The sequence below is a fragment of the Gordoniibacillus kamchatkensis genome, assembly GCF_000829455.1.
GTDB lineage: Bacteria > Bacillota > Bacilli > Paenibacillales > NBRC-103111 > Gordoniibacillus > Gordoniibacillus kamchatkensis.
Window position 1 is genome coordinate 1 of sequence record NZ_JXAK01000038.1, and the last position, 57671, is coordinate 57671.

At 58.0% G+C, this 57671-nt stretch carries 50 protein-coding genes, 1 rRNA gene, 6 pseudogenes and 1 riboswitch; of the genes and pseudogenes, 5 read left to right on the top strand and 52 right to left on the bottom strand.

Annotated features, from left to right (window positions below; genetic code table 11):
* The 43 genes and pseudogenes from SD70_RS20120 to purR all read right to left on the bottom strand — a co-directional run.
* Window positions 1-199: ribosomal RNA gene (locus SD70_RS20120) — 16S ribosomal RNA — on the bottom strand; the annotation flags it as partial.
* 837 nt (window positions 200-1036) lie between these two features.
* Window positions 1037-2545, bottom strand: coding sequence for a lysine--tRNA ligase (lysS, locus tag SD70_RS20125; protein WP_041049309.1), 1509 nt, complete (start codon window positions 2543-2545; stop codon window positions 1037-1039).
* Window positions 2546-2629: 84 nt separating this feature from the next.
* Window positions 2630-3109: a transcription elongation factor GreA gene (gene greA / locus SD70_RS20130; protein WP_041049310.1), complete on the bottom strand. Its 480-nt coding sequence runs from the start codon at window positions 3107-3109 to the stop codon at window positions 2630-2632.
* A gap of 151 nt (window positions 3110-3260) precedes the next feature.
* Entirely contained in the window at window positions 3261-4292 is a 1032-nt protein-coding gene (dusB, locus tag SD70_RS20135) for a tRNA dihydrouridine synthase DusB (protein WP_041049311.1), read from the bottom strand.
* 112 nt (window positions 4293-4404) lie between these two features.
* Window positions 4405-4617: a helix-turn-helix domain-containing protein gene (locus SD70_RS20140; protein WP_041049312.1), complete on the bottom strand. Its 213-nt coding sequence runs from the start codon at window positions 4615-4617 to the stop codon at window positions 4405-4407.
* Window positions 4569-5138 carry a 2-amino-4-hydroxy-6-hydroxymethyldihydropteridine diphosphokinase gene (gene folK / locus SD70_RS20145; RefSeq protein WP_041049313.1) on the bottom strand — a complete coding sequence of 190 codons (570 nt, stop codon included), beginning with the start codon at window positions 5136-5138 and terminating at the stop codon, window positions 4569-4571. The genes SD70_RS20140 and folK overlap by 49 nt, the downstream gene beginning before the upstream one ends.
* Window positions 5135-5509 carry a dihydroneopterin aldolase gene (gene folB / locus SD70_RS20150; RefSeq protein WP_041049363.1) on the bottom strand — a complete coding sequence of 125 codons (375 nt, stop codon included), beginning with the start codon at window positions 5507-5509 and terminating at the stop codon, window positions 5135-5137. The genes folK and folB overlap by 4 nt, the downstream gene beginning before the upstream one ends.
* 111 nt (window positions 5510-5620) lie before the next feature.
* Entirely contained in the window at window positions 5621-6526 is a 906-nt protein-coding gene (gene folP, locus SD70_RS20155) for a dihydropteroate synthase (RefSeq protein ID WP_082053516.1), read from the bottom strand.
* Window positions 6523-7539 (bottom strand): aminotransferase class IV, encoded by a 1017-nt coding sequence (locus SD70_RS20160; RefSeq protein WP_041049314.1) that lies wholly within the window; start codon window positions 7537-7539, stop codon window positions 6523-6525. The genes folP and SD70_RS20160 overlap by 4 nt, the downstream gene beginning before the upstream one ends.
* A gap of 5 nt (window positions 7540-7544) precedes the next feature.
* Window positions 7545-8125, bottom strand: a pseudogene (pabA, locus tag SD70_RS20165) (aminodeoxychorismate/anthranilate synthase component II).
* A complete protein-coding gene (locus SD70_RS20170) occupies window positions 8106-9671 on the bottom strand; it encodes an anthranilate synthase component I family protein (protein ID WP_041049315.1) in 1566 nt (521 codons plus the stop codon). The pseudogene pabA and the gene SD70_RS20170 overlap by 20 nt, the downstream one beginning before the upstream one ends.
* Window positions 9672-9794: 123 nt before the next feature.
* Window positions 9795-10733, bottom strand: a complete 939-nt coding sequence (cysK, locus tag SD70_RS20175) for a cysteine synthase A (RefSeq protein WP_041049316.1) — start codon at window positions 10731-10733, stop codon at window positions 9795-9797.
* A gap of 137 nt (window positions 10734-10870) precedes the next feature.
* On the bottom strand, window positions 10871-11857 hold the full coding sequence (locus tag SD70_RS20180; RefSeq protein ID WP_052487683.1) for a peptidyl-prolyl cis-trans isomerase: 987 nt from the start codon (window positions 11855-11857) through the stop codon (window positions 10871-10873).
* A gap of 63 nt (window positions 11858-11920) precedes the next feature.
* Entirely contained in the window at window positions 11921-12793 is an 873-nt protein-coding gene (hslO, locus tag SD70_RS20185; protein WP_041049317.1) for an Hsp33 family molecular chaperone HslO, read from the bottom strand.
* A 6-nt stretch (window positions 12794-12799) separates the two neighbouring features.
* On the bottom strand, window positions 12800-13585 hold the full coding sequence (locus tag SD70_RS20190; RefSeq protein WP_041049318.1) for a type III pantothenate kinase: 786 nt from the start codon (window positions 13583-13585) through the stop codon (window positions 12800-12802).
* Window positions 13582-14454 carry a carboxylating nicotinate-nucleotide diphosphorylase gene (gene nadC / locus SD70_RS20195; protein ID WP_041049319.1) on the bottom strand — a complete coding sequence of 291 codons (873 nt, stop codon included), beginning with the start codon at window positions 14452-14454 and terminating at the stop codon, window positions 13582-13584. Before nadC ends, SD70_RS20190 begins: the two co-directional genes overlap by 4 nt.
* On the bottom strand, window positions 14414-16066 hold the full coding sequence (nadB, locus tag SD70_RS20200; RefSeq protein ID WP_082053517.1) for an L-aspartate oxidase: 1653 nt from the start codon (window positions 16064-16066) through the stop codon (window positions 14414-14416). Before nadB ends, nadC begins: the two co-directional genes overlap by 41 nt.
* Before the next feature lie 37 nt (window positions 16067-16103).
* Window positions 16104-17041 (bottom strand): annotated as a pseudogene (nadA, locus tag SD70_RS20205) (quinolinate synthase NadA).
* 243 nt (window positions 17042-17284) lie between these two features.
* Window positions 17285-19255 (bottom strand): ATP-dependent zinc metalloprotease FtsH, encoded by a 1971-nt coding sequence (ftsH, locus tag SD70_RS20210; protein ID WP_041049320.1) that lies wholly within the window; start codon window positions 19253-19255, stop codon window positions 17285-17287.
* A 54-nt stretch (window positions 19256-19309) separates the two neighbouring features.
* Entirely contained in the window at window positions 19310-19849 is a 540-nt protein-coding gene (gene hpt, locus SD70_RS39885) for a hypoxanthine phosphoribosyltransferase (RefSeq protein ID WP_082053522.1), read from the bottom strand.
* A 129-nt stretch (window positions 19850-19978) separates the two neighbouring features.
* A pseudogene (gene tilS, locus SD70_RS38320) lies at window positions 19979-21253 on the bottom strand (tRNA lysidine(34) synthetase TilS); the annotation flags it as partial.
* 102 nt (window positions 21254-21355) lie between these two features.
* Entirely contained in the window at window positions 21356-22279 is a 924-nt protein-coding gene (locus tag SD70_RS20220) for a protein kinase domain-containing protein (RefSeq protein ID WP_041049322.1), read from the bottom strand.
* Entirely contained in the window at window positions 22263-23036 is a 774-nt protein-coding gene (locus SD70_RS20225; RefSeq protein ID WP_041049367.1) for a vWA domain-containing protein, read from the bottom strand. The genes SD70_RS20220 and SD70_RS20225 overlap by 17 nt, the downstream gene beginning before the upstream one ends.
* 118 nt (window positions 23037-23154) lie before the next feature.
* The gene (locus tag SD70_RS20230) at window positions 23155-23745 is read right to left on the bottom strand and encodes a hypothetical protein (protein WP_041049323.1); all 591 of its coding nucleotides are present in this window, start codon (window positions 23743-23745) and stop codon (window positions 23155-23157) included.
* A 466-nt stretch (window positions 23746-24211) separates the two neighbouring features.
* Window positions 24212-26734 (bottom strand): stage II sporulation protein E, encoded by a 2523-nt coding sequence (gene spoIIE, locus SD70_RS20235; protein WP_041049324.1) that lies wholly within the window; start codon window positions 26732-26734, stop codon window positions 24212-24214.
* A 605-nt stretch (window positions 26735-27339) separates the two neighbouring features.
* Entirely contained in the window at window positions 27340-27843 is a 504-nt protein-coding gene (locus tag SD70_RS20240) for a S1 domain-containing RNA-binding protein (protein WP_041049325.1), read from the bottom strand.
* Window positions 27844-27964: 121 nt separating this feature from the next.
* Window positions 27965-28294 (bottom strand): FtsB family cell division protein, encoded by a 330-nt coding sequence (locus tag SD70_RS20245; RefSeq protein WP_041049326.1) that lies wholly within the window; start codon window positions 28292-28294, stop codon window positions 27965-27967.
* A 39-nt stretch (window positions 28295-28333) separates the two neighbouring features.
* Window positions 28334-28924, bottom strand: a complete 591-nt coding sequence (yabQ, locus tag SD70_RS20250) for a spore cortex biosynthesis protein YabQ (protein WP_041049327.1) — start codon at window positions 28922-28924, stop codon at window positions 28334-28336.
* Entirely contained in the window at window positions 28921-29202 is a 282-nt protein-coding gene (yabP, locus tag SD70_RS20255) for a sporulation protein YabP (protein ID WP_041049328.1), read from the bottom strand. The genes yabQ and yabP overlap by 4 nt, the downstream gene beginning before the upstream one ends.
* 654 nt (window positions 29203-29856) lie before the next feature.
* A complete protein-coding gene (locus SD70_RS20260) occupies window positions 29857-30126 on the bottom strand; it encodes an RNA-binding S4 domain-containing protein (protein WP_041049329.1) in 270 nt (89 codons plus the stop codon).
* Window positions 30126-30398: an HU family DNA-binding protein gene (locus SD70_RS20265; protein ID WP_041049330.1), complete on the bottom strand. Its 273-nt coding sequence runs from the start codon at window positions 30396-30398 to the stop codon at window positions 30126-30128. Before SD70_RS20265 ends, SD70_RS20260 begins: the two co-directional genes overlap by 1 nt.
* A gap of 121 nt (window positions 30399-30519) precedes the next feature.
* On the bottom strand, window positions 30520-32031 hold the full coding sequence (locus tag SD70_RS20270) for a bifunctional methyltransferase/pyrophosphohydrolase YabN (protein WP_041049331.1): 1512 nt from the start codon (window positions 32029-32031) through the stop codon (window positions 30520-30522).
* Between the two features lie 275 nt (window positions 32032-32306).
* Complete coding sequence (spoVT, locus tag SD70_RS20275) at window positions 32307-32849, bottom strand: stage V sporulation protein T (protein ID WP_041049332.1); 543 nt, start codon at window positions 32847-32849, stop codon at window positions 32307-32309.
* Window positions 32850-33133: 284 nt separating this feature from the next.
* Window positions 33134-34225 (bottom strand): peptidylprolyl isomerase, encoded by a 1092-nt coding sequence (locus SD70_RS20280; RefSeq protein ID WP_041049333.1) that lies wholly within the window; start codon window positions 34223-34225, stop codon window positions 33134-33136.
* Complete coding sequence (gene mfd / locus SD70_RS40445) at window positions 34212-36008, bottom strand: transcription-repair coupling factor (RefSeq protein WP_394297994.1); 1797 nt, start codon at window positions 36006-36008, stop codon at window positions 34212-34214. Before mfd ends, SD70_RS20280 begins: the two co-directional genes overlap by 14 nt.
* Window positions 35993-37729, bottom strand: a complete 1737-nt coding sequence (locus tag SD70_RS40450) for a CarD family transcriptional regulator (protein ID WP_394297995.1) — start codon at window positions 37727-37729, stop codon at window positions 35993-35995. The genes mfd and SD70_RS40450 overlap by 16 nt, the downstream gene beginning before the upstream one ends.
* A 104-nt stretch (window positions 37730-37833) precedes the next feature.
* On the bottom strand, window positions 37834-38064 hold the full coding sequence (locus SD70_RS20290) for an anti-sigma-F factor Fin family protein (RefSeq protein WP_041049334.1): 231 nt from the start codon (window positions 38062-38064) through the stop codon (window positions 37834-37836).
* A gap of 320 nt (window positions 38065-38384) precedes the next feature.
* A pseudogene (pth, locus tag SD70_RS20295) lies at window positions 38385-38943 on the bottom strand (aminoacyl-tRNA hydrolase).
* Window positions 38944-39438: 495 nt separating this feature from the next.
* Window positions 39439-40140 (bottom strand): 50S ribosomal protein L25, encoded by a 702-nt coding sequence (locus SD70_RS20300; protein ID WP_082053518.1) that lies wholly within the window; start codon window positions 40138-40140, stop codon window positions 39439-39441.
* A gap of 87 nt (window positions 40141-40227) precedes the next feature.
* On the bottom strand, window positions 40228-41628 hold the full coding sequence (gene glmU, locus SD70_RS20305; RefSeq protein WP_041049335.1) for a bifunctional UDP-N-acetylglucosamine diphosphorylase/glucosamine-1-phosphate N-acetyltransferase GlmU: 1401 nt from the start codon (window positions 41626-41628) through the stop codon (window positions 40228-40230).
* A 110-nt stretch (window positions 41629-41738) separates the two neighbouring features.
* Window positions 41739-42023, bottom strand: coding sequence for a septation regulator SpoVG (spoVG, locus tag SD70_RS20310; RefSeq protein WP_041049336.1), 285 nt, complete (start codon window positions 42021-42023; stop codon window positions 41739-41741).
* A 130-nt stretch (window positions 42024-42153) separates the two neighbouring features.
* A complete protein-coding gene (locus SD70_RS20315) occupies window positions 42154-42531 on the bottom strand; it encodes a RidA family protein (RefSeq protein ID WP_041049337.1) in 378 nt (125 codons plus the stop codon).
* 24 nt (window positions 42532-42555) lie between these two features.
* Window positions 42556-43374, bottom strand: a complete 819-nt coding sequence (purR, locus tag SD70_RS20320; protein ID WP_041049338.1) for a pur operon repressor — start codon at window positions 43372-43374, stop codon at window positions 42556-42558.
* Window positions 43375-43592: 218 nt separating this feature from the next.
* Between purR and SD70_RS20325 the strand changes: the two genes are divergently transcribed.
* Window positions 43593-44066, top strand: coding sequence for a hypothetical protein (locus SD70_RS20325; protein WP_041049339.1), 474 nt, complete (start codon window positions 43593-43595; stop codon window positions 44064-44066).
* A gap of 354 nt (window positions 44067-44420) precedes the next feature.
* Here SD70_RS20325 and ispE read toward each other — a convergent pair whose 3' ends face one another.
* From ispE to SD70_RS20360, 7 genes and pseudogenes are all read right to left on the bottom strand, one after another.
* Window positions 44421-45275 (bottom strand): 4-(cytidine 5'-diphospho)-2-C-methyl-D-erythritol kinase, encoded by an 855-nt coding sequence (gene ispE, locus SD70_RS20330; RefSeq protein ID WP_041049340.1) that lies wholly within the window; start codon window positions 45273-45275, stop codon window positions 44421-44423.
* A gap of 427 nt (window positions 45276-45702) precedes the next feature.
* A pseudogene (locus SD70_RS35090) lies at window positions 45703-45873 on the bottom strand (protein sspF); the annotation flags it as partial.
* 342 nt (window positions 45874-46215) lie between these two features.
* Window positions 46216-46490 (bottom strand): annotated as a pseudogene (veg, locus tag SD70_RS20340) (biofilm formation stimulator Veg).
* 960 nt (window positions 46491-47450) lie between these two features.
* The gene (gene yabG, locus SD70_RS20345) at window positions 47451-48329 is read right to left on the bottom strand and encodes a sporulation peptidase YabG (protein WP_041049342.1); all 879 of its coding nucleotides are present in this window, start codon (window positions 48327-48329) and stop codon (window positions 47451-47453) included.
* 280 nt (window positions 48330-48609) lie between these two features.
* Complete coding sequence (gene rsmA / locus SD70_RS20350; protein WP_041049343.1) at window positions 48610-49521, bottom strand: 16S rRNA (adenine(1518)-N(6)/adenine(1519)-N(6))-dimethyltransferase RsmA; 912 nt, start codon at window positions 49519-49521, stop codon at window positions 48610-48612.
* A gap of 11 nt (window positions 49522-49532) precedes the next feature.
* Entirely contained in the window at window positions 49533-50075 is a 543-nt protein-coding gene (gene rnmV, locus SD70_RS20355) for a ribonuclease M5 (protein WP_041049344.1), read from the bottom strand.
* A gap of 261 nt (window positions 50076-50336) precedes the next feature.
* Window positions 50337-51476, bottom strand: coding sequence for a 3D domain-containing protein (locus SD70_RS20360; RefSeq protein WP_041049345.1), 1140 nt, complete (start codon window positions 51474-51476; stop codon window positions 50337-50339).
* A gap of 284 nt (window positions 51477-51760) precedes the next feature.
* Window positions 51761-51974: riboswitch (cyclic di-AMP (ydaO/yuaA leader) on the bottom strand.
* A gap of 226 nt (window positions 51975-52200) precedes the next feature.
* Between SD70_RS20360 and SD70_RS20365 the strand changes: the two genes are divergently transcribed.
* From SD70_RS20365 to SD70_RS39340, 3 genes are all read left to right on the top strand, one after another.
* Window positions 52201-52947: an ABC transporter ATP-binding protein gene (locus SD70_RS20365; RefSeq protein WP_041049346.1), complete on the top strand. Its 747-nt coding sequence runs from the start codon at window positions 52201-52203 to the stop codon at window positions 52945-52947.
* The gene (locus SD70_RS20370; RefSeq protein ID WP_041049347.1) at window positions 52944-54200 is read left to right on the top strand and encodes an ABC transporter permease; all 1257 of its coding nucleotides are present in this window, start codon (window positions 52944-52946) and stop codon (window positions 54198-54200) included. The genes SD70_RS20365 and SD70_RS20370 overlap by 4 nt, the downstream gene beginning before the upstream one ends.
* Window positions 54201-54294: 94 nt before the next feature.
* Window positions 54295-54423, top strand: coding sequence for a hypothetical protein (locus SD70_RS39340; protein ID WP_269432497.1), 129 nt, complete (start codon window positions 54295-54297; stop codon window positions 54421-54423).
* A 63-nt stretch (window positions 54424-54486) separates the two neighbouring features.
* Here SD70_RS39340 and SD70_RS20375 read toward each other — a convergent pair whose 3' ends face one another.
* Together SD70_RS20375 and SD70_RS20380 are read right to left on the bottom strand one after the other, a co-directional pair.
* Window positions 54487-55254 carry a TatD family hydrolase gene (locus SD70_RS20375; protein ID WP_041049348.1) on the bottom strand — a complete coding sequence of 256 codons (768 nt, stop codon included), beginning with the start codon at window positions 55252-55254 and terminating at the stop codon, window positions 54487-54489.
* 33 nt (window positions 55255-55287) lie between these two features.
* Window positions 55288-56559 carry an HD domain-containing protein gene (locus tag SD70_RS20380; protein WP_041049349.1) on the bottom strand — a complete coding sequence of 424 codons (1272 nt, stop codon included), beginning with the start codon at window positions 56557-56559 and terminating at the stop codon, window positions 55288-55290.
* A gap of 548 nt (window positions 56560-57107) precedes the next feature.
* Here SD70_RS20380 and SD70_RS20385 point away from each other — a divergent pair.
* Window positions 57108-57362 carry an AbrB/MazE/SpoVT family DNA-binding domain-containing protein gene (locus tag SD70_RS20385; protein ID WP_041049350.1) on the top strand — a complete coding sequence of 85 codons (255 nt, stop codon included), beginning with the start codon at window positions 57108-57110 and terminating at the stop codon, window positions 57360-57362.
* The last annotated feature ends 309 nt before the right edge of the window (window positions 57363-57671 follow it).

Sequence of the window (57671 nt, forward strand, 5' to 3'; positions counted from 1 at the left end):
TGCGAGAAGACCAGCTATCCGGTCTTAGCTACCGTTTCCGGTAGTTATCCCGGTCTTACAGGCAGGTTGCCTACGTGTTACTCACCCGTCCGCCGCTAACCCCAGTGCTTCCCGAAGGAAGCACGAGGATCCGCTCGACTTGCATGTATTAGGCACGCCGCCAGCGTTCGTCCTGAGCCAGGATCAAACTCTCCAATAAAGTTTGAATCTATAGCTCTTACTTAACACTTGCGTGTTGTTTTCCTCACGAAAACCTCTCACTCGTCATTCAGTTTTCAAGGAGCAATCGTCTTGCTTTTCATCGCCAGCCGTTTCAGCGGCGACCTGATTAATATACCACAGCCACGCCATTCGGCGCAACCGGAAGTTATTGGAACCACTTCGTTTTGCCTAGCTTTCGAAGCGGCGAGTTCTAAGATACCACAGACGCGCCCGCAAATGCAAGCACCATTTCTCGCCATTCGTTAAAACAAAACCCGAACTTAAGGAACTCGAACGCATACTCTCTCGGCCCTGCCTGGACGGCTAGCAACGGCAACAATTGCGTACCGTTAAGACCAAGTTCTTTATTTAGAGACAATAGGGACGTTTTTTCGAGTGGAAATCCATCAATCGGGCAGGTTAGCGCCCTACAGTACCTTCATAAGGAATATTGTTCTTACATCATGGAATGTTATTGCGCTAATCGCCGTTTCAGTCCATTCGGGCTCTACAAGCGTCACGCATGACTCAAGATAACGAATATGTTCGCTGCGCAAAAGGAAAGACTTCAGGTTGCCCGAGAAAGCATGGCTGCGCCGCAGACCTAAGAATGTGGGTCTCCGGCTTCGCCCACACTCGTGTTTCCTCGAATAAGAAAACATGGTGGAAACACGAGTTCAAAGGCGCATGTTACGCTCATAGGCTTACATTCCCATCCGCCGCTCCGCCTTTCTTGGGCAACTTGAAAGACTTACACGACCCGTGCAAGCGACATTTCCCGCCAATCCGCAAACAATAAAACGGAGGCCCGCAGGCCCCCGCATAACGATCTGATCTATACTTCGCCCTGGCGCTCGCGCATAAGCGGGAACAACAGCACGTCCCGAATCGAAGGCGCATCGGCAAGCAGCATGACCAGTCGGTCGATGCCTATGCCGAGACCTCCCGTCGGCGGCATGCCGTATTCCAGCGCGCGGATAAAATCTTCATCCATCATGTGCGCTTCGTCGTTGCCCTGCTCCCTCTCCCGCAGCTGCGCTTCAAAGCGCTCGCGCTGGTCGATCGGGTCGTTGAGCTCGGTAAACGCATTGGCGTGCTCGCGCGCAACGATAAACAGCTCGAAGCGGTCCGTAAACCGCGGATCCTCGGCGTTCTTTTTGGCCAGCGGCGATATCGCCACCGGATGGCCGTAAATAAACGTCGGCTGAATGAGCGTCTCCTCAACGAAATGCTCAAAAAACGCGTTGACGATATGCCCGAACGTATAGCCCGGCTCCACCGGCACTTTGTGCTCTTTCGCCAGACGATGCGCCTCTTCGTCGCTCATTTCGCGCTTGAAATCAACGCCGACGACCTCGCGGATCGCGTCGACCATCGACACGCGGCGCCATTTTGGCTCCAGATCGACTTCATGGCCCTGATAGCGGATTTTAGTCGTACCGAGCACTTCATTCGCGATATGCGCAATCATCTCTTCGGTAAGCTGCATAATGTCCTGATAATCGGCATACGCCTCGTACAGCTCGATCATCGTAAATTCCGGGTTATGGCGCGTCGAGATCCCTTCGTTCCGGTACACACGGCCGATCTCGTACACCTTCTCCAGCCCGCCTACAATGAGCCGCTTCAAATGCAGCTCAATGGCAATCCGCATATAAAGCTGCATATCGAGCGCGTTATGGTGCGTAATGAACGGGCGCGCCGCGGCGCCGCCGGCGATGGCGTGAAGCGTCGGCGTCTCCACTTCCAAATAGCCGCGCGAGTCGAGATAACGTCGCATCGACTGAATAATTTTCGAGCGCGTAATAAACGTCTGCTGCACGTCCTGATTCATGATCAGGTCCACGTAGCGCTGGCGGTAACGAAGCTCGACGTCCTTCAGCCCATGGTACTTCTCCGGCAGCGGCAGCAGCGACTTCGTGACGAACTCGAGCGATTGCACCTTCACGGAAGTCTCGCCCGTTTTCGTCTTGAAAACGACGCCCTTCACGCCGACCAGATCGCCGATATCGAGCAGGTCAAACGCCTTGTACTTGTCTGCGCCGACGGCATCTTCCCGCACGTACACTTGAATTTTGCCGGTGATGTCCTGGATGTGGGCGAAGCTTGCCTTGCCCATCCCCCGCTTCTGCATAATGCGGCCCGCTACGCTGACGGCAGGAGGATTCGCGTCCAGCTCCTCCTTGCTCATCCCGTCGTAGGCGTCAAGCACCTGCTTGGCATGATGGGTGAGCGCGAATTTTTGCCCGAACGGGTCGACGCCGAGGCCGCGCAGCTCGTCCAGTTTGTCGCGGCGAATTTGCAGCAGCTCGCTGAGCTCTTTTGATTCCGTCTCCTGGGTCATGTTGATAACACTCCTATCGGGGGTATAAATGCTAAAAGAAAGCTTCCGCCAGGGAAGCTTTCCGTCCTAAGTCCATCCATCCGATTACTTCTTCTGAATATCGATGATCTGATATTGGATGACGCCCGCCGGTACGCTAACGTCGACTGTCGCGCCCTTCTGTTTGCCAAGGATCGCCTTGCCGACCGGACTTTCGTTCGAAATTTTGTTCTGGAACGGATCCGACTCGGCAGTACCGACGATCGTATATTCGACCGTATCGCCGAATTCCAAGTCTTTCAGCGTGACGAGCGATCCGATGCTTACCGTGTCGGTGCCGACTTCTTCGCTGTTGATAATGCGCGCGTTGCGCAGCATTTTCTCCAAGGTGATGATCCGGCCCTCGATAAACGCCTGCTCGTTCTTCGCGTCTTCGTATTCGGAGTTCTCGCTAATATCGCCGTAGCCGATGGCCACCTTGATTCGCTCCGCCACCTCGCGGCGCTTGACCGATTTGAGGTGCTCAAGCTCTTCTTCGAGCTTCTTTAAACCTTCCTGGGTAAGAATGACTTCTTTCTCGCTCATTTTACCGATCTCCCGTTCTGTGAAAAGTGGGCTGCATGTATGAGGTCTGCACGTATCCTTAATATATTACCGAAAAACCTTCTCATGACTCGGGTTATTGCCTGATTATATTGCAAGGTGCCCCGATTGTCAAACAAAGGGAATTGCCTCGTCAGTGGACGGCGGCCGCGGTTGTTTCGGCTTCGGATACGTGCGCGGGAGCGGCTTCGGTCATGTCGAGAGAGGCGATGAAGCTTTCGAGAATGCGTACCATATTGTCGCGTTTCGTTTCTTCCATAATCGAGTCCTTGATGCGAGCGGCGCCCGGCAAGCCTTTCAAATACCAAGCCAGATGCTTGCGCATTTCGCGCACGGCGGTATACTCGCCCTTCAGGGCGAGAAGCCGGTCCATGTGCAGGATCGCAATACGGATCTTCTCCTCCGGAGACGGTTCGGGCAGCAGCTCCCCGGTCGTCAAAAATTGAACGGTGCGGTACAGCATCCACGGGTTCCCGAGAGCGCCGCGGCCGATCATGACGCCGTCCACGCCGCTCTCGTCGAGCATGCGCTTCGCATCTTCCGGAGTCGTGATGTCGCCGTTGCCGATAACCGGAATACTGACGGCTTCCTTCACCTGCTTAATGATGTTCCAGTCGGCCCTGCCGGTGTACATCTGTTCGCGCGTGCGACCGTGCACCGAGACGGCGGCGCCGCCGGCGCGCTCGACGGCCTTGGCGTTTTCCACGGCGTAAATGTGCTCGTGGTCCCAGCCGATGCGCATTTTCACGGTAACGGGCTTGCTGACCGCGTCGACGACGGTCGACACCATCTCTTCGATCTTGGCCGGATCGAGCAGCCAGCGCGCGCCGGCGTCGCATTTGGTCACTTTCGGCACCGGGCAGCCCATGTTGATATCGATAATGTCCGCATTCGTGCGGGTGTCTACGATTTTGGCCGCTTCGACAAGCGACTCTTTATCGCCGCCGAAAATTTGCAAAGAGAGCGGTTTCTCGCGCTCGTCCACGTACAGCATTTCCATCGTGCGCGAGTTGCCATGCAAAATCGCTTTGTCGCTTACCATTTCCGCGCACACAAGACCCGTGCCGAACTCTTTGGCGATGAGCCGGAAAGCCGGGTTGCAGACGCCGGCCATCGGGGCCAGAACGACGTTGTTCGGGGCGACGACGTTTCCTATTTTCAACATAAGTTCATCCTCCCTTCGCTTAAAACTGCAGTTTTACCTTGCTTACGAAGCGATTTTTGCTCCGCAATACTTGCAGCTCTCATCTTCGAAAATAATTCGATAGGGGTTCTTCCTATCGAGTAACGGTCGGGCTCAGCTCTTCCACTTCGATGCCGAGCACCCCGGCGATGTGCTGTAACATTTTCGGGTCTGGATTGCGGGTGCCGCGTTCGATAGCGCCTAGAATGGCGATCGATACGCCCAGCTGGTCGGCGAGCTCGTTCTGGGTATAGCCTTTCAATTTGCGGAACGCTCTGATGCGCTGCGCGATGTTGAATTTCTCCATAAGATGACGCCTTCCTTTCCTTCCAGTGTTTCCAACTGCCGTGCGAAGGATTCCCGGAGGGAGGCCGGCGATAGCCCGCCAGCCATCGCCTCCAGCAGCGGAACGAGCACGAAGGCGCGCTCGCCCATGCGCGGGTGGGGCACGGTAAGGTCCGGCTCCGAAACTTCAGCATCCCCGTACAGAAGCAGATCGATATCGATCGTGCGCGGCCCCCAGCGTAACGTGCGGACGCGGCCGAGCGAACGCTCGATATCGAGAATGACGGCCAGCAGCTCGCGGGGAGCCAGCAGCGTGCGAACGGCAACGACCATATTCAAAAAAGCCGGCTGGTCTGTATATCCGACCGGCTCCGTCTCATAAACGCTCGATTCGGCTGCGACCTCGACGTCGTCCCGGGCGCGGAGCGCTGCGATCGCCCGCTCCAAATATTGCTCGCGCCGCTCTATATTCGAGCCGAGCCCGAGGTAAGCGAGCCGGCGAGGCTGAGGCTGAGACGGCCGGTTATCGTTTGCTGTCGTCATGGATGGACTCCCGCCCGCTTTCGCTGAATTTCAACCGCCACCCCGTGAAGCTGCGCGTCAAACGGCGGATGCGGCTTCGTTACGCGGACCGTCAGTTCATGGATACTAGTATAAGTTTGCATCAGCTCCATTGCAACCCGTTCGGCCAACGCCTCGATCAGCTTGTACGGCTCGCCCTCGACGATGCGCTTGATCAGCTCGTACGCTTCGGCATAGTTGATCGTCAGCGTCAAATCGTCGCTGCGGCCCGCTTGCTCAAGTGGCAGCCGCAGCGCGACATCGAGCACAAACCGCTGGCCCAGCTTTGTCTCTTCCGGAAAAACGCCGTGGTAGCCGTAGAACGCCATCCCGCTCAGCGTAATCGTATCCAAGTTGCTGCCGCTCGTCATCGCTGTCAGCTCCTTTAGCTCATAATACAAAAGTTCCTATTGGTCCCCCTCCACGTGAACGGCCTTACGTATGAGGTGCCCTTTCATGCCGAATCAGAACACTAGTTGTTCCGGCAAAACGGCGCCGCGGCGGACGATCGCGTCCGTCATGTCGGCGATGCGCCGCATCGGCTTGACGTCGTGCACGCGGACGATTTCGCAGCCTTGCGAGATGCCGAGCGCGACGGTCGCCGCCGTGCCTTCGACGACGTCGTCGGCGGGCAAGTCCAGCGCCCGGCGGATGAAGCTTTTGCGCGACGTGGCGAGCAGCATCGGGTAGCCCGGGAGAAGGTCGATCAGCTCGCCGAGCCGCTGCATGACTTCGAGGTTGTGCTCGTACGTTTTGGCAAAGCCGATGCCCGGATCGAGCACGATTCGCCCCGGATCGACACCGGCTTGCAGCGCCAGTTCGACGCTGGTCTGCAAATCGCGCGCCATTTCTTCTATAATATCGCCCGCGTATACGGCTTGTTCGCGATTGTGCATGAGAATGACAGGGCAATTATGCTCAGCGGCGACGCGCGCCATGCCGGAATCCGCCGTCAGGCGCCATACGTCGTTGATGATGTCGGCTCCAGCCGCCAGCGCCTCCCGCGCGACTTCTGCTTTATACGTATCGATCGAAATCGGCATGTGCGGCAGCTCGCGGCGGACGGCGCGGATCGCCGGCAGGACGCGGCGCAGCTCTTCCTCTGCGCTCACCTTGGCATGGCCGGGCCGGGTCGATTCGCCGCCGATGTCGAGTATATCGGCGCCTTCCGTCGCCATGCGACGCGCCCCGGCGACAGCCGCATCGACATCCGTATAGCGGCCCCCGTCGGAGAACGAATCGGGCGTAACGTTGAGAATGCCCATGATCAGCGTGCGCGCGCCGAGTTCGAGCGCAGCTCCGCTTGCGAGCGGCAGCTTGCGGAGCTTGTACAGGCGCCTGCTGCCGGTTGCATTGGCCGTTTGAGTCATTGTGAATACGCTTCTTTCCTATAAAGTTGCAGCAATCGCCCGGTGATCGGGCCGGGATCGCCGCGGGAGCAGCCGGCCGTGCCTGCGGCATGGCCGCCGCTGGAGGCGCCAGCCTCGAAGCCGTCGACGGAGGCCGCATTGCGACCGCCGCCGACGACATGGCAGCAGCCGTGTTCGTCGATCAGCGACGTCACCGGCACGAGCTCCTGCACGGAGTTCGTAACAAACACCTCGTCCGCCGCCAGCAAATCTTGCCACGTGTATAAGCCTTCCTCCGTGCGAAGCTCCTTTATTCCCTTGGCCAGTTCGAGCACGTGAGCGCGCGTTATGCCGGAGAGAATGCCGGTGTCTAGCGACGGCGTGCATAGGATCGGGCTAGAGCCGGGGCCGACTGCGCCCGCGTCTCCGTCTCGTCTAACAAAAAACACGTTGCTGACGATACCCTCGGCAAGATGTCCGTCCTGCGTGAGCATCAGCCCTTCCGGCGGCGGACCGGCTTGGGAGGGAGGTGCGGGGGGAAGGGACTGCAGCTCCCTTTTGGCCAATATGTTGTTCATATAGTGAAGGGATTTGAAGCGGTACGGGCCTTCGGGCGTGTTGCGCCGGGTCCGTAGCAGCCGCAGCGGCTTGCCGTCCCGGTATGCGGACTCGTCCGCCTGCGGCAGCGGCTTCACGTACAAAATCGTGTTCGGCCGCTCGTAAGCGCCGGCGGGCAAGCCGAGCATGTCCGTCCCGGCCGTTACGGTGAGTCGGAAGTAGCCGTCATCCAGCCCGTTCGCGGCAAGCAGGCGCGCGATCTGTTCGCGGACTTCCGCTTCATCCGGGACCGGACGAATGTCCAGCAGCCGGCAGCCCTCTGCCAGCCTTGCCAAATGCCGCGTGAGCAGGAACGGGCGCCCTCCGTAAGTGCGAAACGTTTCAAACAACCCGATGCCGTAAAGAAAACCGTGATCGTAAATCGAGACCACGGCTTCCGCTTGTTCGATTAAAGTTCCGTTCATGCTGACGATCATGCCGTTTATGATATGCTAGGCGCAGCGCAGCGCAGGAAGTTGCGCAGCAGCTGATGGCCGTGGTCGGTAATGATGGATTCGGGATGGAACTGGACGCCTTCGATCGGGTATTCCTTGTGGCGCAGCCCATAATTTCGCCTTCCGCCGTGCGCGCGCTCACTTCCAGCCAGTCCGGCAGCGTCTCCTCGCGCACGATGAGCGAATGGTAGCGGGTCGCGGTAAACGGCGAAGGCAGCCCTTCGAAAACGGTGCGGCCGTCGTGGTAAATCGGCGACGTCTTCCCGTGCATGAGCCGCTCGGCCCGCACCACTTCGCCGCCGAACGCCTGGCCGATCGATTGATGGCCGAGGCAGACGCCCAGTATCGGAATTTTCCCTTTAAAACGGTCGATGAGCGCCAGGCTGATGCCCGCTTCGTTCGGCGTGCACGGCCCCGGCGAGATGAGAATATGGTCGGGACGGAGCGCCTCGATACCCGCGAGGTCGATCTCGTCGTTGCGTCGCACCACGACGTCTTCCCCGAGCTCGCCGAGATACTGCACTAAATTGTACGTAAACGAGTCGTAGTTATCGATCACGAGAATCATGGGCTTGTTCCTCCGTTAGCATAATGGCTTTCCACAGCGCTTTGGCTTTGTTCAGCGATTCGGCATACTCTTTGTCCGGTACGGAGTCGATAACGATACCGGCGCCTGCCTGCACCCAGCCGATTCCGTTCCGGGCGACAAGCGTGCGTATAAGTATATTAAATTCCATATTGCCGCCCGAGTCAATCCAGCCCATCGAGCCCGTATAAGGCCCGCGCCGCACCGGTTCGAGCTCTTCGATAATTTCCATCGTGCGCACTTTCGGTGCGCCCGTAATCGTCCCGCCGGGGAACGTGGCGGCAATGACGTCGAAAGCGTCTTTGCCGGGCGCCAGCTCGCCGCTCACCTCGGACACGATGTGCATGACGTGCGAATAGCGCTCGATCGCCATCAGCTCGTCCACTTTGACGGTGCCGTAGCGCGAAATGCGGCCGAGGTCGTTGCGCTCCAGGTCGACGAGCATAATGTGCTCGGCCCGCTCCTTTTCGTTCAGCAGCAGCTCCTCGGACAGCTTGGCGTCGGCATCGCCGCCCAAGGCGCGCGGCCGGGTGCCGGCGATCGGCCTTGTGCGCAGCTTCGTGCCGTGCAGCTGGACGAGCAGCTCCGGCGAGCAGGACACCAGCTTTAAGTCCCGAAGACGTAAGAGCCCCATATATGGAGACGGATTAACAAGGCGCAATGTTTCATACACTGCCTCCGGGCTGACCTGCAGCTTGCGCGTCTGACGCGTCGACAAATTCACTTGAAAAACGTCTCCGGCGCCGATGTACGACCGAATCCGTTCCACCGCCCGCATGAACGCTTCCTTCGTGAAAGAACGTTCCATGCCGTCCAGCCGCTCCGGATCGATATCGTGCAGGCCGCTCCGGATCGCTTGCCGGATGCGGTTGAGCCGCTCCTGCACCGCCGGTTCCCGGCCGGCAGCGGCGATGTCTTGCCACTGCGCGTACATCTGCTTCGCACGTTGCTCCGCTTCCAGATACAGCGTGCGCGCCGAGATGCCGGGGCGCAGCTTTTTGAGAACGGAAATAAAGAGCTTCCGCTTGCGGTGATCGTAAATCCACAGCTCGTCGACAAGGAGGAAGGCGTAATCGGGCATCGTCTCGTCGGGAGCGGCGCCAGCGGGCAGCTTCTCCAGCGAGCGGGCGACGTCATAGCCCCAGAAGCCGGCACATCCGCCCAGAAACGGCGGAGCGTCGGGCACGGGAGGCGCATAGCAACGACGGTGCCACTGCTTCACCAGCTCAAGCGGCGTGCCGCGCACCGTGTAGGAGCTGCCGGATTCGTCCGTGACCGTCGCCTCCAAGCCGCTGCCTGTGATTACAGACTTCGCCTTCAAACCAAGGTAAGTGTAGGAGCCGGTGCGCCCGCTCTCAAAGACGAACGATTCCGGTCCGGCCAGCTGCCATGCGCGTTCCCAGGTCGCGGGCAGCCCTTCTTCAAGCGGAAATGCCGCCACATAAGGAAGCCCGGTGTACACCCTTCCCTCCGCGTCGGCTCTTTGCTCCGCCCATATGTCCCATTGCTCCGGAGTCGTGACGTTCACCGGCTCCTCCCCCTGCTTCTCTATAAGTTTAGTCCTTAGTATACGTCAGTGCTGGCAAAAGGAAAAGCCCTCCGGCTTTCGGCCGAAGGGCTCCGTCGAAACGCGCGGCACAAAGCCTGCGCCTTATTCTTCGAATTGATACAGCGGCGTGCTGAGGTAGCGTTCGCCGTTGCTCGGCACGACGGCAACGACGCGTTTGCCGGCGCCGAGCTCCTTCGCGACTTGCAGCGCGGCGTAAATCGCTGCGCCGGAGGAAATGCCGCCAAGGATGCCCTCCTCTTTAGCGACGAGGCGGGACGTTTCGTAGGCTTGCTCGTTCTCGACCTGAATCACTTTGTCGTAAACGGAAGTATTCAGAATGTCCGGTACGAAGCCCGCGCCGAGACCTTGGATTTTGTGCGGACCCGGCTGGCCGCCGGACAATACCGGCGAAGCGGCGGGCTCGACAGCTACGATTTTGATGCCCGGGAAGTTATCTTTCAAGACGCTGCCCGCGCCGGTAATTGTGCCGCCGGTGCCTACGCCGGCCACGAAAGCGTCCAGCTTGCCGTCATGGCCTTTGATCGCTTCGACGATTTCCGGTCCGGTCGTTTCGCGGTGAATTTTCACGTTCGCCTGATTTTTGAACTGCTGCGGCATGAAGTAGTTCGGATTTTCCGCCACCAGCTCTTCGGCGCGGCGGATAGCTCCTTTCATGCCTTCCGCTCCCGGCGTCAGGATCAGCTCCGCGCCGTAAGCGCGCAGCAAGTTGCGGCGCTCGATCGACATCGTCTCCGGCATGAGGATGATCGCTTTGTAGCCTTTCGCCGCAGCCACCATCGCCAGCCCGATCCCGGTGTTGCCGCTCGTCGGCTCGATAATCGTGTCGCCCGGCTTGATTGTGCCTTCCTTCTCGGCTTCTTCGATCATCGCGATGGCGATCCGGTCCTTCACGCTGGAGCCGGGGTTTTGGTATTCGAGCTTGACGTAAATTTCCGCGCTGCCTTCCGGAACGACGCGGTTCAGTCGAACGAGCGGAGTATCGCCGATTAATTGCGTTACGTTTTGCACTAATTTAGCCATGACAAAGTCCCTCCTAAATGGATAAGTTCAATGCGCTGCAATATCCGAGTAAAGCACTAGGTATTATACTCTCATATTATCAGTCGGTAGGTCCGATGTCAACTGTATCCACGGCCTGCATGGGGAGGGCGCTGAAGCTACATATTGAAAGCAGGATCGATAATGTCGGCGTGGTATTTATCCCGCAATTGCTTGACGAGATCTTGCAGCGGCGGGGCAGCGCTGAGCGCCAGCTGCTTGCGCACCTGCTCGCGGATCGCCTGCGGATCCGCCGACTTTTTTTGCCGGCGCTCCATGAGCTGGACGATGCCGTAACGGCCGCCGTCCAGCGCGACCGGCCGGGAATACGTCCCCGGCTTAAGCGTTTGGGCCGCCTTCATGAGTGGCGCCGGGACGAACGGATCGTCCTCCTCCACCCAGCCAAGATCGCCCCCGCCGCTTGCGGTAGCCTCGTCCAGCGAGCGGTCCCGGGCGACGACGGCGAAATCCGCCCCTTTGGCCAGCTCCGCGTAAGCTTTGTCGGCCAGCTCCTTGGAAGCCGATATGATCTGCGCCAGATGCAGCTCCACGTTGCGCTCGAACTCTTCCGGATGCTCGCGGATATAAGCGTCCACTTCATCGTCGCCGATCTTCACGTTGCGGGTGGCGATCCGCTCGAGCAGCAGCTTATACAGCGTGTCCTCGCGAATTTGATCGCGGGTCATGCCGAGCTGCTTTTTCATCGAATCGTAAAATTGCGCTTCGTTCTCATAGCCTTGCTGCATCCGCTTCAGCTCTTTGTCGATGTCTTCCGGCGAAACGCCGATGCCGAGCGCCTTCCCTTCCAGCATGATCGCCTGCCGGTCCAGCAGTTGATTGAGCAGCGTAGCGCCGTACCGCTTGCTCAGCTCTCCTTGCAGCTCGCCCATCGTGAACGTGTGGCCGTCGATCCGAGCCACTGTTTTTGCAGCGGCGCCGCCGCTTCCTTCCGCCGCATTGCCGCCTCCGTTCGAGGCGGCGGGCGCAGGCCCGGCTCCGGCGCTGCCCCCTTTTTCGCCGCCGCGAACCGCCAGCACCGCGATGAGCGCCGCGATGACGAGCGCTTCGAGCGCGACAAATGCCCATAGTCGCTTCGTAGTCACCATTGCGTTCTCCCTGCTATTCTCTTATGTATCCGTCGGCCGCTTGGCGGCCTTTATGCCCCCGCTTTACCCGAGCTGGGCGATAATTCGGCGCAGGTCGGCTTCATCGAAGCGGTACGCTTCGTTACAATAATGGCATAGCGCTTCGGCGAACCCTTCCTCGTCCAAAATCGCCTGCAGCTCCTCTTTGCCAAGCGAGAGCAGCGCCTGTTCGATGCGCTCTTTCGTGCACGTGCAGTGAAAGCGCACGTCCATCCGTTCGAGCACCTGAACGTCCGGCAGCACCCGGCGCAAAATGTCCTCCGGCGTCTTGCCGCTGTCGAGCAGCGCCGTCACCGGCGGAATAGCCGCCAGCTGCGCTTCGATCTCGCCGATCTCGGCATCGCTCAGCCCAGGGAGCAGCTGAATGATAAAGCCGCCGGAGGCGCGCACGAATACGTCGCGATCGGCAAGGACGCCAAGTGCGACGGCAGATGGCGTCTGCTCCGAAGACGCGAAATAATACGTGAAATCTTCCGCCAGCTCGCCGGAAATAAGCGGTACGCTGCCGCGATAAGGCTCCTTCAGGCCAAGGTCCTTGGTCACGGACAGAGAGCCTTCGGTCCCGACCGCCCCGGCGACGTCCAGCTTGCCCGCCGCATTCGGCGGAAGGTCGACGTACGGGTTGTCGACATAGCCGCGCACGTCGCCTGCCGCGTTCGCATCGACCACGATTTTGCCGATCGGCCCTCCGCCCTGAATTTGCACCGTCAGCTTCTCTTTTCCTTTCAACATCGCGCCCATCATGAGCGCCGCCGCCGCCGCTCGTCCCAGCGCCGCCGTAGCGACCGGCGACGTGTCGTGGCGGCGCCGCAGCTCCTCGGTAATCCCGGTCGTCAGCACGGCCAAAGCGCGCACCCGTCCGTCTAGCGCCGTACCTCTGATCAGATAATCTCCCATTTCCTCCTAAGTCCCCCGCTCGCTGTCTTTCATATTTCGCTCGTAAATAATTTGCAATCCTTGTAACGTTAATAACGGATTCACCGTCCGGATTGTTGCCGACTCCCCGGCGATAAGCTCCGCAAAGCCCCCGGTCGCCACCACGTAGGGACTGGTCGCGAATTCGCGCTTGATGCGCTCGACGATGCCGTCCACCTGGCCGACATAGCCGAAAATAATACCTGCCTGCATCGCCGTAACCGTATTGCGGCCGATGACGCTTTTCGGTTTCACCAGCTCGATGCGCGGCAGCTTCGCGGCCCGCTGATAAAGCGCCTCGGTAGAGATGGCGATGCCTGGAGCAATGGCGCAGCCGATGAGCTGTCCCCGCTCGTCGATGTAGTCGTACGTCGTTGCCGTTCCAAAATCGACAACGATGCAAGGCGGCCCGTAAAGCTCGATAGCCGCCACCGCGTTCACAATCCGGTCGGCCCCGGCCTCGCGCGGGTGCTCGACGCGGATGTTGAGCCCCGTCTTGATGCCCGGGCCGACGATGTATGGCGTCCGATTCATATATTGTACACAGAGGCTTTCCAAAACAAACATAAGCGGCGGCACGACAGAAGAAATGATCACGCCGTCGATGTCGCCGATCTTTATTCCGGCATGGCTGAACAGGCCGACGATCATCATGCCGTACTCGTCGACCGTCGCCGAGCGGTTCGTGCTCAGGCGCCAATGGTGCAGCAGCTTCTTGCCCTCGTAGACGCCGAGGACGATGTTCGTATTGCCGACGTCGATGACGAGAATCACGGCGCGGCCGCTCCTTTCCGCTCGTTCAGATCGAGGCTGATGTCCAGCGACTGGACCGAATACGTGAGCCTGCCGACGGAGATGACGTCGACGCCCGTCTCCGCGATTTGCCGGATCGTCTGCAGCGTGACCGAGCCCGATGCCTCTACTACAATATGCGGAGCCTGCGCTTTCAGTACGGCGACCGCTTCGCGCATGAGCTCCGGCGCCATATTGTCGAGCATCACGATGTCGGGCCCGGCGGCGAGCGCTTCCCGCAGCTGGTCCAGCGATTCGACCTCGATCTCGATTTTCATCGTGTGCGGAATGTTCGCACGCGCGGCGCGGATTGCGGCCCCGATACCGCCGGCCCCTTTAATATGGTTGTCCTTGATCATGACCGCGTCATACAAGCCGAACCGGTGATTATGTCCGCCGCCGACTCGCACCGCGTACTTTTCCAGCATCCGGTGCCCCGGCGTCGTTTTGCGCGTATCGACCAGCCGCGTCGGCAGCCCACCCAGCGCCTCGACATACTCCCGCGTGCGGGTGGCGATGCCGGACATGCGCTGCATCAAGTTCAAAGCCAGCCTTTCCCCGAGCAAAATGCTGCGGACGGAGCCCTCAACCTCCGCCAGCACCGTACCCTTCGTTACCGCAGCGCCTTCCTGCACCTTGGCGGTGAAGCCCAGCTGCGGGTCAACCGTCTCAAAGACGGCCTCGGCGACCGGCAAGCCGGCGACGAGACCGTTTTCCTTCACATGAATAATTCCTTTGCCCTGCGCCTCGGCCGGAATCGTCGTCATCGTCGTGACGTCGCCCGTGCCGATGTCTTCTTCCAGCCACAGCTCAATGCTGCGGCGCAGCCGTTCGCGGTTCAGCTCCAGCATCTTGTACGCTCTCCTTAAGCTCCCCTTCCGGCGTCAGGCGGAAGACGATATGGCGAATCCACTCGTCGTCGCGCCGCGCCGGAAAATCTGCGCGGTAATGTCCGCCCCGGCTCTCTTCGCGTCGCAGAGCGGCTTTTATAGTAAGCATAGCACAAGTCAATAAATTGGCAAATTCATACTCTTCCCGTTTCGAAAAGACGCCTTCGAAGAACGACATCTGCCGCTTCAGCTCGTCAATCCCGCGCTGAAGCCCTTTGGCATCCCGCTTAAAGCCCGCTTCGCGCAGCATGACCTTCTGCAGCTTCAGTCTTTTCTCCACCACCGCCTGCCGGGGCGGTTCCTGCCGGTGCGTTGCAACGCGCAGCTGCTGCGGTCCCCGTTCAAGCGGCGGCAGCGCAGCGATGCGTTCGATAATGCGGCGGCCGAACACGATCGCCTCCGACAGCGAATTGCTCGCGAGCCGGTTCGCTCCGTGCACGCCGGTCGACGATACCTCGCCGCAGGCGAACAGCCGCTTCACGGCCGTCTCGCCGTGCAGGTCGGTCTTCACTCCGCCCATTATATAGTGTGCAGCAGGCGCGACCGGAATCCAGTCCGTCGCCAGATCGAGCCCGTACTGCAAGCAGAAATCGTAGATTGTGGGGAAGCGGCGCTTCACCAGCTCCTCCGATTCGTGCGTAATATCGATATAGACGAACGTCGACTTCGTCGCTTCCATCTCGCTCACGATTGCCCGCGCCACCACATCACGCGGCGCCAACTCCAGCTGCTCATGGTATTTTTCCATAAACCGCTCGCCCTTCATGTTGCGAAGCACTGCACCCTCGCCGCGCACCGCCTCGGAGATGAGGAAGCGCGGAGCGCCAGGGTAACAGAGCGCCGTCGGGTGGAACTGGATAAATTCCATGTCGCGGATCTCCGCCCCGGCGCGCAGCGCGATCGCAATGCCATCGCCTGTCGCAATATCCGGATTCGTCGTATAGCGGAACAACTGCCCCGCGCCGCCCGTGCACAAAATCGTCGCATCCGCTTCCACGACGACGCGCTGGCCGTCCGGCTTTTGCACGAGCGCGCCCCGGCATTCCCCGTCCTCGGTCAGCAGGTCGATCACATAATGATCGTCCCACAGCTCGATGTTCGGATCCTGCTTCGTCCGCTCCGACAATGACCTGACAATTTCCGCTCCGGTCGCATCCCCATGCGCATGCAAAATGCGGCGATGGCTGTGCGCCCCTTCCTTCGTCAGAGCCAACTCGCCGTTCTCCTCGTCAAACTGCGTGCCCATGCGGATCAAGTCCCGCACCCCCGCCGGACCTTCATGGACGAGCACATCGACCGCCGCCGGGTCGCATAAACCGGCGCCCGCCACTAGCGTATCCTGGCGGTGATATTCCGGCGAATCCTCGTCGGAGATGACCGCGGCGATGCCGCCTTGCGAGTAGCGGGTATTACTGTCGAGCAAGGACTTCTTCGTGATCATGAGCACCGATTTCGTCTCGCTCGCCTTAATCGCGGTGAACAGCCCGGCGATGCCGGCCCCGATCACGATGACGTTCGTGCGCACACGCGGCAGCCGCTCGATATCGAAATCGACCAAATAGCGTGGAAACATGTCTCTATCACACCCTCGGGGCAAGAAGTAGCGCATGCTACTTCACTTGCAGCATGCGCTCTAAGGAAAGGCGGGCCTTGTTTGCGACGTCTTCCGGCACGAAAATTTCCGGCTGCATCGTCTCCAGGCAGCGCGCGACTTTCTTCAAATTATTCACTTTCATGTTCGGACAGACGAGATATTTGGTGGCAAAATGGAACGTCTTATGCGGGCTGTCCTTCCGCAGCTGATATCCCGTGCCGTCCTCGGTGCCGACGATGAATTCCTGGCAGTCCGATTCGCGGCAATATTTGATGATGGCCGTCGTGCTGCCGACAAAATCGCCGAGCTTGACGACTTCGGGCCGGCATTCGGGATGGACGACGAACTGCGCGTTCGGGTACATCGCCTTCATCTCCTCGACGTCCTTCACCGTGAGCATGTCGTGAGTGTTGCAGTAGCCTTCCCAGATGATCATTTTTTTGTTTGTGAATTTTGATACATAGTCGCCCAAATTTTTATCCGGGACCCAAATGATCTCGTCCGAGTCTACGGAATTGACCACTTTTACGGCGTTCGCGACGTGCAGCAAATGTCCGTTTCGGCTTTAATATCCGCAGACGTGTTAATATAAGCGACGACTTTGGCGTTCGGATGCTGCCGCTTCAGCGCTTTCAACCCTTCCACGTTGACCATATCGGCCATCGGGCAGCCGGCGCGCTCGTCGGGAATGATCACTTTCTTGATCGGAGCGAGAATTTTCGCGCTCTCCCCCATGAAATGGACGCCGCAAAATACGATCACATCGGCGTCGGTTTGCGCCGCCTTCTGCGCCAGCAAGAACGAGTCGCCGCGGAAATCGGCGATCTCCTGAATTTCGTCCCGCTGATAATAATGCGCCAGAATGATGGCGTTTCTTTCTTTTTTCAGCTGCGCAATGCGTTCCTTGAGCTCGCGGTTTTGCTCCGCTTTGCGCTCCTGCGCCAGCGCTTCCATCGTCATGGCCATGCCGCTTCCCCTCCTGATTAAGCTCTGCCCTGTTCACCTGAGCTTCCCTTTTAATCCTAGTATGTTCGCGCAAATTGCCGTTTAGCAAGACAGGTTTATACAATGGGATGATCGAAAGTTTACACCTACTTTACACTTCGCTTAGCTGCGTGTCAATGATCAAAAAACGCGCAAAACGGCAAAAAATCCGGCGCCGCTCGAGGCCGCACGCCGGATTGTGAATCGCATCACTTACTCTTCGGTTTTCTCCGGATCTTTGTCAAAATCGAGCTTATTGCTAGGCCCATTCTGATCCTGGCTCTGAATGTTGACTTTGACATCTTCCCCGTCTGCCGGAGCGGAGCCGGCAGCCGGCGGTTCGCCGCCGTCCTTGCCGTCGATCGATCCGTTCTCCAGCAGGGCGATGATCTCGTCCTTGTCGAGCGTCTCTTTCTCGAGCAGCGTCTTCGCCAGCAGGTGCACCTGGTCCCCGTGCTTGCTCAAAATTTCTTTCGCCCGGGCGTAGCAATTGCGGATGATCGACTGCATTTCCAGGTCGATTTCGTAAGCGATCGCATCGCTGTAGTTTTGCTCGTGGCCGATATCGCGGCCGAGGAACACGGCTCCCTGCGTATTGCCGAACTGCATCGGGGCCAGCTTGTCGCTCATGCCGAATTCCATAATCATGCGGCGAACGATTTCTGTCGCTTTCTGGAAGTCGCTGTAAGCGCCTGTCGCGATTTCGCCGATGAACAGCTCCTCGGAGACGCGGCCTGCGAGCAGACCGGTAATTTTGTCGAGCAGCTCGCTCTTCGTCTGCATCATCCGGTCTTCGCCTTCTTTGGGCAGCATCATCACATAGCCGCCGGCGCGGCCGCGCGGAACGATCGTGACTTTGTGCACCATATCGGCGTTCTCGACGTGGTAGCCGACGATGGCGTGGCCTGCTTCGTGGTAAGCGACCGTGCGCTTCTCCCGCTCGGAGATGACGCGGCTCTTCTTCTGCGTGCCGACGACGACGCGGTCGAACGCTTCCTCGATCTCGGCCATCGAGATGTCGCGGCGGTTGCGCCGCGCAGCGATCAAGGCCGCTTCGTTAAGCAGGTTCTCCAGATCGGCTCCGGTAAAGCCTGTCGTATAACGGGAGAGCGAATCGAGCTTGACGTCTTTCGCCAGCGGCTTGTTGCGAGCGTGAACTTTGAGTACCGCTTCGCGACCTTTCACGTCCGGACGGTCGACCGTAATTTGCCGGTCGAAGCGTCCCGGGCGGAGCAGCGCCGGGTCGAGAATATCCGGGCGGTTCGTCGCGGCGATAATAATGATGCCTTCGTTCGCGCCGAAACCGTCCATCTCGACGAGCAATTGGTTGAGCGTCTGCTCGCGCTCGTCGTGGCCGCCGCCGAGGCCTGCGCCCCGCTGGCGTCCGACGGCGTCGATCTCGTCGATGAAGATGATGCACGGCGAATTTTTCTTCGCGTTTTCGAACAGGTCGCGGACGCGGGAGGCGCCGACGCCGACGAACATTTCCACGAAGTCGGAGCCCGAGATGCTGAAGAACGGTACGCCGGCCTCGCCGGCTACAGCTCGGGCGAGCAGCGTTTTACCGGTACCCGGAGGACCGACGAGCAGCACGCCTTTCGGAATGCGGGCCCCGACCGCCGAGAACTTGCGCGGATCTTTGAGGAATTCGACGACTTCGACGAGCTCCTGCTTCTCTTCGTCCGCACCGGCCACGTCCTCGAACGTGACCCGCTTCTTCTCTTCGTTATATAGACGGGCGCGGCTTTTGCCGAAGTTCATCACTTTGCCGCCGCCGCCCTGCGCTTGGTTCAGCAGGAAGAAGAACAGGATGAAGATGATGACGAACGGGATGATCGACGTCAGGAAGCTGATCCAGACGCTGTCGCCGTCCATCTTGAGGTATTCCTCGGATACGTCGTGGCTTTCGATTGCGGCGATGACCCGGTCTTCCGCAGGGCCGCGGGTTACGAAGTTTTTCCGTTCCGGGCTGGGCGGGTTTTTATATTTCCCGTTGATCAAGTACGTGTAGCCGTCGAATTTGACTGTGACGGACTCCACGTTTTCCTTCGCCAATTCCTTGCGGAATTGATCGTACGGAATCTGTTCCTTCTGATCGTTCTGTTGGCTGATGAAGTGGACGATACCGACCGTGACTAAAAAAATAAGCAAATAAAATCCGGTGTTCCGGATGATCCGATTCATCCCCCTACCTCCTCTCGAGACAAAGCCCCTCTTGTGTATCGTGAATAATCCATCTTAACGGGTATAAATCTCCGGCTTCAAGATCCCGACGAAAGGCAGGTTGCGGTATTTCTCCGCATAATCCAATCCGTAGCCGACGATGAACGCGTCCGGAATGACGAAGCCCTTGTAATCCGGCTCCAGCTCCACCGAGCGGCCGGTCGGCTTGTCAAACAGCGCAACGACGGCCACCGACCGCGCGTTGCGGCGTTCGAGCACGTCGATCAAGTAGCTAAGTGTCAGCCCGCTGTCGATAATGTCTTCCACGATCAAAATGTCGCGGCCTTCCACAGGAATATCCAAATCTTTCATAATCTTCACGACGCCCGACGACTTGGTGGACGCGCCGTAGCTCGATACCGCCATGAAATCGATCTCGATCGGCACGGTGATGCGCTTGACGAGATCCGCCATGAAGATGAAGGCGCCTTTGAGCACGCAGATGACGAGCGGGTTGCGGCCTTCGTAATCGCGGGACAACGTTTCGCCGAGCTCCTTGATCTTGGCTTGAATAAGTTCTTCGCTGTAGAGCACCTCTTGAATGTCGTGAAGCAAGGAAGGACCCCCTAAAGTAAAATATGAAGACGCGGGTTCGCGCATACGGGACAGCGTCAGGCGGACGAGCCGCTCCTCCGCTTCCCCGGCGGCGGCGATATCCGACCGTTTCACGCCGGGAATCCAAATGATGCGCCCCTCGGCATCGGCCACGATAGGCATCCGGTCGCGCAAATGCTGCGGCACTTTCTCGTCAATGAAAATATCTTTTACCTTTTTGGAGCCGTTTAATCCAAACGGACGCATGCGGTCGCCGGACCGGCGAGTGCGCACCGTAAGCGGAAACGCCAGCCGGTCGGCAGCGAAAACGGCGCTCCCCGCTCCCGCTTCAGCCAAGCCGTCCGAATCGGTCAGGCTTACGGCCGAAACAGGCTCGACGCGGAGCTCCGCTCCGATTTCCGGAATCGGCAGAAGCCGCTCCCCTTCGCCCATTTTATAATGGTAAGAAACCGACTGCGCCGATGCGTCAGTCCCTCTCCGGAACTCGATCCGTTCGTATTCGCGGACAAGGCGGCAGCCGCCGCCGAGATCGAGCGCCAGCTGCGGCGTGTCGGCCTGAACGATGGCGCGCCGCGATTGCTCCAAAACGGTAAAATCCGCCATTGCCCCGGAATCAAGACAACTTAATATTAGTTTAATAATGCGCCGTTGTAAAGCAACATGGAGCCCGGCAAAAGCCGCCCGTTCCAGCGCATAAACGGGAGGGTCGCCGCCGCCGGCGGAGACGATTCGCGCGAAAGCCGCTTGCGCCTCCTGCTCCATGTAGGCGTCGTCGTCCGCCGCCGTCTCCGCCAGCCGCCCCAGCGCCGCCGGAAGCTGCGGATTGTAGCGGGACAAAAACGGCAGCGCCTCCAGCCGGATGCGGTTGCGCTCGTACTTCATCGACTCGTTGCTGCTGTCTACGTAGAAGCGAAGATGATTCGAGCGAACATACTCGATAATCTCTGACTTGTATATACGTAAAAAAGGACGAATCAGTTCCACTTTTTTTTCGCGCCTGCGTTCCGGTATGCCGGCCAGGCCGGAAACCCCGGTGCCGCGCAGCACGCGCATGAGCACCGTCTCGGCCTGATCGTTGGCATGATGGGCGAGGGCGATTTTGCCGGCTCCATACTGCCGGGCCGTTTCATGCAAAAATTCGTATCTGCGCTCGCGGGCGAGGGCTTGCGCGTTGCCGCCCGCGGCGGCGAGCTCGGCCGGCATATTGAGCCGTTTCAGCGCGAACGGCAAGCCCAGCTCGGCGGCGAGCTCCCCGACATAATCGGCCTCCGCGGCCGACTCGGCGCCGCGGAAGCCGTGCTCGACATGCGCCACGACGAGCCGCCAGCCCCATTCCGGCCGTTTGGACAAAGCAAAAAGGACATGCAGCAGCGCCACCGAATCGGGTCCACCCGAGACGGCCACGACAACGGCATCTCCTTGCGACAGCAACCGGCGGCGCGTATGCGCCGCTCCGTACGGGTAACGAGATCCATGTCCATTCCTTTCAAATTGGAACCCGCCGCATCAGGCGAGCCAAAAATAACACACCGTTCCGACGCATAGCATAATCGAGGCGGCGAAGCACACTTTCAGCCACGGCGCCGCTATTCCCGTGTCGCGCGGCCCCCGCATGTTTCGATCGAGCACGAGCTTGCGCCATAGGGCGAGCGCCTGCTGCGACGAGACGAACGTTCCTTCCAGCGCCTGCTTGAACCATCCGTACAAGCGCGCCGTATGCGGGTTCTCCCGCGCCATTTCGAGCAGCATGTCGACGGTGCGGTTTTGCGGCAGCATATGCTGGAACGAATGGAGCTTGCGCGTTTGATCTGTGGCGGCGAGCATCAAAACGGCAAAAGCGAACAAGTCGTACGAATCTTCCGCGACGCGGTCGCCGGCGTTCCACGTCCCGCGGTCGTACAGCTCCGTAAACTGCTTGACCGCGCGGCCTTTGGCCGTCAGGCCGCAGTAATCGATCAGCTCGACCCCGGCGTACCCGTACACCAATATGTTTTCCAGCTTCATATCGGCATAAATCCAGCCGTGCTTATGCAGCTCCGCCAGCCGGGACAGCAGGTTGTGGCCGATGACGTAGATCCAGTCCATGCTGCCTTTCCGCTTTAAAAATTCACGGATGTTGACGCCGTCAATGTACTTCATCACAAAAAACGGAATGCGGCGGCCGTCCAGCTCGGCATCGTCCGACTCGCGAAAAAAACGACGCCACGAAGCCGACTGTCTGGACAAAGACAAAAGAGCGTTGACCTCCATCTGGTGATCCAGCGGGTCAAAGCCCATTTTGAGCGCATACGGGGTATTTCCTTTGCGGACCAAGTACACTCGTCCGTTGGCGCCTTCGCCGAGCAGCCGCTCGATGCGGTAAACGCCGCCGCGCCAGACGCCCTTCACGAGCGTGCCGGGCGCAACGGTAATGTCAGACCACGTAGTCACTGAGCATTCCGTCCTTGCCATACGGCGCTAAAGTTGAAGCCGGCGGGGCCGCGTTCTCGCCCGCTCGTTCGCCGTCATCCCGGCCGCGGCCGGCAACGTATTGGGTGACGCGAAGCAAAGCCGGACCCGTCGGGGTTGTCCCCTTCATGTTTATTTTATAGAACATTTTGGGGATGTGCGCAAGCTCTGTCGTCCAGCCGCTGTCCATCTCCACCTCTTCGCCGGGGATGCTGCCCGGATAATGGAACACGGCGAGCCGGCTGCTGCCCGCGCGCGATTTGAGGCTGAGCAGCAGATCGCGAATCGCTTCGCGCACCGCCGCCAGCTTCGGCTTCATGCTGGCGCTCGTATCGACGAGCAGCGCCACTTGCAGCTTGGTCGTCTCGCTCAACTCGTCGATGACGTGCACGATTTGCGCGCGCTTGTCCGGCGGAAGCCGTTCGAGATCGCCGCCGCCATCGCCGAGAATGTGCTGCAGCTCTTTGTTAACCGCCTGCTGAATCGTTTGCGTCACCGTTTTGCGCGTCATCATCTGAATCGTCTGCGTCAGCTCCGTCTGCTTCACGATCCGGCTCATCCCGCCGCCGGCGCCGGCGATTTCGCCGATTTCTTCAGCACCGAGGAGGCCGAGCTCCCCTTGATCGATGACGCCGATCACGTTCACGGTAATCCCTTCCGCTTTGGCATGCGCCGCCGCGATGACCGGGCTCACCCCCACGTTCGAGCATCCGTCGGTAATCAGAATGATTTGTTTCATCATCATCCGCCTCCACTTGCCTCCTGATACTGGCAACGTTCTAGCAATCTAGTACCAGTATGGACAAATAAGCCAGAGGCTAACCGTTACGGCGTCAATTTGACCGCTTTCGTCCAGCTCACGTTTTTGCCCAGTTTCCGCTCCTGGTGGATATAGACGGCGTAGCCGGAGAGGGGGATGCGGCTGCCCCGGACACGCCCCCGCCGGCTTCGGCGCCGCCCGCCGCCGCACTCGGCTTCAACCAGACGCGGGCCGTGTAGCCGGCTTGCTGGCCGACATAGGAGAAGCCTTGCTCCGTCAGCTCCGCTTCGGTTGCAGGGACGCCGATGTTTTGCAGCATGGCCAGCACTTGTTTGTGCAGGGCAGGCGTACCCTGCATGCGCAGCGCCCCTGGCCGGTTGTCTTCAGCAATATCGTAGCGGACCGCTTGGTAACCGGGTACGTACACATAGACGATATCCGTCCCTTCCGCATCTGCCTTTGGCGGCGTCGTGTCCGCAGCGCTGCGCCCCACCCGGACTTCGGCGACCCAAGCCGCACCGTTAGCCGCTGTCGCTGCCGGCACGCTGGCCGCAGGCAGCAGCTTGCCGCGCAGCGCGACGGCGTCGGGCGGCACGGACGGCGCAAGGCGCAGCCATAGCAGCCAGCCGGCGAGCAGCATGGCGGTCAGCAGAGCGACAAGGGCGATGCGCGCCATTTTCCAGGTCATGACGGGTCCTCCTTCGTACGATTAGGCCGTTCGCCCATTCTATTATTCGTAAGCATACCATGATTCGCGGCTAGGGTTCAAAAAAGGGGGCAAGTGAGGGGAGAGGTGAAGGGCAAGAGGGGCGAACTCGGACAATCTCATAATCTAGCTTTCTCCGCCTCCGATCCGCGACTGGATTTCATCCAATGTTTTAAAGTTGAAAGCAGCTTTTCCGTGCTCTCCATTGGATTTATACCAACGAAAAAACCTCGCAACTTGTTTTTGAAGGCAATATACGGCTTTTAGTTGGACGGTTTCCAACGAAGCCCTCTCACCCAAGAAAGCGGAAGGAAAAACATTGGACCAATTCCAACGGCCTGAACTTCTTCAACGCAAGCCCGAGCGCACGGCTACAAAAAATCCCAGCTTCCTAAACGAAAAAAAGGCCTGCGGCGCCCCCGCCGCAAGCCCTCAACCTATTGTAACGCTAACTGACTGTCCGCGGCCGCTCGATGCGCTGCAGCCCGGGCCAGCGGAATGTCGCCCACTCCGGCCGGTATTTCTCGATGCGCGCGACGACGACCGTCATGTCGTCCTGGATGTCGCCCTGCTGGTAGCGGACGATGCGCTCGAGCAGCAAATCCGCGAACTCCTGCGGCGTATCCGCTTCGATCTCGAGCACCATCCGTTTCATCCACAGTTCTTTGTTGACCGCATGGCCCGGCGCGTCGTACACCCCGTCGGTCATCATGACGAGCGTATCCCCCGGCTCCAGCTGCAGCGAGACGAGATCGATGTCCAGTTCCTGCACGATGCCGACCGGCAAGTTGTTGGCCGAAATGACCAGCACCTCCTTGTCGCGTTTGATGAAGCTCGGGGTGGAGCCGATCTTCAGAAACGTCGTCTTCGCGTTATACTGATCAATCAACGCCAAATCCACCGTCGCGAAAATCTCGTCGGTCGAGCGCAGCATCAGGACCGAATTGACCGACTTGATGGCGAGCCGCTCGTCCATGCCCGACTGCAGCAGCTGCTGCAAAATCGTCAGCGCCGCCTGGCTCTCCGCCCTGGCCCGCTCGCCGTTGCCCATGCCGTCGCTGAGCGCCACGGCGAACTTGCCGTTGCCGAGCTCGACGGTCGAGAACGAATCGCCGGACAGCAGGTCGCCGCCCTTCGCCGTCCCGGCGATGCCCGTCTCGATCTCGTACTCCTTCGCCGAGCCGAACACGACCGTGCTGTAGCCTTCGCCCTTCGGCAGATGCTCCTCGCGCTTGACGGCGATATGCTCGCCGAGAATTTCGGACAGCATCGGGGCGATAATTTTGCGGCATTCGTCGAAGCCCTTCGTGTACTGGTGGATGATCTCGATCTCCACATTGCCCTCGTCGAGCGAAATGATGTCGATGCTGTGAATGGACAGCCCCAGCTCCTCGAGCGCGGAGCGGATTTGCTCTTCCTGAACGAACAGCTCCTGTCCCTCGCGCTTGATCTCCTTGGCCAGATCTTCCATCACTTGCGACACGCCGCTCAGCTGGTCGGCGACGAGCTCGCGGCTGTCGACGATCTGCTTTTTCCAGTGCTGGTCGTTCTTATACTGGGAGTATTGCTGCTTCATCACTTCCAGCACTTTATCGGTGCGCACGCACAAGCTTTTCCACTCCGGCCGGATGTCTTTCTTCGTCATGCTTCCGGCCGCCGTTCCGTCCTTGGAAGCGGCGTCGCGCACCTCGATCTCCGTCATCATATCGGTCATATATTTGTAAGTTGCGTAGAACTTGTCTTCCCAGCATTGCTTCTTTTTCCAGCACGACTCGCACGTCCGCGCGGCGACCTCGTTCATGAAGTGGCCGACCTCTTCTTCCCGCCGCACCGCTTGGCTGTCGACCGTCACCTGTTTGAACGAGCGGGCGAGCTGGCGGAACACTTCGGAAAATTGCTCGACCCGGCTGGCCGTCAAGTCGCGCACGCGGCGCACATAATCTTGCTGCGACTTGAGATTTTCCTGCGTGCCCGGCACGTACTTGGCCATCACTTGCACGATGCTGCGCGGCGTCAGCATAAAGAGGACGATGGCGGCGAGCGATTCCCACGTCGAGGAAATCACATTCGCTCCGCTGCCGATATAGAACGACAGAATCGAGGAGCCCACCAGCATGCCGAAAGCGACGGCCGGCCGTTTGCCTTCCTTCAGCAGTCCGGCCAGCATGCCGGAGAATGCGAGCAAGCTCATTTGATACACGGCGTTCGCGTCGGCGAGGCTAAGGATCAGCCCGGTAATGACGCCGACCGAAGCTCCGAGCGGCGCTCCGCCGACGAGCGCGAACAGCAGAATCAAATAGCGGGAAAGCACATGCTCGAGGGTGACCGGACCGGCCTGCCATCCTACCGTGCCCGTCATGACCGACGCCAGCACAATAATGAGACAGATGATTTCCTCGTGCTTCAGATGGTAGCTCTTGCGGGTGACGGTGAAAACCGGCAGCGCCTGCACGAAAATGAGCGTCAGCACGAGGCTGAGGACGGCTTCCACGGCTACCATCATCACCGCGTACCACGTCAGCCCCGAATGAACGAGCGCGGTAAACAGCTGGACGAGGAACGTCGTCAGGAATACCATCACGGGGGCGTTCGAAATGTCGGACCGTTCGAACTTTTCGACGCCTTTCTGAATGAGGAGAAAGACGATCAGCTCGGTGACGATGAGCCCGGTTTCCGGATGGACGGCGAACAAGCTGCCTGCGAACAGGCCCGCACCCACCCAAGGAAGCAAGTCGCCGCGCACGAAATAGATGACCGCGAAATACGCCACGGCGAATGGCGCCAGCTGCTCCAAAATCATGGCACGGCCAAGCAGCACCGCCATTCCGACGAGCAGGAACGCCCATTTGCGGGCCGCCAGCGCTTGCACGAACCGGTTCCGGGCGAACCGTTCCGAAGCCGAGCCGCGCAGCTTGTCCGACATTTCCGCCATACTCAGTCCTAATGAGAAACCACCACTTCGTTTCAGCATAACGCTTACAACACCACCTATCTCGATTTGGGTTTCTCTAGCATAGCGGGAATCTAGCGGAAAGTTTGTCACAATGAGTTGGTAGATTCGAAAAGATTTCCGACAAAAATGCGGCCGGCGCGAAACGCGGCGGAGCCTAGACGGCAGTCGGCGTTTCGGGGTTAAGCCGGGGAGCCCGGCGTCAGATGGCGTAGAGGAATATTCAGCAGATGAGGCGGGAATGTGTCGAAGGGGAGGTGCCAAACAAGGAAATTAGTGGAAAATCGTGCTTCGCCGCAACACTGCGCGCCAAAATCCCTCCCGAGCCCTAGCCTGCGTCGAATCGCCGGGTCTGGCTCGTTTTCTCCTCGCCTTTTGTTGCAGGCGATTTCAGTCCGGAGCGCCGTCGCATCTTGCAGCGGGTTCCGGTAAAGTCAATAGGCTGCAAAAGCGATTGCAGGTTTCAAGCCGGCCTCTTCATGCCGAATCAGTCAGCAAGCTCCATTTCCGCTTCCGTAAGAGGAACCCGCTCAGCTCAAGCTGTCTTTCCGTACGAGCGCACGCCCCGACAAAGCAAAAAACCGCAAGCGCGGGAGTACCGTACTTGCGGTTTCGTTTTATGCTGGTTAGTCGCGTCTAGCTCCTCGGCCGCCGCGTTTGCCTTCGGTATTTTTCTTCAAGGAGGAAATGCGCTCTTCGCTATCCTTCAGGAAGCGGGACATCTTGTCTTCGAACGACATCGATCTTGGCGCGCCGCCGCGATCGCCCCGGCCGCCGCCTCTCGGACCGCGGTCTCCGCCGAAACCGCCGCCGCGCGGACCGCGATCTCCGCCGCCGAAGCCGCCGCGCGGACCGCCGCCAAACGATCTTTCGGGTCGAGCAGCTTCAGGTGGTCTGTCGATTGTCTGCTTGATAGACAATCCGATCTTGCCGTCCTTGTCGACGTTGATCACCTTCACTGTAACGATATCGTTCAGCTTCAAATGATCGTTGACGTCCTTAACATAGTTGTCGGCGATTTCCGAAATGTGGACGAGACCGGTGACACCGCCTTCGAGTTCGACGAATGCCCCGAAGTGAGTGATGCCTGTCACCTTGCCCTCTAGCTTGCTGCCCACTTCAATTGCCATATAGGTACTTGTTCCTCCCTTAAAATGTTGAGAAAGACTTGGCTATGCCGATTATAACTGATGTAAGGAGATACGGCAATACAGGCTGGCAAAAATGGGCGCAAGTTGTTGCCGGACGCCGCTACGGGTTCGGCTTCTTCGCCGGGAAAACCGTCTCCCCCGGCTTATACCAATGGAGCTCCGTCCGAATTTTCTGCTCGACGTACTCCTTATCGTTCAAGCGCGCTACATCGCGCTTCGTCTGTTCGTTCGTCTGCTTCAGCTGCTCCGTTTGCTGCTGCAGCGCTTGCAACTCCGCCGTCTTCTGGTTCAGCTTGGACCACTGCGCAACGAAGGTCGGCAGCGCCCACGTGAGAAAGGCGACTACGCAAAAGGCCAAGATGCGCTTGCGGCGCTTCGATCCTTTATTCAGTTGGGCACTCGCAGGCAGTGCGTCAGCGTGAGCAGGCATGTTCGGTTGCGGCCCCCTGTCCTTGAACGTCGTTTCCCGTTAAAACCACCGGCGCAGCCAAGCCCATATGCGGGCGAACCAGAAGCCGATGTCCGTCAGCCACCGCGGGATCCGGACATGCTTCAGCAGCGGCCGCCACAAAGGCCGAGTGAGCCACGCGAGCAGTTTCCAAAAAGGATACAGACATTGTAGCACAAATTTGTACAGGAATATAGCCACCGTCGCCAAAAATCCTAAGAACAGTATAAAAAAACGGAACAGGGCAATGATCGGTTTGATGATCACCATCTGTACCGTTTTCACAAGAAAGCGGTACAGCGCCTTCACTACATTGATGCAGAACAGCATAAAGCGGACGACGGGTCTGCTTATGGCGGTGAAATACAGCACGATGCCGATCAGAAGCCCGAGGAAGACGAACAGCCGAACCTGCCCTTGGTTGCTCCAGTACAGGATACGGAAAATAAGCACCGTCGCCAAAATCCAATACAGAAGGTCCGTCACCGGCTGCGTCCAACGCGGGACGCGCAGCTGGCCGGCCAGCACGCGAATGCCGTCAAACAGCACGCCGAGGCCGAGCCCGCTGACGAACATCATCCACAGGGTCAGGAATTGTACGTTCAGCGTCACTTAAACAGCTTGCCCAGAAATCCCTTGGACTTATCCGGGGAGTGTGCGTCGACGTAGCCGAGCTCGTTCACGTAGCCCTCGATGGCGACGAGTCCCTGATCGAGGCTCAAGTTTTTAATGTGCAGGTTCTGTCCTTTAATCATCAAAAAGCCGCATTCCGTCTCCAGCAAAAATTCCTCGCTATCAAAGCTTTCCACATTGAGCACTCCGGAAATTTCGAGCAGCTTGCGGTTCAGCATTTTGATTTCCTGGCGCTTCGGCGCTTTCGGTTCGACCATGGCTTAGCCCCTCCTCTACACCTACCTTATGGGGGGATGTCCGGTTTTAGAACAGCGTGTACACCATTTCTGAAGGTCAGGACCAGGCGCAGGTATTTCCCTCTCGAGCCTGAGCTATGTCTGAGTTCCCTCCGGAGGGCAGGGGCTATTTCGTAAAAGTACACCGCCAGTCGACTCAAATAACGAATGCGTGCGCTAATCAGCGACTTTCATGACGCTGTCCAGGGGCGATTTTGTCGAAACTAGCGTCTAGCGTACGGAGATTCTTTGTCGAAAGAACAAATGTCTTTGTCAGCGTACGTTGGGGCGCAAACCGGTGTATAGCGACTTTTCGTGCCAAATCAGCGCCCGCTAAGTCTCTGATTAGAGAATGTGGGACTTTTCAGGTTCAGAACGTGGAACCTTATCGAGTTTAGAACGTGGGACTTTTTGAGTTCAGAACGTGGGACTTTTCGAGTTCAGAACATGGTGCCTTATCGAGTTCAGAACACGGGCCCTCTCGAGTTCAGAACATGGCACCTTATCGAGTCCAAGAATGAGGAGCTTTCGAGAAATAACCGAACACGGACGCAACCAGCAACTTGCATGACGCTGCGATGCGCTGCAATAAAAAAAAAAGACGGCCCCGCTTCAATCAGGGGAACCGTCTTGCTTTTATTCTTGCGATGTGCCGAAAGGCTCTTCCTTCAGCACAGTGTACATCGTTGCAGCGTCTTCCTTGCGGGTCGACTCCGTCAGTCGTTCCACCCGGACCGTCACTTTCTTCTGGCCGAACTGGATTGCCAGCTCGTCGCCCTCCTTCACCGCGCTGCTCGGCTTGGCATCCCGGCCGTTGATCCAGACGCGTCCCTGCTCGGAGACGTCCTTGGCGACGGTGCGCCGCTTGATCAGTCGGGATACCTTGAGGAATTTGTCGAGACGCATTACTTCACAGCTTCTTTAAGCTTGTTGCCTGCTTTGAAAGCAGGTACTTTGGATTCTTTAATCGTGATCGTAGCGCCGGTTTGCGGGTTGCGGCCCGTACGGCCGGAGCGCTTGCGGGTTTCGAACGTGCCGAAGCCGATAAGTTGAACTTTGTCGCCGCTCGACAGCGCGGTTTCCACTTCGCCGAGGAAGCCGTTCAGGACGGTCTCCACGTCTTTCTTCGTCAGGCCGCTCTTGGATGCGATGTTGTTGATCAGATCTGTCTTGTTCATGTCGATATGTACCTCCTAAGAGATTGGGTATTTCGAAGTGACGCAGGGCGTCCTTCGCTTTGGAGAGCGTCGGCGGTTTGCCATGTTCATCCTGCTCGAAACTAAGTATTCTTTGTACATTCTAAAATTCCTGCTTGCTAGACACATTTCGAGCAAGTTTTTTTGCTTCCTGCCACCAATTCTCCATCTCTGGTAAGTCAGTTTGGGCAAAATCCCGGCCGCTTAAACGTAATTTTTGCTCAATATAGGAAAATCTTTGCATAAATTTCCGATTCGTCGCAGCCAGCGCTTCTTCCGGGTCCACCTTGAGAAAACGGGCCAGATTGACGACCGCGAACAGCAGGTCGCCCAGCTCGTCAAGCCGCTGTTCGGCCGTGCCGCGGGGCTCCATGACCTCTTGCAGCTCGCGCAGCTCTTCCTCTATTTTGTCGACGACGTCGCGCGCGTCCGTCCAGTCGAAGCCGACCTTGGCGGCTTTTTTCTGCAGCTCGTACGCTTTCATCAGGCCCGGCAAATCGCGCGGCACACCGGAAAGCAGCGACTGCTGCGCCGGATCGATGCCTTTCCTGCGCTTCTCCTCGTCCTTGATCTGCTGCCAGTTGGCGAGCGCCTCGTCCGCCGTCCGCGCCGCGAGCTCGCCGAAGACGTGCGGATGGCGGCGGATCAGCTTCTCGTTAATCGCCTGCACGACGTCGTACACGTTGAACGTCCCGGCCTCGGCCTCCATTTGCGAGTGCAGCATAATTTGCAGCAGCAGGTCGCCCATTTCCTCGCACATCGCTTCCGGATCGTCGTCATCGATCGTTTCCAGCACCTCGTACGTTTCCTCAATCAAGTTTTTGCGGATGCTGCTGTGGGTTTGCTCCCGGTCCCAAGGGCACCCTTCCGGACTCCGCAAAATTTCCACGATTTCCTGGAGCCGCTCGAACGACCGGTTGCGCAGCTCTTCCCGCTCGCTTCGCGGCACCCAGACGAGCGACAGGTTGCCGTAGCCGACGACCCGGTCGAGCTCGTAAAGCGGCACTTCCTGGATGATTTCTTCGCCTGCAACGCCAAGGGAATGGCCCACGACAACCCGATAATCGTCAGGCAGCACTTCCATTAAGCCGAGCTTCACGTCCGAAGCTGTCATCGTGTCGTAAACTTGCGTAATCAGCGTGTGAATATGAGGCTGAAAGCCACGCGTGTCGAAATTCGTCGCATCCAGCAGTCGAAACCCCTCGACAGGATCGAAGCCAAAGCGAATAAACGCTTCGTCGAGGAAGCTTTCCCCGCCTTGCACATCGAGCGCCACGCCGACCGCCGGGCAACGCTCCCGCAGCAGCTGCACGGTGCGCTCCGCCACCATCGGATGGCCCGGAACCGCATACAGGAGCTCGCTTCCGCTTGCCTTGGCAAGCTCGAGAAGACGCGACGCGATGCGCTCGTACACGGCTTCGAACGCCGCTTCTTCTTCATAGACGCCGTCAAAAGACGTGTAGCCGATCCCGTGCCGGCGCAGCAGTTCCACCATCGGGTGGCGGTCGGTGCGCAAGTAGAGCGGCAGCCCCGACTTCAGCTTGTTGAAACATCCGATTGTCAGTTTGGATTCGTCTCCCGTGCCGAGACCGAGTACCGTAATTCGTGCCGCCATGCTGAACCTCCGTTATCATTGATTGTCAATCTGCCCGGGAAAGTAGGGCTGCGTTGCGGACCTAAGAATGTGGATCTCCGGCTTCGTCCTCACTCGTGTTCCTATGAATTTGAAAATATAGTGGGAACACGAGTTCAAACGCGTTCTCCGCTCCGCCTTTCCCGGTCAGCCTGAGTTGTCCCCATTATATCCCAAGCCTCTAAATATGCAAAAAAGCTTCCGCTGCGGAAGACGATTGTCGTCCGCAGCGGAAGCCGGCGCGGGTGCTGCCTTGGCTACTGCTCCATTTGCTTCGCCAGAAAGCCGGCGGCGGTTTCCGCCATCTTCATTTCCATCTGGCCCATCTTGACGTTCTCGTCCTTGCTGAGCAAAATAACGGAGCCGATCGGATCGCCGCCGGCAACGATCGGAGCGATAACATACGAGGAATACGTATCCGTCATATCCTTCGTAATGTCGTATTGTCCGGGCGTGCTTTCGAGCGCGGCTTTGCGGTTTTCCATGCAAGTCTCCACGAGGGAGCCGATCTGCTTGTCCAAATAATCCTTCTTCGAGCCTCCGGCGACGGCAATGATGGTGTCGCGGTCGGAAATCATCGTGATGTGGTTGGTGCTCTCGTACAACGATTCGGCATACTCCTTGGCAAAGTCCCCAAGCTCCCCGATCGGCGAATATTTTTTCAATATGACTTCTCCGTCGCGATCTACGAAAATTTCCAGCGGATCGCCTTCACGAATCCTCAACGTGCGGCGTATTTCTTTCGGGATAACGACTCTGCCAAGATCGTCAATCCGGCGTACAATTCCAGTTGCTTTCATGCCTCTAGATGCCTCGCTTTCTTGAAGATTAGATACGACTGGATGGCGGTGCGCTGTATGCATGAATGGAGGGAGCTTCGAATCGTAGCCATAGTATTCTTCGGCTCCCATATTCTTATACAAACCTGCCACAAGGGTGTCGCGGTGTGGGCTTAAACTTTCCGATGCAGCCAGCAATCCTCCCCGGTCTAACCTATGTAGCCGGCTCTGCCGTTCACCAATAGATTGTCCATGTTTAACAAATAAAAACAGGATACTCGTTTGGAGTATCCTGGCATTCATCATCACTTGCCGGACGGAGCAGGCGCGGACGGCGTCTGCGCTCCCGGCTTCGTCTGGTCGGCCGGCTTCGGCTGCGGCAGCTTGTTGGTCAGAATAAGCCCAGGCAGTTCTTTATCCATGAAATCGTAAGCTTCCTGCTGCGCGATGTCGTTTTTCAGGCTCTCCTTCACTTCGTCAAAGCTTTTCGTTTTGCGCGCGTCGACGCGCATGACGTGGTAGCCGTACTGAGTTTCGACCGGATCGCTGATTTTGCCGATCGGCAGCGTCGCCGCCGCATTTTTGAATTCCGGCACCCATTGGTTGATGTCGGCATCTTTGTATTGGCCGCCTTGATCCTTGGAGCCCGGATCGTCGGAATATTCTTTGGCCAGCGCCGCGAAATCGCCGCCCGCATCAAGCTTGCTTTTCACTTCTTTGGCGCGGGCAAGCGCCTGATCCTTCGTGCGCAAGTCTTTCTGTCCGGTCGGATCCGACGGATCTTTCAGCGCGACCAAAATATGGCTCACCGTCGCGACATCGTAAGCATGCGGATCCGCCTTCAAATTGTCGTCATACTTCTTCTTCAATTCGTCGTCGGTCACTTTGCCCTTCAAACCGTTGATGCCGTAGGAGCTCATTTTCAGAAAGCTCTCAACGTCCGCTATCGTCAGGTTATGATCCTTCAGCTGCTTGTCCAGACCGCCTTCCATCGCGCCGAAGTACGCTTTGAACTGGTCCAGCTGGCTTGCCGTCTGCTTGTCGGCGTCGGCTTTCACTTTGTCGTCCGCTCTGGACGCAAGAATCTTCATCGCGATAAGCTGCTTCAGCATATCTTGCTGAAATCCGGGGTCGCTGGAAAACGACGCGATCTGCGGGTTGAGCAGCGTATTGATGTTCACGAACGAATCGAAATCGCCGCGCGTAATCTGGCCGTTGTCCTTGTACGTGGCGATCACTTCGGCCTTATTGCCGGAGGTGCCGGTTGCCCCCGCGTTCGGAGCGGCCCCTTTCGCGGCGCCGTCTTTTTTGCCGCACGCGGCAAGCGAGAACGCCAGCGCGAGCGTCAGCAGGACAAGCGCCCACCTGCGCGCCGGGTTCGTTTTATTTGGCAACATTATGCAGTTCTCCCTTCGGTTTTAAAGCCTCTTTGTATTGGACCAGGAATTTTTCCACGAATGCGATGGATTGTTCCGGGGTGAATCCTTTGCAGCGAATGTGGACGATGATTTGAGGCCCGGAAAGGAGCTTCACGCGGTTGTCCCACAATGGCGTCATGGCGAACAGCTTCTGTCCGTCGAGGCGCTCGTTCTGGTCGGGGCTCATTTTGATCTGGAAGTCGTCGCCCTTCTGGCTGATCTGCTCGATGCGGTACATCGCTCCGAACGCCTTCAGCCGCGCGGCCGCAACCAGATTCAAAACGGCCTGCGGCGGCTCGCCGAACCGGTCGATCAGCTCGTCGAGCAGGTCGGACGCTTCTTCCAGCGTGCGGATGGCCGCGACCTTTTTGTAAATCTCGATCTTCTGCATACTATCGTAAATATAATCCGAAGGCAAATAGGCGTCGAGCTGGATGTCGAGCTGCGTATTCCAATCCGGCTCCTGAACCGCCTCTTCGCCCATTTCCTTTTTGCGCTGGGCAATTTCTTCCGCCAGCATTTGCGAGTACAGGTCGAACCCGACCGAAGCGATGAAGCCGTGCTGCTCTGCTCCGAGCAAATTGCCGGCGCCGCGGATGGACAGGTCCCTCATCGCAATTTTAAACCCTGACCCCAGCTCTGTAAACTCTTTGATCGCTTGCAGCCGTTTTTCCGCCACTTCGGTCAGCACCTTGTCCCGCTGATACGTAAAGTAGGCGTAGGCGATGCGGCTCGAGCGGCCGACGCGGCCGCGCAGCTGGTACAGCTGGGAGAGGCCCATTTTGTCGGCGTCGTGGACGATGAGCGTATTGACGTTCGGGATGTCGACGCCGGTCTCGATAATGCTCGTCGATACGAGCACGTCGAATTCCCCGTCGAGAAAATCGAGAATCGTCCGCTCCAGCTCCTGCTCCGACATTTGGCCGTGCGCTACCGCCACGCGCGCGTCGGGGACGAGCATGGAAATTTGCTCCGCCATCTGGTTGATGCCCTGGACGCGGTTGTACAAATAGTACACCTGTCCTTCACGCGCCAGCTCACGCTCGATCGCCTCGCGCACGAGGGCGTTGCTGTGCTCGACCACGTACGTCTGCACCGGGAACCGGTTCTCCGGCGGCGTCTCGATCACCGACAAATCGCGCACGCCCAGCATGGACATATGAAGCGTGCGCGGAATTGGGGTGGCAGTCAGCGTCAGCACGTCCACGTTCGTCTTCAGCTTTTTCAGCTTCTCCTTGTGCGTGACGCCGAAGCGCTGCTCCTCGTCCACAATCAGCAGCCCGAGATCTTTGAAAATCAAATCCTGCGACAGCAGCCGGTGCGTGCCGATGATGACGTCGACGGTGCCGTTGCGGACACCTTTAATCGTCTCGTTCTGCTCCTTCTTGGACCGGAAGCGGCTCAGCACCTGGATGTTGAACGGATAGCCGGAGAACCGCTCGCGGAACGTTTCGTAATGCTGCTGGGCAAGAATCGTCGTCGGCACGAGCACGGCCACCTGCTTGCCGTCGATCGCCGCTTTGAAGGCGGCGCGGATCGCCACCTCCGTCTTGCCGTAACCGACGTCGCCGCACAGCAGCCGGTCCATCGGGCGCGGCTTTTCCATGTCCTTCTTGATTTCCTCGATCGCGCGCAGCTGATCCGCCGTCTCGTCGTACGGGAACATCGCTTCGAACTCCTGCTGGTAGCCGGAATCGCGGCTGAACGCGTAGCCCGGCGTCGATTGCCGCTGCGCGTACAACTTGATCAGATCGTCGGCGATATCTTTGACCGCGGAGCGCGCTTTGTTTTTGACGCGGTTCCAGTCGCTCCGCCGAGCTTATACACTTTCGGCTCTTTATCGTCGGAGCCGACGTATTTCTGAATCAGATCGATCTGCTCGATCGGAACCGACAGCTTGTCGCCGCCGGCGTATAAAATATGCAAATAGTCCTTGTGAATGCCGCCGACCTCGAGCGTGCCGATGCCGACGTATTTGCCGATGCCGTGGTTGACGTGCACGACGTAATCGCCGACTTTGAGCTCCTGATAGCTCTTGATCCGCTCGGCATTCTCGATTTTCTTATCGACTTTGCGCGCCTTGCGCTGCTTTTGCGTGAAAATTTCACCTTCGGTAATGACGACAAGATGAACGGACGGCAGCTCGAAGCCCGACTGCAGGCTCCCGTTCAAAATCGTCGGCTCCGCGATGTGGTAATCCGCCAGCACGCGCCGTACGCGGTCTGCACGCTCCTCGCCGCCGGCCAGCACGAGCACTTTGGCGCCCGATTTTTTCCACCGCTCCATTTCGCTCTTCAGCACGTTCATTTGGCCGTGGAAGCTTTGCATCGCGCGGCACATGAAGTTGACGATGTTTTGCGGCTGAGCTCCCGGCACCTGACGCAAAAACAGCGACAGGAACAGCGTCGGGAACGGCCGGCGCTGCAACAGCGACTCGTACGTCTTGGACAGCACGAGCGCCGGCATTGAACCGCCTTCCTGCAGCGAATGGGTCATCCATTCGGCATCGTCCCGCTCAAGCTGCCTGGCCGTCTCGAGCAGCCGCGCCGGTTCGTCGATGAGCAGCACCGTGTCTTTGGCCACGTAATCGAGCAGCGTTTGCCGCTGCGGATAGAGCAGCGACATATATTTGAAAATGCCCGGAAAATGCTGCCCTTCCCGCAGCCGCTCGATGTCGTGCCCGATCCCCTCGAGCAGCTTTTCCTTGGCGGTGCGGTCGGTCATTTTGGCCAGCTGCGCTTCCAGCAGCTCGTAGGCGTGCTGAGCCGCATTTTGGAAGCGCTTACGATCTATCAGGATCTCCCGGCACGGAGGGATCGTTACCGCGTTCATTTTATCTACGGACCGCTGATCGGTCACATCGAACGTGCGGATCGACTCGACTTCGACGTCGAACAGCTCGATGCGGACAGCGAGCGGAAACGTAAGCGGGAAAAAGTCGATAATGCCGCCGCGGACGCTCATCTCGCCTTTGCGCTCGACCTGTTCGACCCGTTCGTAGCCGAGCTCGGTCATGCGCTCCAAAAATTCGTTCAGGTTCAGTTCGTCCCCTGCTTTTACCTGCAGCCGGCAATCGGCAAAAACGTCCCGGTCCGGCAGCAGCCGCCTAAGCCCCGCAAATGGCGTAATCACGATGCCTGTAAAACCTTGCGCGAGCTTCGTCAGCACATCGATGCGCGAAGCGAGCATTTCCGGGCTGGCGGCGGCCGCTTCGGCGGCGATCAGCTCCTGGGACGGGTACAGCAGCACGCGATCCTCGGATAGGCACTCGACTAAATCTTCGTGAATTTTTTGCGCGGCGAACATATTGTGGGTCACGATCAGAAACGGCCGCCCCAGCTCTTTCTCCAGCGCCGCGATCATCACTTGCCGGGACGAGCCCGTAAGGCCGGAGACGATCTGCTCGCGCATGCCGGAACGAACGCCCGCAGCGACCGACTGGAAATCGGCGTCCGCCGAGAACGCATCTAATAAAGCATGCAAAGCCTGCAAGTCGGGTGCACTCCTCTCACACAAAAGAAGCCTTGAAGCGCGTCCGGCGAAATGCCGCCGAACCTGCTCCAGGCCGGTTGTTACGATAAGTCTCGTTATTGCAGCGGATTGCCGAGGAGAGACAGCTCCGGATTCGACTCCAGCGCTTCCCGGCAATAGTCGCAGACGACTTTGACCGTGACGTCTCCGTCCGCGTTATACGCTATTATATCTCTCCGCTCTTCGGGGGTCAAGAAATGAAAGCCCAGCTGCGCTTCGCTCACTTCGCCCGAATTGATCTCGCCTTGAAATGTCAGACAATGTCTGCAAATATATTTCACCGACATCAGTGTATGCCTCCCGGAAAGTTCGTAGTACTTTCCAGTATGCCCAGCTCGCGCCGGAATTAGGCATGGTGCCTCGTCTGCGGGTGTTTGGCGGCGGGTTGACGGTGCCGTAGCTGCAACTGCAACGTTACTTGCACGAAACAAGCCGTCCAAGTAAGGCGGAGCGGAGGACGGGAATGTAGACCTTGGAGCGTAGCGTGCGCCTTTGAACTCGTGTTCCCGCTATGTTTTCGAATTCGAGGGAACACGAGTTCAAGGAAGCCGAAGACCCCCATTCTTAGGCCCGCAGCGCAGCCATACTTTCTCGGGAAGCCTGGTTGTTACTTGTTAAACTTGGCCATCGTCTTCTCGAACGGATGCTCCAGCGCGAATTCCATCGCTTCGACAATCGTGTCAAGGAGGGTGTCCATGCGGCCGAATTCGTCCTTGCTGAACGCCGCGAGCACGTAATTCGCGATGTCGAATCCCGGCTGCGGACGCGAGATGCCGATCCGGATCCGGTTGAACGTCTGCGTCCCGACGTGCTGAATGATCGATTTGATCCCGTTATGGCCGCCGGCGCTGCCTGGTAGCGCAGCCGGACGGAACCGTACGGCGTATCGAGATCGTCGTACAGCACGATAACGTCCTCTAAGCTTAGTTTGTAAAAATCGAGAAAAGCGCGCACCGACTCGCCCGACAAATTCATATACGTCATCGGCTTGAGCAAATACACCTTCTCGCCGTTCACGTTGCCTTCGGCAGCAACCCTTTGCACTTGTTCTGGAATTTGGCCATGTTCCACTTCTCGGCGAACCGGTCGACGGCCATGAAGCCAATGTTGTGCCTGGTCTTCGCGTATTGGGGTCCCGGGTTGCCGAGCCCGACGAAGCATTTCACTTGCGATCTCCTCCTTGCGGCAGCTGCGGCCTAAGCATAAGCTACGTAGAATATTACTCCGCGGCTTTCGCCGAAGTCAACACCGGCATCTGCTGGCGCGCATCCCGAACACCTACCCCGCCAAAACCGCCTCCGTAGCGCCTGTCTCGACATAGCGCTGCCGCAAAAGCCCGCCCCAACGTAACGCCGCCAAGTGCTATAGCAGCAACTGCAGAAGCCGCTGCCGCAAAAATGCCCGCCACAAATGCGCGAACAGCAACTGCAGCTGCATCCGAACCCCTTCCCCGCCAAAATGCCCCCGTAATTGCCGTAAACGCAATTACGGAGGCATTTTCCGTGAGACGTCCGCCTCTATTGCCCGAAAGGCAATTGAAGCAGCGCTGAGGCTACAAGCGGCCCGTTGCCATGATCAACTGCAAGCGGATGCGGCAAGCGAGCCGTTCACAACAGCAGCACAGCCACGCAATATGCGCACGAAGCTCGCAGCGCAGCGCATCAGCCGCTTTGTGCAGCCGGCGAACCCCTGCCGATCCAACAGACCGCATGCAAGCGCCGCCCGGAGAGCCCGTCACGACGCTCCGCCGACGTCGCTGCCGCCTCCACCGTTTCGCCCGCCGACTCCTTGTCGGCGACCTCCTCGGTCGCCGCTTTCTGCGGCGCCAGCACCGTCACGACCGTCTGATCCGGATCGGTCTTGATCTCGATGCCGGCGGGCGGCTGAATGCTGCTGACGAGGAGCGTGTCGCCGAGCTTCAGCTCGCTGACGTCGACATGCAGCGCCGCCGGAATGTTTTGCGGCAAGCAGCGGATTTCCACTTCGTGCAAAATCGTCTGCATCATGCCGCCTTCCTTCACGCCGATAGGCTCCCCGACGAAATCGAGCGCGATCGTCGTCCGGACCGGTTCATCCATGTTGATTTGATGGAAATCGACGTGCAGCAGTTCGCGCGTCAAGCTATCCCGCTGCACATCGGTGACCATCGCCGGCTCCTTGTCTCCGCCCTCGATGTCCAGATCCACTACCGCATGAGGATTCGAGCGGAGCAGCGCCAGCAGCTCCTTCTGGTCGATCAGCAGCGGCGTAGGAGCCAGCTTCTTGCCGTAGACGACAGCCGGAACCTTGCCTTCGCGGCGCTTCGCCTTCACTTCGGATTTGGTCAAGTTATCTCGGGTTTCCGCCCTCAGGGTCGTCGACATAAAGAAAAGCCTCCCTCTATTGGATGAGTATGTTATTACTCTGCCCAACAAAGGAAAGCTTCAATCATCGTTCGCGCTTGCCGCCGGTCAGCTTCGCTTCGAGGCTTCCTTCTTGGCCTTGAATCTGGCCCGAAGCTTCTCGGCATAGCCCGGCTTATTCGTTTGCCGCTCGCGGGCGATGGCAAGATCGCCGGCAGGCACTTCGTGCGTAATTGTGGAGCCGGCGACGACGTACGCCCCTTTGCCGATTTTCACCGGCGCGATCAAGTTGACGTTGCTGCCGACGAAAGCGTCGTCCTCCACCTCCGTCAGCTGCTTGTTGAAGCCGTCGTAGTTGACGGTAATCGCCCCGCAGCCGAAGTTGACGTTCTTGCCGACGACCGCATCGCCGACGTAGGCGAGATGCGATACTTTCGTGCCGTCGCCGAGCGTCGCATTTTTGATTTCGACGAAATCCCCGACCTTCACGTCCTCGCCCAGCTTTGCGCCGGGCCGCAAGTAGGCGAACGGGCCGACTGCGCTCGCCGCGCCGACAACCGCTTCCTGCAGGACGGAATGCTTTACGCTCGCCCCGTCGCCGACGGTGGAGTCCGTTATGTCCGCGCCTGGCCCGATGACGCAATCGCTGCCGATCACCGTCCGCCCGCGCAGCATCGAGCCCGGCAGCACGACCGTGTCCGCGCCGATCTGCACCTCCGCCTCGATATACGTCGCTTGCGGATCGACGATCGTGACGCCGTTCAGCATGTGCGCCCGGTTCAGGCGCGCGCGCATAATGCGCTCGGCATCCGCGAGCGCCGCGCGGTCGTTGACGCCTAGCGACTCGTCCGCGTCCGGCGTGCAGTAAGCTTCGACGATGTCCCCCTGCGCGCGCATAATGCCGATTACGTCGGTCAAGTAATATTCGTTTTGCGCGTTGTTGTTCGTCACCTGCGCGAGCGCGGCGAACAGCTTGCGGTTGTCGAAGCAGTACGCGCCTGCGTTGATTTCCTTGATCGCCGCTTCCTGCGGCGTGCAGTCCTTCTGCTCGACAATGCCCTGGACGCGGCCGCCCGAGTCGCGCACGATGCGCCCAAGCCCCGTCGGATCGGCAAAAATCGCCGACAGCAGCGTCACCGCGGCCCCGCTCTTCTCATGCATCGCGACCATCGCCTGCAGCGTCTCGGCGCGAATGAGCGGCGTATCGCCATAGACGACAACCGTCGTTCCGTCGAGATCGCCGAGCAGCCTTTCGGCTTGAAGCACCGCATGCCCCGTTCCGAGCTGCTCCGCCTGCAGCGCGTACTGTACGCTGTCGCCGAAATAAGCTTGCACTTTGTCGGCGCCATGGCCGACGACGACAACGGTCCTTTCCGCATTTATCGCACGAAGCGCGTCGACCATGTGGCCGACCATCGGTTTGCCGCATACGGGATGCAGCACCTTGTACAGCTTCGACTTCATCCGCTTACCTTGTCCTGCTGCCAGCACTACGCCGTAAACCGCCATGGCCGTCACTCCTTTTCTTCATCCGGTTAATCTCCCCCCACACTATATCTTATCTCCGGCGAAAAGAAAAGAGAGCCCTCATGGGCTCTCGTCTAATGCCATCCCGGCGATCAGGCACCCTCTTCGATAACTTCTTCCTCCGCTGCGGCCCTGTCGTACTCGGCCAATACAGCAGCTTGAATTTTTTCGCGTGTCGAGGAAGAAATCGGATGAGCGATATCCCGAAACTCCCCGTCAGGAGTCCGTTTGCTCGGCATCGCTACGAACATACCGTTATTGCCGTCGATGACGCGAATGTCATGGACGACGAACTCGTTGTCGATCGTAATGGAGGCAATCGCCTTCATACGCCCCTCGGAGTTCACCCGGCGGAGTCTTACATCGGTAATTTGCACTTGAGTTCACCACCTTTTGGCATCGTAAGCTTGGGTGTACTAATTCCACATTTTAGGGCAAATTCCTTCTGTGTTTACTGAATATTTAGCTATTTTTAACTATTGGAGTGTCAATACGACGCAATTCGACTCAGACGGTTGCGATCAATTCGATTTCGACAAGAACGTCTCTCGGCAAACGCGCGACTTCGACAGTGGAACGGGCCGGTTTATGGCTGCCGAAGTACGCAGCGTATATGTCGTTAAGCTCGGCGAACATCGCCATATCTTTCAAAAATACGGTCGCCTTCACGACCCGGTCCAGCGATGACCCGGCCTCCTCCAGCACCGCCTGCAAATTGCGGAACACTTGATGCGACTGCTCCTTGATGCCGCCTTCCACCAGATTGCCGCTGGCATCGAGCGGTATTTGCCCGGACGTAAACAAAAGGTTCCCGAATTTCACCGCTTGCGAATACGGGCCGATCGCCGCCGGCGCCTTCGTCGTTGCAATCAATTCTAAATTCATCACAATCCCTCTTTCTTGGTTAAATTAATCGAAATAGCTGCCTGGATATACGTCGACCCGCTTCGTCTTCGGATCGACGGCGGTCATCCGGGCCAGCGATATGTAATTGTCGACGAGCCGCTCCTCGACCTCGGTCGATTCCACGAACACGCCGATGCCGGTCACCGTCGCCTTAAATTCCTGCAGCAAATCCATCATGCCGCGAATCGTGCCGCCGACACGCATAAAGTCGTCGATGATAAGCACTTTCGCGTCTTCCTTCAGCGCGCGTCTGGCGAGCGACATCGTCTGAATGCGCTTGTTGAAACCGGATACATAGTTGATGCTTACCGCTGACCCTTCCGTCACCTTGGCGTCGCGGCGCACGAGCACGACCGGCAAGTTCATGAAGGACGCTGTCGCATAGGCGAGCGGAATGCCCTTCGTCTCCACCGTCATCACGACGTCGGCAGCCTGGTCGGCGAACGCCGTTGCGAACGTCCGGCCGATTTCCTGAACGATGGACGGCTGCCCCAGAAGGTCCGACATGTAGAGAAAGCTGCCCGGCAAAATGCGCTCCGGCTGCTGCAGCTGCTCGCAGAGGGACCGGACAAAACCGAGCGAAGTCTCCTTAGGCGCTTTGGGCGTAAACCGGACTCCCCCGGCGGCTCCGGCGAGCGTATGCAGTTCGCCGATCCCTTCCCCCTCGAACACTTCCTTGACAATGGCCAAATCTTCGCTGATCGACGATTTAGCCGAATGGTACTGGTCGGCAAAAGTGGTCAGCGGTATAAGAACGTGGGGGCGGCACAGCAAATATTGCGTCATTTCCACCAGCCTGGCACTGCGTTTCAACTTTTTCACGAAGTTCCCCCCAGCAATTCCGAATATTATATTGAAAATATATCATTTTTATCCGTCTTTTTTCAAGCAAAGCAATGAAAATTATTCTCACATCAATATAACCTAAAAGTAACACAAAGAATTTTTTACCTTACAGATCATGACACCCAGACGTCACGCCTGATATAATGGAACCGACTACCAGCGTTGGGATAACGCCACACGAAAGGAGGAGTACATTGAATTTGTTCCCCTTCCTGCTTGCGCTGCACATCGCCGCAGGCTGTCTTTGCCTCGTCACCGGCTTGATCGCCATGGCGTCCCGCAAACGCAAAGGCCGGCACACGGCCGCGGGCGAGCTGTATCACGGAAGTTTCGTCGTCATTCTCTTTACTTCCGTGGCGATGGCCCTTCTTCATTGGAGCACGAGCGCTTATTTGTTCTATATCGGCATTTTCTCCTACAGCTTCGCTGCTGTCGGGTATTTCGCCCGCAAGCGTCGCGTCCGCAATTGGCTCGGCCTCCATATCGGCGGCATGCTCGGCTCCTATATCGCCATTATTACCGCCGTGCTCGTCGTCAATTCGCCGCATATTCCGCTGCTGTCCGGCATCCCGCCGCTGTGGCTCTGGTTCGCCCCGACGATCGTTGGCTCGCCGCTCATTTTCCTCGTCGGCCGCAAATATAAAAAGTCCCGGCCCAAAGCGAGATAAGGAAATCCAGCTGCAGCCTTCCTTATCGGCGAGCGCGTTTACCGGCGTTAAGCCGGCTGCGAGACGTCCGGCACACCGCTCTCCGTTGCACCCCAGCTTAACGCCTGGGCGTTAAAGCCGGCTGCGAGACGTCCGGCACACCGCTCTCCGTTGCACCCTAGCTTAACGCCTGGGCGTTAAGCCGGCTGCGAGACGTCCGGCACATTACTCTCCGTTGCACCCCGGCTTAACGCCTGGTAGCGGAATAGGCCAAATAATAGGGACAGCTTATATTTCCGATGCAGCAGCCGTACAAAAAGCTCCCGGCAGCCAGGCCACATCCGGCCGCCGGGAGCTTTTGGCTCCGATATGAGGTTATACGAGCATCCGCACCGCGTACACTTCCTTGCAAAACCCCCGCAATCCGTTGTACAGCCGCGGCACTTTGGCTTCTTTGGCAACAAGGCCGAAGACGGTCGGCCCGCTTCCGGACATAAGCACTCCGTCAGCGCCGAGCTTCAGCATGCATTCTTTCACATGCCGCACCTCGGGATAAAGCTTCATCGTCACATCCTCCAGCACGTTGCCGAGATTCGCGCACATGGCGTCGAAGTCTTTGCTGCGGATCGCCTCCAGCATCGCCGGAATGGACGGACGATGGGGAATTTCGCCTACGTTCAGCTTGCCGTAAATTTCCGAGGTGGAGACGTTGATCGGCGGCTTCGCCAGCACGACCCAGCACTGCGGCGGAGCGCCGACGGGCTCCAGCACCTCTCCGCGTCCGCGCGCCACCGCCGTGCCGCCCGTCACGCAAAACGGCACGTCCGAACCGAGCTCGGCGCCCAGCGCCTTCAGCTCGTCCATCGTAATGCCAAGCCCCCAGAGCCGGTTTAGCCCGCGCAGCGTCGCTGCCGCATCGCTGCTGCCGCCGGCGAGTCCCGCCGCGACCGGAATGTTTTTATCCAAATGAATATAGACGCCCTGCTTCACTTCGTAACGGTCTTTGATGAGCCGAGCGGCTTGAAACGCCAAATTTTTTTCGTCAAGCGGAATGTATCCGGCCTGGCTGGAAATAATGATCGTGTCCCGCGGCAGCTCCTGCATCTCGATGCGGTCGGCCAAATCGACCATCGTCATAATCATCTCGACTTCGTGATAGCCGTCATCCCGTTTCCGCAATACGTCGAGGGACAGATTGATTTTGGCCGGGGCCTTCTCATAAATCGTCAACTGCCGCACACCTTCTTTCGCGCTTGGCGTTAAGCTGGCTGTGAGACGCACTGCATATTGCTCGCCATAACTCCTCCAGCTTAACGCCTAATCCGTTAGATTATTATAGCAAAAGCGCAAAAGAAAAGCTAAAGCCATAGGCTTCAGCTTAGCTCATATACGAGGGGGCTGCGCCGCCTTCGGCCGGAGCCTGCGGCGGTATGAAGCCGGGGGAAACCGCTGCCGGGTTAACCGGAACGAAGCCGCTCTGCCGCGAAAACGCATAGGCCGGCTGCGTGCCGGAAGGCTGCGCCTGCGCAGGCTGCCATGCAGGGCGGTAGCTCGGCGCCTGCGCCGCCTGCCGCTGCACTTGCACCGGTTGCCGCTGCACTTGCGCGGGCTGCTGCCATGCGGGCGAAGGCTGCTGCCGCGCTTGCGAAACGTAGTCGCGGGCCAGTTTTTCCTCGGCGATCTGAATCGCCCGTTTCACCATATTTCCCGCATCCTTCGTGCGTATGCCTTCCCAGCCTTCGCGCATCACCGTATCGTAAAAGCCCAAATCTTTGGCCAGCTCGTACTTCAGATCTTCGGACATGATCCCTCTTCTTCGTCGACCCATTGTCCTGCCTCCCTTATCCGGAGTAATTTCAGGCTGCCCGAGAAAGTATGGCTGCACTGCGGCTTGGGAATGGGGAGGCCTCCAGCTTCGTTAAACTCGTCTTCCCCATATCCGATTAAGCGGATGGAACACGAGTTCAAAAGCGCACGCTTCGCGCTCCGACCCGCATTCCCATTTTCCCCTCCGTCTTTCTCGGGCAGCCTGAGCAATGTATCTGTATTGTGCCCCGGACCGTACTCCCTCATGCAGCAGAAATGCATTAAGGCCGGGGCCTCTAAGCCAAAAAAGAAAAAGCCTTCGCCGCGTGTGGGCGAAAGGCCTTTTTCATAAAACGCCTGTATGTCAATGCTGGATGTAGGTGATGCGAACTTGTCCGTCATTGCTGCACACGGTCACTTCAACGGACTCTGTCAGAATATCCGCGTAGCTGTACGACACCCGCTTGAAAGCGTGCTGCTCCTGATCCAGCTTCACGATGAATACCGACGGATACGTCTCTTCCAGTACGCCGGAGCGTCGATCGTCTTGCGACGGCCGCCGTTGGCCCGCAGCATGATCTTTTGCCCGACGTGCGGCTCGAGGCTGCGTTTGATCTCCAATAGCGCATTTTTGGCCATTGTGCCTACCACCTCTTTCCTTATCCATTATAACCGATTATCCAGCGCATGTCAAATTAAGCCAAAAATTATACCATCCGAATTTGACAATTGTCAACGGTATATCTGCCTAATTTTTGTTGCACGCTTATTATTGTTTGTTCGTGGCGAAAAACTATGCACGGCACGCGAGAAAAAAGATTGCGTTCTTTGCCCAGGATGCAGAAAGGATGCAGAAACCCCATTGTCAATTGCGCACAGGGATGTTTCTGCTTGCTTCCGTCGGCTTAGTGTCTTTGTTATCGGCCTGTCTCCCTTACGCGGACGCCGGAAAGCTCGATAGAAGCCCGAAAGAACAGGCCCTGAATCGGGCCCCGGCCCCGTGCAACGTCCAGTCCCCGTAAGTTAAGTGGTGTGTTCGGTCTAAAACATTCGAGCGGCTTCATTTTCCGACCGCAAACTCCGGAATTACGAGGCCAAACCGCAACATAGCCCATGTGCGCTAAACAGAGACTTTTCGGGCGCTGATACTGAGCCAAAATGGAGAAAACGGACGCTAAAGCCCCAAAGGTCGCTCCATGCGAATTTTCGTCGCTATTCATGGAATCTTCGGTCTTTGGGGATGCATTCCGTCAAATCGGCGCCTAATAGTGCCCCGCATGACGCTGTATAACGAACCCGTTCTTTAAACAGAACTGCCTGGCTCAGCAGAACTAATCCGCCTGAGTTACCTAGCTGCAATAGCTTATTACCGGCGAGCCCAATTCTTCCGCAGCATTTTGCGAAGACACGCGACCTCGCATTATTTCGCAGCGCAACTCGCTTCGCATGCAAAGAAGCGTAAAGCCGTTTCGCTTTCGAATTGTAGCCAGGTTCAGCTTCCCGGCAAAAAGAAAAACAGACCGCCTCCGGGGCAGCCTGTCTGTTATGCTGGCGGCAGCTTGCCGCTGCCGATTTACTTTTTGGGGACCATGGAAACCGTTACGTTGCCGACGCTGCAGCGGCCGCCTGCGAAATGCCCGGGATCCCGATGCGGAACGTCCCGCGCGTCTCGATGCCGCCGAGCCCATCAAGGCCGCTGACCGTCATCTGCACGATCTCATGCATCGAAACCGTATCTTTAATCGACGTGTAAGCCGCCTTTGCCGCAATGCAGAGCGGGTCCAGAGCATGAATAAGCACCCGGCCCGGCGAGCTGGCAAAATTGGCACCAGCCTGCAGCAGCGCCTCAAAATGCGATTGGCACGCGCCAGCTACAATCGTGAGCGCGTCACGATTGCGCTCGAACTGGCGGGCAATCGCGACGGCGTTAACGAAATTGAGCGAATTTTTGTAGCTGCTGAGGTTCGCCACGTCCGACCGGCGCGTCTTCAGGATGCCGTCATGGCCCGTTATCACCACGATATCCGGGCGAATTTGCGGCAGGAGCCGGTACAGCGCGTTCGCCATCTCCGCTTCGGGGACATGAAACCCTTCGGCCGGCACCCTGAGCTCGCCGTAAAGCGCCATGCTTTTGCGCAAATAGGAGGAGTCGCCGTCGAGATGCAGCACCTTGCCGGGCACTTCGAAATACGCGTCGCTTTTGCCGGCAAAGCCGAGCGGGTGATTGTACCGGCGCCGCTGCAGGCTCGCCTTGATGTGCCCCCAGCGCTGCATCGCTTCCTGCACGAGAGAAGCCGCCGATTGCGGATAGCGGAACGGTTCGGTCGGTTCTACGACGGCAAGGTCCGTCAGCGGCGCATCGGCCAGCAGCCGATAATCGATGCCGCGCAGCACCGCCCGATTTGATTCCAACTGTTGTATCCGAAACATGACGTCGCCGCCATACGATTTTCTCGTCACCAGATCGCCTTGCTTCATCGCTCATCGCCTCCATTGACTATCGTATGGCGGGCGATTGCGATTGGTGCCCATAGGGCGCCGGTTTTCAGCGGACGTTAAGCGGAGAGACGTTGCGCCCGGGCAACCGGAAAATAGGGCTGCGCTACGGGCTGAAAATGAACCTCCGGCCTCCGTTAAAGCCGTTCCTTTCATTATCCCGGTCGATGGAACGCGGCTTTAAAAGTCGTCTCTCCGGTTCATTTTCACCCTTCGCTCGGCTCATTTGCGCCTATACGCCTTCCTGAGCCGCAGCGCGGGCCTATTTCCCGTTGACAGCCAGATGGCGGCGCAGCGCGTCCGCGAGCGCGGCGAACTCGTCCATGCCAAGCGTCTCGGCGCGGCGCGAAGGGTCGATGCCGCACGAGGCCAGCACCTCGCCGAGCTGCTCTTTCGTCTCCTTGCTGAAATACCTGGCGGCGAGATTGTTGTAAATCGTCTTCCGGCGCTGCACGAACGAAGCTTGCACGACATCGAAGAAAAACGCTTCGTCGTCCGTCCGGACCGGCGCCTCGCGGCGTACTTTCAGCCTGATGACGGCGGAGTCGACGTTCGGCTGCGGGATAAATACGGTGTGCGGCACGATCGTCACGAGCTCCGGATCGCAGTAATACTGCACCGCGATGCTGAGCGAGCCGTAATCTTTGCCTCCTGGTTTTGCCGCCATTCGTTCGGCGACTTCCTTTTGGATCATCACCACAATATTTTCGAGCGGCAGCTTTTGCTGCAACAATTTCATGATGATCGGCGTCGTAATGTAGTAGGGAAGATTAGCGACGACACTGACGCCGCTTACTCCCGCGAAATGCTCCGCAAACAACGCCCCGAGGTCGACCTCGAGCACGTCGCCGTGGACGACGGAGGCGTTCGGAAACGGCGCCAGCGTCTCCTCCAGAATCGGCAGCAGCCGCTGGTCGATTTCAATCGCGACAACGCGCCCCGCCCGCTTGGCGAGCTGCTGCGTGAGCGCCCCGATGCCGGGGCCGATCTCCAGCGCGCCTTTGGTGGCATCCAGTTCGGCGGCGCCGACGATTTTATTCAGCACGTTCTGATCGATCAGGAAATTTTGTCCGAGGCTTTTCTTCAGCTTGAGGCCGTGTTTCTTCAAAACCTCATTCGTCCGCTTCGGAGTAGCGATATCTTCAGGTTGTAAAGTAGACTTATCGGTTGTCATAAGGCATCCTTTCAAGGAGGGTCGAGCCGGGAAACGGCAGCTGCGAATTCTTCGCGCGAGATGCGGAAAGCGTTGCAGCGGCGGTAAAATTGCTTCCCGTTGCAGTATCCGATGCCGAGCGCATTGCCGACCGCGAGCCGGCGCGCCGCGGCGTCGGGATGAACGAGCAGCCCGGCGTCCATCATGTCGCTCCACGTAATGTCGCCGTCGCCGCCTTCCGCGCATTCGGTGCGCACCGTCTCGAGCGCATGGCGAATCGCCTCCGGCGATGCGTTCTCGATGCCGATGTCGCCTTTGTACTCGGCGAGCTCCTGCGGCAGGAAAGCATGCTTGCAGCCCGGCACCTTAGCCGAGATGATTTTGCGTATTCGCTCGCCGGCATGGTCCGGGTCCGTGAACACTATGACGCCCCGCCGCTCCTGGGCCAGAGCGATGCGCCGCAGCACGGCGGGGCCGATGGCGGAGCCGCCGGTTTCGATCGTATCCGCCTCGACGGCGCGCTTGATCGCTGCGGTATCGTCCTTTCCTTCGACAACGATGATTTCCCTAATCATAGCGGCTCACAGCTCCTTTCTAGCCCAGATAAACGGCTAACGCCGTTCCTACGGAACGTGCGCGTTTACCATCGTTAAGCCGGCTGCGAGGCGTCCGGCACGTTGCTCAGCGTTCCACATCCAGCTTAACGCCAAATAGCGGATCAGCCAAGTATAAGCGTGTCTTATACTTCCTGATGCAGAGAAAAAGAAGAGGTTTCCCTCTTCTTCCCCGCTATGTTTGCGATTGTATAATTCCAGTATGTCCGTCTCCGCTTCGGCTCAATCCTCGGAAGGCTTCTTCGGTCCGATAACATAGACCGTATAGCCGCGCTTCGTGCCGAAACGGTTGGCGTAGCTCTCGCTCTCGTAATAAACGTCGATCGTATTGCCTTTCACGGCACTGCCTGTATCTTCGGCGCGGCGGAAGCCGACCCCGTCGATATAGACCCACCAGCCGAGCGGGATAACTTTCGGATCGACCGCGATCGTGCGGCCTTCCGTCACCGTTGTGCCCGTAAACGTCTTGCCGAAGCCAGGGCTTCCTTCGCTCTTGCCGGTTGATTCCCAGCCCGCGGAATAAGCGGTGAGCGTGACGTTCTTCAGGATTTGTTTGTAGCTGAAGTTTTTGCCGTCTTTGGACACCGTATCGACGTCCGGCGAGCCTGACGAAAGCACCGTGACCGGCGGCTTCGTCCCTACAGCTACGACTTTCTTGACGCTTTCTTGAGCGACGGACTGGTCGACGACGTTCTCGGCGACGAGCTGTCCGTCTTCGAACACCTTTTCTTTCGTCTTCGCCAGCACGCCTTCTTTGCCTTCTTGCACGACCTGCTCCTTGCCCTTCAGCAAGGTAGAGTCGGTCTTCTTCTCCGTCTCGTACGCGATCGGTTCGGTGACTTGTTCCAGCACCTTCTTCACCCGTACGATCTTGACGGCGGCATCATCGCTAATGCCCGCCTCCAGCGGCGGAACGACTTTATCCAGCTCACCGAGCGTTATATTCAATTCCTGCAGTGCACTTTCGACTGTCTTGCCGGTGGTAAATACAGTCTTCGTCTCTCCGTCAGCAGTCAATCGGATCGGTTTCGCACGGTCGATCGTAACGCGCATTCCGTCCGTCAGCTTCGTGTCCAAAGCCGCGGATACGCGGTCGTGCTCCCCGATCTTGATGGCTTGTTCATCCAGTAGGCGTTGCAGGACAAATGCTTTCGTCTTCACCTGATGTTCCTGTCCGTTCACAACCACGGATACGCTCTTGGTAGCCGTACCGTACAACAACACCAAAAACATGAAAGTCATCGCGCATGACAATAAGGCAATGATCATAATCGTACGCAAGTTTTCATGCTTCCATCGCAATGCGAAGGACATGCTGGATGATCGCTTTACATGGGTTTCCACACCTGGAAAAATGCCCACTTCTTCGGTCCTCCTTCAAAGCCCCGCCGTCGAGTGTTACGCATGATTAGAATGACGTGACCTAGGGTTAATGGTTTTTCGTTTTTTTCTCCGCTACCGACCAAGGAGTTCTAGGATGTCCGGTTGATAGTCCCGGCGTTCACCTCCCCATGATTCGATTGTACGAGCAGCCTCCCAAGCTAATGACAATTATGAAAATAACAAAAAGAGACCGTCTGAGAAGAGGACGTCTTCCCCGTGGTCTCATGGAGATGTCAAATTAAGGTTGACAAAGACACGACAAAGGTACCTCTCTCTGCACGCTTACGAGGTTAGCTGACGGATTCGGGCGTGAGAGTCGCCCTACCCGGGCTTCAAGTAACAAAGCCCATGGATTCACCCCAAAGATTTGAGCCGCTGCTAGTGGCTTCCTGCCGATCGCTCGGCGATTCAGGATAAGCCCTACACAGATGCAACGGGTCCCCCGTTTTCCTAGCGGAAATTCAGCGATTGGAAATATGGCGGTTTATTAAGTTATTATGAAAGTAGTTTATATTGGAAATACAAAGCTGTAAAGACAACGCAAAACGGAAATTCCGGCTAATTCCGGCGTTTTCTCCAAGCAAAACCGTGAATATCACGCTCGATCTACATTTCTTGCTTGCATAACTCCGATTTTGAGTGCATGTGCAGGGAAAACAGTGAAAAAACCGTGAACATTCCATACTTTCGGGAGGCTTCCGCATTGACACCGATACTCGAAATTGAGCGTTTGTACGGCGGTTATTTGCCTGGCAAGCCGGTGCTAAAAGAGCTGAATTTGACGCTGCTTCCCGGGGAAATGGCAGGCCTGATCGGATTGAACGGCGCGGGAAAGAGCACGACGATCAAGCACATCCTCGGCCTGCTGCAGCCGCAGCAAGGCGAAATCCGCGTCGCCGGGCGCACGCTTGCCGGCGATCCTCTCGGCTACCGGGCGGCGTTCGCCTACGTCCCCGAATCGCCGGAGCTATACGACGAATTGACGGTTCGCGAGCATCTTGAACTGACGGCGATGGCTTACGGGCTTACGCGCGAGCAGCTCGACGAGCGCGCGGACCGGCTGCTGGACGAGTTCCGAATGACTGGCAAGCGCAGCAGCTTGCCGCTCCAATTGTCCAAAGGGATGCGGCAAAAAGTAATGATCATGAACGCATTCCTCGCCGAGCCGCCCCTGTATGTGATCGACGAGCCGTTCCTCGGGCTCGATCCGCTGGCTATGAAGTCGCTGCTTGAGCTTATGGTGGAGCGCAAAAAGAGCGGCGCCTCCTTTCTCATTTCTTCACACATTTTGTCGACCATCGAGGCGTATTGCGACAAGTTCGTCGTGCTGCATCGAGGTCGAATTGTGGCGTCCGGCGCCATGACGGAGCTGCGGCGAGCTGCCGGCTGCGGCCAGGATGCCGCGCTGGACGACGTGTTTTACGAGCTCGTGCGGGAGGGGCGCGAATGACAGGCATGTCGAATGGCGGATCAGCTGCCGCGATGACGCCGCAGACGCTGTGGCGGCACCGTTTTACATCGTTCGCGCGAGAGGCGCTCGGGTATTGGCGCGATGTCGGACGGAGCGGATTCGCGCTCGTAGCGACGGCGCTGCTGATCGGCGGGGCTTACGAATACGGAGCGCTGCTTAAGCGATTGCCATCGACGTTTCCTTATATCTGGATCGCCGTTCTATTGCTTGCACCGGCGCTGGCTCTAGGCGGCGTGCGCACGCTCGTGCGGCCGGCGGATCGGGTGTTTTTGCTGCCTTTGGAAGGAAGGCTCGGCGTCTACTTTCGCCAGGCGTTTCTCTACAGCTGGATAGTGCAGGCGGCAAAAACGGCGGCGGCGCTCACAGCGCTGTGGCCGCTTTACGCAAAATTCGGCGGAGGCGGCGCGCCCCATCCGTTTCCATGGATGTTAGGGACAGCCTTGGCGCTCAAAGGCTTGCAGCTGTGGGCCGATTGGCAAGAGTCCAGGCTCGTGAACGGCAGATGGCGTTCGCTGCTGCGCGTATTGAGGTTCGCGGCGACGGCGGCGTTCGTGCCGATATGGCTCGAAGCAAGCTGGCTGGCGGCTTGCTTGGCCGTTGCAGCAGCTTCCATCCTATTGGCGTTTCTTCTATATAATAGTAGAATGTTTTCGCTGGGCTGGGACATGCTGCTTGCGCGCGAAGCGGCGCAGCAGCGGCGGCTGTACCGCTGGTTCCGCTGGTTCACGGACGTCCCCCAGCTGCCGGAGCCTGTCCGTAAGCGCGGCTGGCTCGCCGCTCTCAGCCGGCGGCTGGCGGTGAAGCGCGAGCACACGCACCTCTTTTTATATGAAAAGACGCTGCTGCGGACGGAGCTGTTCGGCATGTATGCGCGGTTTACGATCGTCGGTCTGCTGCTTGTCGTCTTCATCTCGGAAGCTTGGCTCAAAGCTGCGTTCCTGATCGGGCTGCCGCTGCTCGGGCTCGTGCAGCTCTCGGCGCTGGCGGAAGCGCACCGCTATACGTTCTGGCTGGAGCTGTATCCGGTGCCCCGCCGCTGGCAGTCTTCCGCCGTGCTGACGCTCGTCGCCCCGCTTGCAATCGCCCAGACGGCCCTTCTCAGCGCGGCTTATGCACTTACCGCCTCCCCCGGGCCTCTAGTTGCCGCCGCACCGCTGTTGTCGCTGGCGGCCGTGCTGGCCGCGCTTCGATTCCGGCTTCGCCCTGCGCTGCGGCGCAAGTTTGAGGCGTAGCGAGGGGCCGTTTCGGCCATGACGCTATTTTTCGGGTGCGGACTCCGTTTACAATCCGGCCTTTTGTCCATACTGGAATTGAGGTGGGATTCGTATGGAGAGCAAAAAGGTTCGCAAATGGTCGTCCGCCCTGCTATGGTCGATCATTTTTAATATTTCGCTCGGGCTTTCGATCCTATGGCTGCTCGATATCGTCCGGAAAATTATATCGTTTCTCGGCTGACGTTTACCGATACAAAATGCCCAAGGAACTGCTGCGGTTCCTTGGGCATTTTGCATGTGCTATTCAGGTCAGCTTCAGCAGCCGGATGGCGTTGTCGGTCGTCGCCCGGGCCAGCTCCTCGAAAGTGATCCCTTTCAGTTCCGCCGCCGCTTCGGCGACGAGCCGGACGTAGGCGGTTTCGTTCCGTTTGCCGCGATGCGGGTGCGGGGTCAAGTATGGCGAATCGGTCTCGATCAAGAGCCGGTCTAGCGGCACTTGCTGCAGCACCTCTTTCGGCTGCTTCGCGTTCTTGAACGTGACCGGGCCACCGAACGAAATGTAGAAGTTCATGTCGAGGCACTGTTTGGCCGTCTCCCACGAGCCGGAGAAACAGTGCATAATGCCGCCTACCTCAGCGGCCTTTTCTTCTTTCAGGATGGTCAGCACGTCGTGATGGGCGTCCCGGTTATGGATGACGATCGGCAGCCCGACTTTGCGGGCGAGCCGTATTTGCTCGCGGAAAACGCGGTGCTGCACGTCTTTCGGCGACGTGTCCCAATAATAGTCGAGGCCGATCTCGCCGATAGCGACGACCTTCGGGTGGCGGCTCAGCTCCTCCAGCCATTCGATGTCGCCGGGCTGCATCGTGACGGCATCCTGCGGATGCCAGCCGACGGTCGACCAAATAAAATCGTATCGCTCCGCCAGCTCGATGGAAGACGGGATATGTTCCCGGTTGATGCCGATATTGACAATGCGGGTTACACCCGCTTCTTGCGCGCGCCGGATGGCCGCCTCGCGGTCTTCGTCGAATTGTTCGGCGTTCAGGTGTGTATGCGTGTCCGTCAGCATGAGGCGTGAAAGTCTCCTTTTTTCTATGTATCGTTAACCGGCAATGATGCTGCGCAGCTCCGCCTCTCCGGACAAGCCGAGCTTGCCGATCCACTCGTCCGGATAGTACAGATGATGTTTGCCGAGCTGCAGGTTGCTGATCGATCTGACGATGTCCGACTTGTGCGAGATTTCGGTCAGCTGATCGCCCGCATCCACGAGCAGAATCGGCAGCTTTTCGTCGGATTCGCCCGGCCGGTATACGTCGTAAGCGAGGTCGGACGGGAAGTCAATCTCGAGATAATACGCCGGGTCGATGCCCGCCCGTTCCATCAGCTCCACTGTGCGGTGCAGCATCTGTGGCTCGTACGGCTCGAGCACCATAAACTTAAGCAGCCGCCGGTGGAGAAAGCGCGAGCACAGGTCGGCCAGCACCGGATCGGCTTCGCCGCTCCAGAACGCCAGCACCGTCTGCATCAGCGCTTCGTCGAGCAGCAAATAATTTTCCACCGTCATGCGGTTCTCGAACAAGGCTTGCAGCGGATTCGGCATGAATTGGTAGCGGTAACCCTCCTCATAAAGCTCCTTCGCGCGTTCGAATATTTTGGAGAGCACGATTTCCGCCGAGCGCGTCACCGGATGGAAATACACTTGCCAATACATTTGGTAACGGGACATCAAATAGTCTTCCACTGCATGCATGCCGCTTTCCTTCACGACAATACGCCCCTTGTATGGCCGTATGACCCGCAAGATACGCTCCAGATCGAAAGTGCCGTAATTGACTCCTGTAAAATAGGCGTCCCGCAGCAAATAATCCATCCGGTCGGCGTCAAGCTGGCTCGAGACGAGACCGACGACGATCGGCTTATGGTACGTTTTGCAAATGACTCCCGCCACCTGCTGCGGAAAATCGTCCGACACCCGCCGCAGCACGCGGTTCACTTCGGTGTCTCCGAGCACGATGCGGCACGTCCAGTCCTCGTGATGCGTGCGGAACGCTTTTTCAATCGAATGGGAGAACGGCCCGTGCCCAAGATCGTGCAGCAGCGCCGCGCACAGGCAGAGCAGCCGCTCTTCCTGCGGCCAGTCTTCATACTGGTTCCGTTCGAACTGGGAGATGATTTTGCGCGTTACTTCATAAACGCCGAGCGAATGGGAGAACCGGCTATGCTCCGCCCCGTGAAACGTCAAATAAGACGTGCCCAGTTGGCGGATTCGGCGCAGCCGCTGAAATTCTTGCGTGTTAATGAGATCCCAAATCGTCCGGTCCTGGACGTAAATGTATTTGTGGACCGGGTCTTTGAACACTTTCTCTTCTTGCAAGGCGGATGACCTCCCACCGCTCCCCGCGCTCGTGCCAGCTGTACAAGGAACGGGATTTTTTTGTAAAAAAAAGCTTTTCCCGGAGTCAATTCGACGAGGTACGGCTCACAAGTTTCGCGCAGCAAAACTCACTTCGTAAGCAGGGTAGCTTTTTATGCCGTTCAGACTGATTTACATTGCGCTTTACCGCTTTTATGATCTTAACATTTTGAATCTGACAAAGAATCGACACAATTAGGAGCGAAATGTCGTTTGTTGTCGAATTTTTAGAAATTAGGTCTAGCCAAGCTTCCAGTTTTTTAGTACCATTTTACATAAGGACACTTGGCCGTTCAACTCCGGAAATATGGATCGTTTGCTCGTCAGTTCAATACACCTTTACCAATTGTTAGGTAATTGAAGCAAAATTGCGGTCAAAAACGCGATAGAAACGCAGAAAAATAGGTTGACTGATTTGGGAATGAATGGTATCATAAGTATCGAAAACGGTGTCGAATACTGGCGACAAAAATTTATTCACCTAACTTGGGAGAGAGGGGACTTCATAGATGATGAAATCCACCGGTATCGTAAGAAAAGTCGATGAGCTGGGACGTGTTGTCATCCCGATCGAGCTGCGCCGCACGCTGGGCATCGGCGAAAAAGACGCACTCGAAATTTATGTAGACGGCGAGCGCATCATGCTCAAAAAATACGAGCCTGCCTGCATCTTCTGCGGCAACGCCGAGAACGTGACCTACTTCAAAGGAAAAATTGTTTGCAATGTTTGCCTTACGGAAATGCCAACACCTGTGACAAAGTAAAAAAAATAGTATATAATAGAAATAAGCAAAACTCCTATCGGTAATTCTAACCTTTTTCATACTCCTCTATGTCCCTGCCCGAGGCCCCTGCCTTCGGATAGGGATATTTTTTTGCTAACGATTGGCAGTGCGTCGCTTCGGACAAGGGTAATTGTTTGCAATCGAAAAAGGGGCTCCACTGCGGGTTGGAATAGGGGGGCCGGCGCCGTTAAACCCGTGTTCCCGGAATTTGACCGTGCGGAGGGAACGAGTTTAAAAGCCGCTGCTCCACCCCATATTCCACCCTTCGCTGCGCCTTTTACCGCTGGC

Excerpts from the sequence above, each read along its gene's own strand:
- lysS (WP_041049309.1), bottom strand. The coding sequence starts at position 2,545 with ATGACCCAGGAGACGGAATCAAAAGAGCTCAGCGAGCTGCTGCAAATT.
- greA (WP_041049310.1), bottom strand. The coding sequence starts at position 3,109 with ATGAGCGAGAAAGAAGTCATTCTTACCCAGGAAGGTTTAAAGAAGCTC.
- dusB (WP_041049311.1), bottom strand. The coding sequence starts at position 4,292 with ATGTTGAAAATAGGAAACGTCGTCGCCCCGAACAACGTCGTTCTGGCC.
- SD70_RS20140 (WP_041049312.1), bottom strand. The coding sequence starts at position 4,617 with ATGGAGAAATTCAACATCGCGCAGCGCATCAGAGCGTTCCGCAAATTG.
- folK (WP_041049313.1), bottom strand. The coding sequence starts at position 5,138 with ATGACGACAGCAAACGATAACCGGCCGTCTCAGCCTCAGCCTCGCCGG.
- folP (WP_082053516.1), bottom strand. The coding sequence starts at position 6,526 with ATGACTCAAACGGCCAATGCAACCGGCAGCAGGCGCCTGTACAAGCTC.
- SD70_RS20160 (WP_041049314.1), bottom strand. The coding sequence starts at position 7,539 with ATGATCGTCAGCATGAACGGAACTTTAATCGAACAAGCGGAAGCCGTG.
- cysK (WP_041049316.1), bottom strand. The coding sequence starts at position 10,733 with ATGGCTAAATTAGTGCAAAACGTAACGCAATTAATCGGCGATACTCCG.
- SD70_RS20180 (WP_052487683.1), bottom strand. The coding sequence starts at position 11,857 with ATGGTGACTACGAAGCGACTATGGGCATTTGTCGCGCTCGAAGCGCTC.
- hslO (WP_041049317.1), bottom strand. The coding sequence starts at position 12,793 with ATGGGAGATTATCTGATCAGAGGTACGGCGCTAGACGGACGGGTGCGC.
- nadC (WP_041049319.1), bottom strand. The coding sequence starts at position 14,454 with ATGCTGGAGCTGAACCGCGAACGGCTGCGCCGCAGCATTGAGCTGTGG.
- nadB (WP_082053517.1), bottom strand. The coding sequence starts at position 16,066 with ATGTTTCCACGCTATTTGGTCGATTTCGATATCGAGCGGCTGCCGCGT.
- ftsH (WP_041049320.1), bottom strand. The coding sequence starts at position 19,255 with ATGAATCGGATCATCCGGAACACCGGATTTTATTTGCTTATTTTTTTA.
- SD70_RS20225 (WP_041049367.1), bottom strand. The coding sequence starts at position 23,036 with ATGAAACAAATCATTCTGATTACCGACGGATGCTCGAACGTGGGGGTG.
- SD70_RS20230 (WP_041049323.1), bottom strand. The coding sequence starts at position 23,745 with ATGACCTGGAAAATGGCGCGCATCGCCCTTGTCGCTCTGCTGACCGCC.
- spoIIE (WP_041049324.1), bottom strand. The coding sequence starts at position 26,734 with ATGCTGAAACGAAGTGGTGGTTTCTCATTAGGACTGAGTATGGCGGAA.
- SD70_RS20240 (WP_041049325.1), bottom strand. The coding sequence starts at position 27,843 with ATGGCAATTGAAGTGGGCAGCAAGCTAGAGGGCAAGGTGACAGGCATC.
- SD70_RS20245 (WP_041049326.1), bottom strand. The coding sequence starts at position 28,294 with ATGCCTGCTCACGCTGACGCACTGCCTGCGAGTGCCCAACTGAATAAA.
- yabP (WP_041049328.1), bottom strand. The coding sequence starts at position 29,202 with ATGGTCGAACCGAAAGCGCCGAAGCGCCAGGAAATCAAAATGCTGAAC.
- SD70_RS20260 (WP_041049329.1), bottom strand. The coding sequence starts at position 30,126 with ATGCGTCTCGACAAATTCCTCAAGGTATCCCGACTGATCAAGCGGCGC.
- SD70_RS20265 (WP_041049330.1), bottom strand. The coding sequence starts at position 30,398 with ATGAACAAGACAGATCTGATCAACAACATCGCATCCAAGAGCGGCCTG.
- SD70_RS20270 (WP_041049331.1), bottom strand. The coding sequence starts at position 32,031 with ATGGCGGCACGAATTACGGTACTCGGTCTCGGCACGGGAGACGAATCC.
- spoVT (WP_041049332.1), bottom strand. The coding sequence starts at position 32,849 with ATGAAAGCAACTGGAATTGTACGCCGGATTGACGATCTTGGCAGAGTC.
- SD70_RS20280 (WP_041049333.1), bottom strand. The coding sequence starts at position 34,225 with ATGTTGCCAAATAAAACGAACCCGGCGCGCAGGTGGGCGCTTGTCCTG.
- SD70_RS20290 (WP_041049334.1), bottom strand. The coding sequence starts at position 38,064 with ATGTCGGTGAAATATATTTGCAGACATTGTCTGACATTTCAAGGCGAG.
- SD70_RS20300 (WP_082053518.1), bottom strand. The coding sequence starts at position 40,140 with ATGTCGACGACCCTGAGGGCGGAAACCCGAGATAACTTGACCAAATCC.
- glmU (WP_041049335.1), bottom strand. The coding sequence starts at position 41,628 with ATGGCGGTTTACGGCGTAGTGCTGGCAGCAGGACAAGGTAAGCGGATG.
- SD70_RS20315 (WP_041049337.1), bottom strand. The coding sequence starts at position 42,531 with ATGAATTTAGAATTGATTGCAACGACGAAGGCGCCGGCGGCGATCGGC.
- yabG (WP_041049342.1), bottom strand. The coding sequence starts at position 48,329 with ATGAAGCAAGGCGATCTGGTGACGAGAAAATCGTATGGCGGCGACGTC.
- rsmA (WP_041049343.1), bottom strand. The coding sequence starts at position 49,521 with ATGACAACCGATAAGTCTACTTTACAACCTGAAGATATCGCTACTCCG.
- rnmV (WP_041049344.1), bottom strand. The coding sequence starts at position 50,075 with ATGATTAGGGAAATCATCGTTGTCGAAGGAAAGGACGATACCGCAGCG.
- SD70_RS20370 (WP_041049347.1), top strand. The coding sequence starts at position 52,944 with ATGACAGGCATGTCGAATGGCGGATCAGCTGCCGCGATGACGCCGCAG.
- SD70_RS39340 (WP_269432497.1), top strand. The coding sequence starts at position 54,295 with ATGGAGAGCAAAAAGGTTCGCAAATGGTCGTCCGCCCTGCTATGGTCG.
- SD70_RS20375 (WP_041049348.1), bottom strand. The coding sequence starts at position 55,254 with ATGCTGACGGACACGCATACACACCTGAACGCCGAACAATTCGACGAA.
- SD70_RS20385 (WP_041049350.1), top strand. The coding sequence starts at position 57,108 with ATGATGAAATCCACCGGTATCGTAAGAAAAGTCGATGAGCTGGGACGT.